The following is a 57,195-nucleotide window of genomic DNA, read 5'->3' on the forward strand; positions in this document are numbered from 1 at the left end:
CCAGACCATCGGTGTTGACCCGCACCCTGCCGCCGCGGCGCTTGATCTCCCTTGCCACCTCGAGCAGGGTGGCCAGGTTGAGTGTCGGCTCGCCATAGCCGCAGAACACATACTCGTCGAACTGACCGACCTCGCCAAGCAAAGGGATGATCTCCTCGCTCTTTGGTTGATGGTCGAGATCCAGCTGATACTCATGCACCTGCTTGCTGCCGTTATGCTTGGGGCAGAACTGGCAGCGCAGGGTACATCGCCCTGTGATGTTAAGGTAGCGGCTGTTGCGAATATCGTAGACTAAGGTGGACTGACTCATGGCTCTCACGGTTAAGCTGTGGTGAACAAGCCTCTGGTAGGGCGGCCTGCAAAGGTGATGGCATGAGTCTAGCGCGTTTGACGCGGCGAAAACGTCAGCTGGATCAAAAAGGGAGGCTTAGCCTCCCTTCGAATTTAGGTTGATTAGGACTGTTCGCCCTCGATGCGATAGCCGCGGGGTTGCCACCACCAACGGAAGAGGCGTCTGATATCGTTGAGAATGATATAGAGCACGGGAACCAGTACCAGGGTTACCACAGTCGAGAAGAGGATACCGAAGGCCAGCGAGGTGGCCATAGGGATCACTATCTGCGCCTGTAGGCTGCGCTCTAAGATGATAGGCACCAGGCCGACGAAGGTGGTCATAGAGGTGAGGATGATCGCGCGAAAACGATAACAACCTGCGTCTATGGCGGCCTCTTTCAGCGGCAAGCCCTGGGCACGGGCGCGGTTGACAAAGTCCACTAGGATCAGCGAGTCGTTTACCACAACCCCGGCCAGCGCCACGATACCACACAGGCTGAGCACGCTCATGGAGAGCCCCAGGATGAAGTGGCCGAACAAGGCCCCTATGATACCGAAGGGGATCACCGACATGATGATCAGCGGTTGGCTGTAGGACTTGAGTGGAATCGCCATCAGCGCATAGATGGTGAACATGGCAAAGAAGAAGCCCTGGATCAGGCCTATCATGGCGCTCTGCTCATCGGCGCTGCCACCATCGAGAGTGGTGGAGATGTGGCGATACTTGCCCTCAAGATAAGGCAGGAAGTCCTTCTGGATCTCACCCACCACCTTAGAGGGCTCCACCACATTCTTGTTGGCGTTGGCGATAACCGTGATGGCGCGGCGGCCGTCGACACGGGTGATCGACGAGTAGGAATCACCTAGCTCTATGTTGGCCACGCTAGAGAAGGGCACAGAGGTGCCTTGGGGCGTGCGGATCATCATGTTTTCCAGATGCCCCAGGGTGCGGCGCTGCTCGAGCGGGTAGCGCACCATCACCTTGACCTCTTCCTTGTTGCGCAAAATACGCTGGGCCTCATAGCCGTAGAAGCCGTAACGCACCTGACTGGCCAAGTCCGACAGGGTCAGCCCCAGGGCTTCGGCCTCGGGTTTGATCGCCAGGCGGATCTCGTGGCTGCCAGAGGAGTAGTTGTCCGAGATGTCATACACCCCCTCGTAGGTGCGTAGCTTCTGCTTCAGCTCGTCGGCGGCTTGGGAGAGCTGCTCGAGATCGCTCGAGGTGAGCCTGAAGGAGATATCGCCGCCGGCGTCGTTGGTGCTGGCGTTGATGTTTAGCTTCTTCACCGAGATCAGCTCAGGCAGCGCCTTACGCCAGGCATCGGCGATAGTGACGCCGTCTACCTCCCTGTCTTCACCCTTGGTCAGTTCGGCGAAGATGAAGGCCGAGGTGCGTGAGCCCATGTTGATGAAGCTGTGTTTCACCACTGGGCTGCCGTACTCGTCTTCCATCTGATCGTTCATTGCATAGAGGGCGTTCTCGATCTCCTTGACCACCTTGAGGGTGTTAGCCTCTGAGCTGCCCACATCCATCTCCAGCCTCACCTGAATGAAGTCAGAGGGGATATCGGGGAAGAAGACCCAGCGCACCTTACCGCTGGCGACCAGTGCCACGGATAGAATAAGCACGCCCACGAAGGTGGCGACCACATTGTATCTGTGCTCGATACAGCGACCGATGAAGCTGCGGTAGCTATGGTGGATAAAGTGCTGCACCTTGTTGTTAAGCGCCAACTTAAAGCGCACGAAACGGTTGGGATTAGGGTTCGGGCGACGCGGCCTAAGGTGAGCCAGGTGCGCCGGCAGAATAAGTTTGGACTCCACCAGTGAGAAGGCGAGACAGAGGATCACCACCAGGCCGATGGACTTCCAGATGATCGCCATGGGGCCTGATACCATCAGCATGGGGATAAAGGCCGCTATTGTGGTCAACACGCCAAAGGTGGCGGGCATGGCGACCTTGTGGGCCCCCTTGATCACATTATCCAGCGAGTGGCCGTGCCGCTCGATCTCCGTATAGGCACTCTCGCCGATCACTATGGCGTCATCCACCACTATCCCCAGCACCAGGATGAAGGCGAACAGGGTCAGCATGTTGATCGACAGCGAGAAGGGCTCCAGCGGCATCAGCAGCATGGCGCCGAGGAAACAGACCGGCAGGCCCACCATTACCCAGAAGGCCAGGCGTAAGTCGAGGAACAGCGCTAGGATGATAAATACCAAGAGGGCGCCGTAGAACATGTTCGACAGCATCATGTTGAGACGCCCCTTGAGGTAGTGGGTCAGGTCGCCCCAGGTGTCTAACTGGGCGCTGGCGGGCAGGGTGGCGCGGCGCTCCTCCACATAGGCTTTCACCTGAGAGGAGATATCCAGCGCGTTCTGATCGTCGACGCTCAGCACTTCGATGATGGCCGCGGGCTTGCCGTTGAAGCGGGTATATTCCAGACGCTCCTCGAAGTCATCGCGAATGTTGGCCACCTCGGGCAGCATGATGCGGCTGCCGTCTTTACGTGTCTTAACCACTATCTTGGCAAAGTCTTCGCCTGTGTAGGCCTGGCCCTTGGTGCGCAGCAGTATGTCGCCATCTTCGGCGCGAATCGAGCCGCCGGGTAGGTCGATGGAGGAGTTACGCACCGCCATCGCCACATCGGCGAAGCTCAGGCCATATTCACGCAGCTTGTCTTCCGACACTTCTATGCCGATCTCATAGTCGCGCACACCTGTAACCTGGGCGCGGGTGACGGCGGGCAGGGCGGTGATATCTTCGCGTATGCTCTTTGCCAGCTCCTTCATCTCGTGCAGGTTCATGTCGCCATACACTGAGACCCAGATGACGTTGTTTTCCGGTTTGATGCGGAAGATGTTGGGCTTCTCGATATTGTCGGGGAAGGTGGCGATGGCGTCGATACGCAGCTTGGCCTCGTCCAGGATATCCTGGGCATCGAAGCCGTCTTCAACTTCTATGGTGACGCTGCCTGAGCCTTCGCTGGCGACCGAGGTCACCTTCTTGATGCCGCTGATATCCTGGATTGCCTCTTCGATCTTGATGTTGATCCCCTCTTCGATCTCTTGAGGGGCGGCGCCGGGGTAGGCGACAGAGATCTGCAGATAGTTGAGTTCGAAGGAGGGGAAGACCTCCTTGTTGATCAATAGGGTACTGAACAGGCCGCCGATAAGTAGCGCAAACATCAAGAGGTTGGCCGCCACGCTGTTGCGGGCGAACCAGGCAATGATGCCTTTATGGGTATTGGTCTCCATTACTGATCACCTGCTGCCACTAGGGTCTGCTGGCTGTCATCCTCTTTGTCCTGGCTCTGAGACTTGTCCTCTTCGCCGATCACCTTCACCAGCTGGCCAGTGGCCATGTTGTTGATGGTGGTCAGTGAGATGCGCTCGCCATCTTCCAGGCTGTCCTTGATATAGACCTTGTCGATATCGCTGCGCACCACGTTAACCTCACGCATCTCAAGCGTGTTGTCGTCGCGTACCACGGCGACCTGATGATCCCTGACGATATAGCGAGGCAGCTTGACGATTCCCTCGACGGTGCGGCCCTTGATGATGGCATTGACGAAGCTGCCATATTTCAGCGGCAACTGGCCTTCAGTCTTGTTCTGTCTGAGATAAGGATCTTTGACCTCGGCCACCAGATAGACCATGCGGTTGTCGGCGTCGATCACCCCTTCGCTGCGCACTATTTGGCCTGTCCAGTTTACCGTGCGGCCCGCCAGTTCGGCGCTCAGGGTCACCTGGGTATCGGGATTGTCGATAGACTCCAGGTAGGCCAGCTCGTGGTTGGCCAGCGGCAGACGGATCTCGGCGATGCGGGTGTCGTACAGCTCGCCCAGGTTAGTGCCCAAGGTGACATACTGGCCGAGATCTACGTTACGGGATTTGATGATGCCGTCGAACGGTGCGCGTATGGTGGTACGCTCCAGGTTGCGCTGGGCGCGGGCCAGGGCGGCCTCGGCAAATTTGACGTTGGCTTGCTCTTTCTTGAGCTGAGGCACACGCAGGCCCAGCTCGGGCGGTACGCCGCCGTCGTAACCTTTCCAGTCGTTCTTGGCTACCTCGCCGCGGGCGATCTCTTCATCCAGCGCCGCCTTGGCCTGGGCTAGGGTGGCCTGAGCCTGCATCAGATCCGCCTCGTAATCCGAGGGTTCGATCTGCGCCAGCATATCGCCGCGCTTGACTATGCCACCGGCGACAAACTTGTCCGAGATGCTCAGCATGCGTCCTTGCACCTCTGTGACCAGCTGGGTCTTGTTCTTGGGGAGCACCACGCCGTAGGAGGGCAGGTTGAGTGAGACGGTTTCACTTCTTACCGGCATCACGTCCACTATGGGAACCGGCATCTCTTCCTCTTTCTGCTCTGGGGCTTCCTGAGTACTCATCAAGAGGGCGGCAAACAGGCCGAAGACGAGCAGGATGAGAAAAGGGGGGAAAACTCTTCGTAGGATAATTTTTATCATTGACTTCATGCTATTCCGTGCTGAGCTAATGCCCTATAAATTACCAGAGTCTACTCGGTGCGCAAAAGTCTTTTTGTAAATAAATTGTGTCAAATTTACTCTGTTAAACCAATTTAACATATTGAAAATCAAGTGAAGCTGGTGACACTTGCTACCAACTTGTTAAATCGCCATAAAAAAAGCGCCCCCTAAGGGACGCTTAATTGCCGAGACGGCGGGCGTTTGGTAAGTCTAACGCTAGCGCTTCTTCTTGGCTTTCTTCGGGCTCTTCTTGTCGCTGCTCTTCACCTTCTTCTTGGTGGGCACCTTAGCTTCCTTGTGTTTAGGACGCAGTGAGTCGATCACCCGGCGTTTCAGCGGCTGCTCGATATAGCGCTCGATCTTGGCCACCACGCGCATGTCGTGAGCCTCCACCAGAGAGATGGCGGTACCCTTGTTACCGGCGCGGCCTGTACGACCTATGCGGTGCACATAGGTGTCTGCCGAGCGCGGCATGTCGAAGTTGATCACATGGGTAATGCCATCGATGTCGATACCGCGGGCCGCCACGTCGGTGGCCAGTAGCACGTTAACCTCGCCCTTGGTGAAGCGGCCCAGCGCCTGAAAGCGCGCCTTCTGCTCCATGTCGCCACGCATGAAGGCGCAGTGAATACCTGCCTGTTGCAGCTGACCTTCCAGGCTGGCTACGACCTCACGGGTCTTGACGAAGACGATGGCGCGGCTGACCTCTTCACGCTTGAGGATGTCGCACAGCAGGGCAAACTTATGCTCCTTATCGTCGGCCAGGTGCATCCATTGATGGATCTTGGCCTTCTCGCTGCGAGGTGGCTTGGTCTCTATGGTGACAGGATTGGTCAGCAGCATCTCGGCGAAGCGGCTCACGCCGCCGCCTTCCAGGGTCGCCGAGAACAGCATGTTGTGCTTACGCTGCTGCGCCTCGATGGCGATAGACTGCACCGCCGACGAGAAGCCCATGTCCAGCATGCGATCGGCCTCGTCGAGTACCAAGATCTCCACCGATTGGGCGTCGAAGAGTTGCTTGTCCAGGTACTCCATCAAACGGCCAGGTGTGGCCACTAGAATGTCGATATTTTCCTTGAGCGCCTGCTCCTGCGGAGCGTAAGGCACACCGCCTGTGATGATGGCGATATCCAGCCCAAGGCCGGTGGCCAGGTGGCTGGCGTATCTGTGTACCTGACTTGCCAGCTCACGGGTTGGAGCGAGGATCAGCACGCGCGCTTGGCCCGAGTAGCGGCGGGGGAAGTCCAGCAGATGTTGCAGCGCCGGTAGCAGGAAGCTGGCTGTCTTGCCGGTACCTGTCGGTGCCCTTGCCAGGATATCTTTATGCTCCAGGGCTAGGGGAATCGTCTGTTGCTGGATGGTGGTCGGGGCAAGATGGCCCATCGCCTTGAGCGACTCGAGCAGGGTGTCGTCAAGGTGGAAATCTTCAAATTGCATGCGCTGCGTCTCTCTAAATAATAGCGGCGCATTATACACCCAAACCTGAGTAAAGTGCGAGGCCGCTCGCCGCGCCTATTTGCTGCGGTTTAGAGCTTGAGGTAGAAGGCCTGAGTCAGGGCAACCATAGCCTCGCTGTAGGCGCCTGAGGCATCGCGTATGCTGATGTGCTCAGGCTCTATCGCTTCGCTAGGCTTGGCGCTCGAGGCAGCGTGGCTCAGGCAGAGCAGGTGCCGTTGAGGCTTTTTGCTGGGCGCTGTGGTGATGTCGACTCTCGAGTGTAGCTGCAGCTCAAAATCGGCCAGCAGGGGCAGAAATCGTCCCAGGCTGGCATTTGGCAAGATCAGGCTGGCCTTGCCCTGGGGCGCCAGCAGCTGCTTGATGGCTGACAATAGCTGGTCAAACGCCAGGCTGTCTGTGTGTCTGGCCTGGGCGCGCTTGCTGCACTGAGACTGAGGCCCGTTGTCGAAATAGGGCGGATTGCAGAGGATATGGTCGAACTTCGTTTGTACGCCGGGATACCACTGCAGCAGATCCGCCTGGGTTAGCGTGATGCGATCGCCCCAGGGACTCTGGTCGATATTATGCTGACAGTCCCTGGCCGCCATGGGGTCTATCTCCAACGCTTGTATCGCCGCCTCGCTGCGCTGGGCCGCCATCAGGCTCAGCAGACCACTGCCCGCGCCGATATCCAGTATGGTTTTGGCCTGAGCAAGTGGGGCCCAGGCACCGAGCAGGACGCCATCTGTGCTGACGGGCATGCCGCAGTGGCTGTCATCGACGTGAAATTGCTTGAAGGTAAAGGGCATGGCCTGACGTTTGGGGATAGAAACTCTTGGGGCGCATTGTACGTGATTGCGCCAAGGGCAGAAAGTCCGCTGTTACAGGGCCGCAAAACAGTGAATCTTGCTAGGGCTAAATGTTGCCTGGTGTGACGAGTGAAAACAGTGTGTGGCGAGTTTGTTAAATTTACGCTCTCATTTGCGTCGATCTGTCGCCCTAATCTTGTGTCTCATTAACCTTTTTGCTAATAGTAGGTCCTCCTATCAGGGCTGAAAGCCTTGATTTGAGCCAGGTAAGCCAGTTTGAATGCATTTTTAGCGTTAGTTAATCCTGCTGTCGTTCAAGAAGTAGCCAAGAATGGGCTAGATTTACCACGGAGACGTGTAATAAGAAGTTTACACGCAATGAAGGTCGCGGTCATTAGCCGATAATTTCCACTAAGCGATTAAGATCATTATACAAAGCAGATTAACGGGGCGTTGTGTGCAGAATAATAAATTGAGTATGACGGATACATTGGGCTTAGGTTTCATGACCTTTGCCTTCTTCTTGGGGGCGGGTAACCTGATCTTCCCGCCACTGGCCGGGTTCCTTGCCGGTGAGAATATGTCTTGGGCCATGATTGGCTTCCTGCTGACGGCGGTGACCCTGCCGTTGATCACCCTGATCGCCGTGGCGAAGGCCAATGGCAAGGTGATGGGCCTGCTGCCGCCGCTGGCCGCGACCATGTTGGCAGTCGCCATCTACATCATCATAGGCCCGGCCTTTGCGGCGCCCCGCGCCGGTCTCGTCGCCTATGAGATGGGTTACAAGCCCTTCATCGAAAATGCCGAGGCGAGTTTTGAACTTGCCGGTGTGGTTTTCACCAGCTCACAACTCCTCTACACCAGCATCTTCTTCGGTATCGCCATGCTGTTGTCGCTGTTTCCCGGCAAGCTGCTGGACAGCGTGGGCAAGGTGCTGACTCCTATCATGATCATCCTATTGATGGGCCTGGCGCTCTCTGTGGTGATCCTGCCGGGCGCCGAGGTGGCGCCAGCCGTAGGCGATTATCAGGCGAACCCATTAACCAAGGGGATCATCGAAGGCTATAACACCATGGATACCTTGGCCTCGCTGATCTTCGGCATGCTGATCATCGATCTGCTGCGTAAGAAGGGCGTGGATTCGCCAAGAGAGCAGACCAAGTACCTGGTGCGTGCGGCCTTTATCGCCGCCGGTGGCCTGGCGTTTGTCTATATCTCGCTATTCTATCTGGGCGCGACCGCCGGTGACCTGGCCGTGGGCGCCGATAACGGCGGGGTGATCCTGACCAACTATGTGAATCATCAGTTTGGTGCCTCGGGTCAGCTATTGCTGGCGGCCGTGGTGACCCTGGCCTGTCTGACCACGGTTGTCGGCCTGGTGTCTGCCTGCGCCGAATACTTCAACGAGTTGATGCCTCGTCTCTCCTATAAGCTGCTGGTGGTGGTGATGAGTGTGACCTGCGCCGTGGTGGCGAACGTAGGCCTGGCGCAGCTGATCAGCATCAGCATCCCTGTGCTGGTTATCATCTATCCGGTAGCCATCGCCCTGGTGGCCGTGACTTACCTGACCGAGCGCTTCGCTCAGCCTGCCTTTGCCCACCGCATGGTGCTGAGCGTGGCCCTGGTATTTGGCATCATCGACGGCCTCAAGGCTTCGGGTGTCGACATGAGCGTGTTCGATGTGATGCCACTGTCGGCTCAAGGTATGGCCTGGTTACTGCCGACGGCAATTACCATTTTTGCCTGCTTAGTGGTCAAACGCCCGAGCGGCGAGGCGGTACTCAATTGATGTCGTTTACGCCCATAGCGTAAGATAACGGTGTTAACTCTGAGAGTTAGCACCGTTTTTTTATCTGATAAGGAAGTGTTGCATGTCGGCTCAAGCTCAAGCCCATCACCTGGATCCTCTCATCGAGCCCTTTCTCGATGAGCTCTGGGCCGCCAAGGGGCTGAGCGATCACACACTGCAGGCCTATCGCAGCGACCTGAGTCACTTCGACCGCTACCTTCAAAAGCAGCGCTCCAGCCTGTTGTCGGCCAGTCAGGCCGAGGTGCGGGACTACTTGGCTCAAAGGGTCGAACAGGGTTTTGCCAAGACCAGCAGCGCCAGGTTGCTCAGTAGCCTGAGGCGTTTCTATAAATACCTGCTGGCGAAGAAGCTGATCGAGGTCGATCCCATGGCGATGATCAAGCCGCCCAAGCTGGCACGAAAGCTCCCCGATGCCCTGAGCGAGGCTGATGTGGATCGCCTGCTCAACGAGCCCAACCGGGAAGATCCCGTCGAGGCCAGGGATCGCGCCATGCTGGAGCTGCTCTATGCCAGCGGCCTGCGGGTGTCTGAACTGGTGGGGCTGACGCTGGATCAGATGAGCCTGAGACAAGGCGTGGTGCGTATCGTCGGTAAGGGCAGCAAGGAGCGTCTAGTGCCCTTTGGCGAGCAGGCGGGCGCCGAGATAGAGGATTATCTCAAGGCGGCCAGATTCGAGCTGTTAAAGGGCAAGGCCAGCGATGTGGTGTTTCCCTCCAAGCGGGGCAACATGATGACCCGCCAGACCTTCTGGCACAGGATTAAGTTATACGCCCAGCGTGCCGGCATCTATGTGCACCTGTCGCCGCATACCCTTAGGCATGCCTTCGCGACTCACCTGCTCAATCATGGCGCGGACTTACGTGTGGTGCAGCTACTGCTTGGTCATAGCGACCTGTCGACGACCCAGATCTACACCCATGTGGCCAAGGCCAGACTGGCGCAGCTGCATCAACAACATCACCCCAGAGGCTGACCTGAATCAGAGAAAAGCCCCATGAATGCGCTAAAGTGTGGCGGCCATTGCGATTATTCGTTTGCTTTAGCGACCGTGAGCATGTAACTTTTCTGCCTCAAGGCCGGTCTATAAAAAATGACATATTGGTCATAGCAAGTTTTAGTAACAATTTAGGTTGGAATACCGGCAGCCTGATTTGCTTTAATGCTATTAGCCCTAACACCCTATAGGAATTCTAATGAAGTTTACCCGAGCGCTCACCTTAGTTGTTGCCATGGTGGCCACGCCCCTGATGGCGGCATCGAATAACGTGGTCGACAATGGCGACCAGTTGAAGCAGAAATTAACAGACACCTTAGGCGTAGAGGTACAAAGCCTGAGTCAGTCTTCTATTCCAGGCTTGTATGAGGCGATCACTAACCGTGGCGTACTCTATATCAGTAAAGATGGCAGCAAGCTGTTTCACGGCAATCTGTATGATCTCGATAATGGCATGAAGAACCTGACCGAGGCCGCCCTGGCTGGCCCGCGTATGGAGGCGATCAAGCCGTTCGAGCCGAACATGCTGGTCTACAAGGCCAAGAACGAGAAGCATGTGGTCACCGTATTTACCGATATCACCTGTGGCTACTGCCGCAAGCTGCACAACCAGATTGATCAGTATAACGATTTAGGCATCACTGTGCGTTACCTGGCCTTCCCGCGTCAGGGCATACCATCGAAGAATGCTACCGATATGGAAGCCGTATGGTGCTCAGCCGATCCGCTTAAGGCACTAACCGATGCCAAGGCGGGCAAGCAGATCAGCGGCGCCAAGTGTGACGCCAAGATCGCCCAGCAATATAACCTGGGTCAAAGCCTGGGCGTAAATGGCACACCTGCCATTATCCTGGAGGACGGCACCATGATCCCGGGCTATCAGCCGCCCGAGCAGCTGATCCAGGTGCTGGATCGCATCCAATAAATCGCTAACGCGTGAAACAAGGTGAGCCACGGCTCACCTTTTTTTTGCCCATCTTTTTTCTGTGTGTTCAGCGCTGGCTTTGTTATGCTAGCGGCAAGATTTTTAAAGGTTGTTTGAGTCGTGATCCATAAGATAGTGCGCCGTCCCAGGGTAGATGACAGCCATCTGCCGAGTCATCTTTCTCCCATCCTAAAACAAGTCTATGCCAGCCGAGGCTGCATGGCGGACGACTGCGAGTTGGCGCTGGCTAACCTGCTGCGCCCCGACACGCTAAAGGATGTGGATAAGGCCGCGGCCATCATCGCCGACGCCATGGCCAAGCAGCAATCGATACTGATCGTCGGTGACTTCGATGCCGATGGCGCTACCTCCACCAGTGTCTGCCTGCTAGCCCTGAGGATGATGGGGGCGACCAATGTGGACTACCTCATTCCTAACCGTTTCGATTACGGCTATGGCCTCAGCCCTGAGATAGTGGAGGTGGCGCAGCAGATGGGAGCCGAGCTGCTGATCACGGTAGATAATGGCATCTCTTCTATCGAGGGCGTTGCGGCGGCCAAGGCGCTGGGGATGCAGGTGGTGATCACCGACCATCACCTGCCGGGCAAAAGCGTGCCCGAGGCCGACGCAATAGTGAACCCTAACCAACTGGGCTGTGGCTTTGCCAGTAAGGCGATCGCCGGGGTCGGGGTGGCCTTCTATCTCATGTCGGCCCTGCGCGCCGAGCTGCGCAGTCGCGCCTGGTATCAGGCGCAGGGCATACAGGAACCCAATCTCGCGAGCCTGCTGGATATCGTTGCCCTGGGCACAGTGGCTGACGTGGTGTCGCTCGACACCAACAATCGCATCTTGGTGGACGCCGGGCTCAAGCGGGTGCGGGCGGGGCGTTGTCGCCCTGGGATCACCGCGCTATTGGAGGTCGCCAAGCGCAACACCTCTCGCATCGTGGCCTCAGATTTTGGTTTCGCGGTCGGCCCCAGGCTGAACGCCGCAGGGCGTCTGGATGAGATGGCACTTGGGGTCGAGACCCTGCTGTGCGACGACATGATGCGGGCGCGGCGCATGGCCAGCGAGTTGGATGGGCTCAATGCCGAGCGGCGCGAGCTGGAAACCGGTATGCAGCAGGAGGCGCTAAAGAGTCTAGAGAGTCTGTCGCTTGATGAGAGTGAACTGCCCTGGGGCATCGCCCTCTACCAGCAAGACTGGCATCAGGGAGTGATAGGCATCCTGGCGTCGCGTATCAAGGACAGATACCACAGGCCGGTGATCGCCTTCGCCGAGGCGGGTGAGGGGGAGATCAAGGGCTCGGCGCGCTCCATCAAGGGGCTGCATATGCGCGACCTGCTCGAGCTGATCAACGCCCGTCATCCCGGAATGATCATCAAGTTCGGTGGTCACGCCATGGCGGCGGGCCTGTCGCTGCACGCCGGAGAGTTCGAGCGTTTCGCCAGGGCCTATGATGAGGCGGTGCGCGAACTGTTAGCGCCAGAACAACTTACAGGCGAGATCGTCAGCGATGGCGAGTTGAACCCGGCCCAGCTCAATATGGCGCTGGCCAGAGAGCTTCGCAGCGCCGGCCCCTGGGGACAGAATTTCCCCGAGCCGATATTCGACGGTGTGTTTCGTATCCTGCAGCAGCGGATTGTGGGTGAGCGCCACCTCAAGTTAGTGCTCGAGAGCGAGTGCGGCCAGACTATGGTGGATGCCATCGCCTTCAATGTGGACCTCGCCACCTGGCCAGATGCCACCATCCAATACGCAGAGGTCGCCTACAAGCTGGATATCAATGAGTTTCGTGGCAACGAGAGTCTGCAGCTGATGGTGGAGCAGATCGAGCCTAAGTAGCCTAGGCTTCAAGGTTTGTGTTTGGCCCTGATTTCGAAGGCCAAAATTGTGTTTACACCATTATTCACCGCTTCTTCGATTTGACTTCATTGCTGGCGCTATTGCCTTGTTTACTCATCACAAACAGGGCGATGCCGCCGAGGACGGCGATGGAGGCGAGTAGGAGTCTCGTGGTCATCGCCTCGCCGAGCCAGATAAAGCCGCCGAAGGCGGCAATGATAGGTACGCTGAGCTGAACCGTCGCGGCGGTGAGGGCCGATAGTGAAGGCAGCACAGAGTACCACAAGGCATAGCCCAGCCCCGAGGCGAGGGCGCCTGATGCCACGGCATAGCCAATACCTGTGATGCTGATATTCTGTGAATGGGTAAGCAATAGCAGAGGCAGCAAGGCCATGGGGACGGCGCGGATAAAATTGCCCGCAGTGGCCAAAGTTGGGCGCTTAGTGCCGCGACCTAGCAGGGAGTAGATGCCCCAGGAAACCCCCGCACCAAACATCAACACGGCACCCACTAGGGGAGGGGCGCTCACGCCTGGGAGCACGAGCCAGACCAAGCCACCGACCGCCAGCATGGCTCCCAATACCTGTTTGCGACTTATCCGTTCGCCCGCCCATAAACCGTAGAGGATCATGGTGATCTGCACCGCACCAAACAGTAATAAGGCGCCAGTCCCTGCGCTCAGGCTGTTGTAGGCAAAAGAGAAGGCAACCGCGTAGCCAAATAGCGCCGCGGCCGACAGCCAGTTGCCGCCAAGGCCGCTTGCGCGAATCTGACGCGATGCGATTAGCCCGAGTACCAGGGCGCCGGAGGCGATACGTATCAGGGTGAAGCTTGCCGCATCGATACTGTCTGTCGCCAATGCCTCACGGCAGAAGAGCGAGTTGGCCGCGAATGCCAGCATGGTGACTGAGGTGAGAATGACCAGGCGTAGCCAGGAGGGTTTGGGCATGCTAAACCTTCTGCGTTGAATCTCTTAGCGATATTAGTTTCAGTGTATCGTGGGATTGGTTGTTTGCCACGGTGGTTAATGGGTTAATGCTTTGGCATTCAGCTGTATATGAGTTTATTGAGTGAATTGAAGGTTGAACCTTCATGGTTATCTATCACCTGCGGTGGGCTTATGTGCAAACACGTTTTTGGCACGCCACGAGCACTTCCATGTGGGCTCTGCGAAATCATCCCTGATTTCGAAGGCCAAAAACGTGTTTACACTCGGTATCTAACGTCTCTTCGATTTGACCGCATTTGTCGTCGATAGAGGGGAAAACTTAGTACATCTTTGCCACTTTGTTTTCTATAGGTGGCAAACCGATTTAATAAAAAAATTATTAAATTCATGGGCTTAAATTTAATCGCGCTAGGTGGGAGGTTTGAAAAAGCACATGCGTGTATTTCAGAATGGTGTATTTAATGAAAAGCTGATAGGTTTTAATTAATGCAGTAAGTTAAGTGTGCGGATGTGGGTGCGCTTAATGGGGTAAATGTGCATGCTCTCTAATGAAATGTTAAGTGAAATATATGGAACTATACATAATCGGCGCACTTGCATTGGCATTGATCTACCTAGACTTGATGGCTATTTATTATGCTATAAAGTCAGATGTCTTTGAGCCTTTTCAAATAATATTCCAAACACTATTTGTTATTTTTATTCCCTTCGTTGGGGCTTTGATCGTTTTAAATGTTGCACTATCACAAATCAGATCAACTGCTTCAAATGTTGAGGTGCAGCAAACTAAACCTAGGTTTTTTGAACTATTATTTTTGTCATCTGTGATTGCCTCTCATAGCAATAGTTCTGGTTTATCTGACGACGGTAGCAGCGGCAGTGATTTCGGTGGCTTCGATGGCGGAGGAGATGGTGGGGGCGGTGATGCTTAATAAACTCACATATAATTAATCACTTAACTGGCGCTCAAACGGATTCGGCAAACTGTAACGCTTTTTGTATCAATAAGCCCGCCTGTTCATGTTTCCTTTTAGTTTTATGTTAAATCCAGAGAATCATTAATCCGAATTGACGGGACAGAGCCCAAGTCGCTAACTCATTTTGGTCCAGAAGTTTTCCATTAAGGTCAAATCGAAGAGATGGAATAACTTGGTGTTTGCACAGTAGGTCGTTCATTCACATCCATGTGATCACGACATTGGTGCCTCCATGCACTGCACCTGCCGCAGGCAATTGATACACCATGCTGTCTTGGTTAAAGGATGCCTTTCAAATACGAAATCGGGTAGATGTTCTAAAAGGAAACTTTAAGAAAGCGTTATTAGGCTGGCCGTTAACCAGCCTAGGTTAGAGTAACCAGCCTGGGTCTGAGGGGCTAGCCTAGTACCTCGGTCAACACCCGCTGCCAATTCCCACCCATGATCTTGGCGCGATCGCTGCTGCTAAATCCGGCTTGGAATAGGGCGGTGTCGATACGTTCCATGCGCTCGATATGGTTAAGTGCGGGGATCACCACGTGCTGAGGTTCGTGGTCGAAGCCGAGTACACCCCGTGCCCGCAGGCTGTGCCACCACTCGACATATTGTTTCACCCCTTCGCCGTTGTCGTTGCCCAGCTTGAGCAGGTTTTCATGGCCTCGCAGCGGATAGTCGTTGGCAATCGCCACGGCATCTATGCCGCCTACCTTGACTACATGCTTGAGCTGCGCCAGGTAGTGTTCAGTGGTGGGGGTGTGATCGGTAGTGAGCCAGAAGGTCATCATGAAGACGCCGAATAGGCCGCCGGTGTCGGCGATAGCCTTAATCACCGCATCGGGTGAGCAGCGAGCGTGATTGACGATGGCGCGCACGGCGCCGTGGCTCTGTACTATCGGGGCGCGGCTGGCCTTGGCCGTGTCGAGCGCCGATCGAGGGCTGGAGTGGCTGACATCGATCAGCATCTTCTTGCTGTTGAGCTTATCGATCAGCTGATGGCCAGCCTGTGTCAGCGGCAGATCGAGCCCCTGCTTGCCATCGTTGTCCAGGGCGCCGCCGCTGAATAGGTTACCGTAGTGGTGGGTGAGCTGCAGTATCCGTAGGCCGCGCTCGTAAAACTCATCCACCTGGTTGAGATCTTGCCCTATACTCTGCTCGACGCAGTCAGCCCCCTGGATCTGGAAGAAGACGGCGGTGCGGCCGCTTTCGTGGGCGGTCTGAATATCTTTGGCGCTGCGCCCCAGTATCAGCTTGTCTGGGTTGGCATTGACCCGCTCTAAGGCCTCGCCGATGCTCTTGACGCAGGCATTGTAGGTGCGCTTGTAGTTGGTGGTGCCGTCGGCCTGTTCTATGGCCTCGATGGCGGAGATATCACACAGGTAGGCATCGAGCTTTGAGGCGTGAAGATCGGCTAAATCCTCGGGCAGAAAAGAGAGGCCATCGATATAGAGGGGCTTCCCTGCGGTTTTTGCCCAGCCATTTAGGGGCGATAACTGAGTTAACAAGCCCGCTGCGGCCAAGGCTTTGAGTAGCTGACGTCGCTGAATTTCTACAGGCATGGTGCGCTCCCTTATGATGATCCCGGCAAAATAATATGAATTAAGTTGCTGATACTAACATCAAAAGAGTGAACCGTGGAGCGCTGGGTAACACTCATGGCCATCGTTGTGACCATGAGTGCCTGCCTTGGATTAGGCTAAGTGGGCGGCAATGGCCTTACCGACTGCGCCTGCACTGGCGGGGTTTTGTCCCGTGATAAGCCTGTCATCCTCGATGACAAAAGCGTTCCAGGGTTGCACCTTGTTATAGCGCTTGGCACTGCGGGTGAGGGCTTCTTCGAGCAGGAAGGGGATTTTATCGATAGTACCGTAGTCGACCTCTTCTTCGCGGGTAAAGCCGGTGACAGACTTATCGGCAATGAGTTTTTGCCCTGTGCTCAAGGTGATGGGGAGCAGGCCAGCAGGCCCATGACAGACCGCGCCTATGACGCCGCCATTTTCGTAGTGCGCCGCACTGAGACGAGCAACCTCTTGGTTATGGGCTAAATCCGACAATAGCCCAAACCCGCCGGGGTAATAGATGGCGCTGTATTTTTGGATGTCGATCTGTGAGGCTGGAATGGTGTTGTTGACCCGGCTGATGAAAGCGGCGTCTTGCAGCATAGAGGCGTTAATCTCATCGCCTTCGATATCTGTGCCATACAGTGGTGCCTTGCCGCCGTTAATTGAAACCAGGTCATAATCCAAACCTGCGGCTAACAGCTCATGTAGGGCGTGGGTGAGTTCAGGGGCGAAGGTGCCGTTGGCCTCATCGGTATCGCCTAGGGTCGCATGGTTTGTCAAATAGATAAGTACTTTTTTCATGATGCAATGTCTCTGTTACTGAAAGTGGACTCATTGTAATTCTTCCCTTGCGTGGCGATAATCCTGCTTAGTGGCAAATTAATATTGTTATATAGCAATAATGGTGATTCATGGACAGCTTTGAGGGTATTGTCGAATTTATAGCGGTTGCCGAGTCTAACGGTTTCTCTGCGGCGGCTCGTCAACTGGGACTTTCTACCAGTCATGTCAGTCGTCAGGTGGCAAGACTCGAGGCGCGTTTGGGCTGCGCCCTGTTTGCGCGTACTACACGCAGTGTCAGTCTGACTCAGGCCGGGCAGGGCTATTATCGTCAGTGTCAGAATCTGTTGGTGGGACTTAGGCAAGCAAATGAGGAGGTGACCCAGCAGCAGTTGCAGCTAAGCGGCACGCTGAGAGTCAGTGCCGCAGGTGCCTTTGCTGAGCAGTATATTGCGCCGGTATTGATTGACTTTGCAAGGCAGCATCCAGCGTTGACGATAGAGATGGACTTCAATAGTCGTATGGTCAATTTTGTCGAAGACGGTATCGATTTCGCCATTCGTTTTGGGGCGCTTAAAGATTCGGGGCTGGTGGCGCGTAAGCTGGCGAATCGAGACATGATGGCCGTGGCCAGTCCTCAGTATCTGGCTGAGTTTGGTATTCCCAAGACGCCGCAAGATCTCAGACTGCATAGCTGCATCATCTCGAACAATGATCACTGGCTGTTCCAGCAAGGGGATGGCGAGCTGAGCATTAAGGTCGAGGGACGTTGGCGCAGTAATAATGTGCCAGCCGTGATTGCGGCGGCAGAGCAACACCTGGGTATTGCCTACCTGCCCAAGAGTAGCTTTATTGCGCCGCTAGCCAAGGGCAGTCTGGTACCTGTATTGTCCTCATACTGGAATCGGGGGATCACCAGCTGGATTGTCTATCAAAATCGTCGTTTCTTGCCTATGCGGGCGCGAATGGCTATAGACCATCTGTTAGCACACTTTGCCGATTGGCAGGAGTGATTCACCGCACCGCCATCGCATTCCAAAACAGGGCGAAGCTGGCGCTGCGTTCATGTTCTTGCTGCCAGCGCTCGGGATGGTCGGCGAAATAGCGGGTGGCGGCCAGGTACTGGCCGTGACAGTTGTCCTGCATCAGATCCTGGGGGAAGTCGGCAAGCAAGCCTTGTGCCTGACCCTGGCGGATAAGCGCGCCGATGAAGCCTAAGATGCTGTGCATCGCCTGATCGCGTACCGACTGTTCGACCGTCGGCGACATAGAATAGAGCTGAAAAAAGGCCTGTTTCAGCGGGTTGTCTATGGCCCAACTGAGCGCGGCAAACCAGAGTTGTTCGGCATCTTTCTTGAGATCGCCACGCTTATTTACCGCAGATTGTATCGCGTCGGCAAACTCCTGCTTGACGCTGAGAAACAGCTGCTCAAGCAGCTGCTCCTTCGAGGGGAAGTGGTGAAACAGGGTGCCAGTAGCCACCCCCGCCTCCCGTGCTATGGTGGCGGTGCTGGTGCCATGAAAGCCCTGACTAACGAACAGCTGCAGGGCGGTATCCAGAATAGCCTGTTTCTTGGTGCGTTTGCTACCGGCTGTCATCCGCGGCGCCCCTTAGCGTAAAAATAGCTTCATCAGCATACGCTGGATGGCAGTGCCGTAAGGCGGGTGCACCAGCTTGCCCGTGTTCAGCTTGCCGCGGCTTAGTATGGTCTTGGCATGGCTAAAGGTGAGGAAGCCCTCTCTGCCATGGTAGTGGCCCATGCCCGAAGGACCTATGCCACCAAATGGCGCATCGTCCGCCGCCACATGAAATACGGTCTCGTTGATGCAGACGCCGCCCGAGTGGGTCTGGTTGAGCAGTCGCTCTTGGGTATCTGTATCGAAGCTCATGATGTAGAGTGCCAGCGGACGAGGGCGATCGTTTACATACTCTATGGCCGACTCCAGGCTGTCATATTCTATGATGGGCAGCAGTGGGCCGAAGATCTCCTCCTGCATCACCCGCATCTGCTCGTTTACCCCAGTTATCAGCTGCACCGGCAGTTTGCGGCTGCCGGGTGCCATGGTTTCGCCGCTGGTGGGGGTGACCCTGGCACCGAGGTCGACGGCATCTTGCAATACCGCCTGCAGGCGGTCGAACTGGCGTTGGTTGATGATGGCGCCGTAGTCCGGGTTCTGACCTATTTCACCATACATCTGCTTGAAGCGCCTGATGAAGGCCTGCACGAAGGCCTCGCTCTGTCCCTTGGGGAGCAGCACATAGTCGGGGGCGACACAGATCTGCCCTGCGTTGAGGCACTTGCCGTAGATCATCCGCTCCACGGCGGTATCCAGCGGCATATCCGGGGCGATGATCACCGGCGACTTGCCGCCGAGCTCCAGGGTGACCGGGGTGAGGTTGTCGGCGGCGGCGCGCATCACATGGCGGCCAACCGTGGTGGAGCCGGTAAACAGCAGGTGATCGAAGGGCAGCGCCGAGAAGGCGGCGGCGACCTCGGCCTCACCCTCGACTACGGCCACCTGGGTCTCGTCGAAAATCTCGGCCAACATCTGCTTGAGTGCCTTGTTGGTCTCAGGGGTGAATTCAGACAGCTTGAGCATGGCGCGGTTACCGGCGGCCAGCGCCGTGATGAGGGGGCCGATGGAGAGCATCACGGGAAAGTTCCACGGCACTATGATGCCGACCACACCCAGAGGCTGATACTGCACCTGTACCTTGGCGGGCGCCAGCAGTATGCCGGCGTGACGTCGGCTCGGCTTCATCCAGCCCTTGAGCTTCTTCAACGTGTAGTTGATGTTGTTGACGCAGGGCATGATGTCTGAAATACGGCTGTCATCAGTTGATCTGTGGCCATAGTCGGCATTGAGCGCCGAGACGATCGCCTCTTGATGGCTTAGCAGCGCCTGTTTGAGGGCGATAAGCTGTGCCTCACGCGCCTGCCGCGAGGGGGCGCCCTGGGCTCGGAAGCTGGCCTTCTGTTTCGCCAGCAGTTGGTTGAGGCCTTGGCCGATATCGAGGTTGGCGGGCATATTCATGGTGCTTATCCTTATACCAATCGTAATAAATAATTGATCATGCTAGCTTGTTAAAACGCTCGATAACTGTATGAGTATTTTTGATTGTAGAATAACTACTTACCTAAAAATCCTGCTTAGTTCTCAAGGGTTTTTGCTGTGCTGTTTCTGATCACATACTGACCGTGATTGATATTACTCGTTAGGGCGCTAGGCGCCTCTGCTTTATCTCCCTTCAAGCCACCTGAGGTGGTGAAGGATGGGAAAATCACAAAACCGACTGATTAGTCGGTCTAATGTTAGAGGGTTAAATCGCTCGGGTCAAATATTGTTCGATGACGGCGAAAAGTGTGATCTTGATCAAGCGGGTGAAAAGGCTGGAATCCTAAAATGAAGAAGGCAATTTTAGGCTGGATTAAAGGAGCTTGATATGAGCATAAACCTGCATGGTATCGCCATAGGTATAGAGCGCAGTCGGGAGAGTTTTTACCTGGCCTTCAAGGCCGTTGGCAAGTTAACCCACGAAGATTATGAGCAGATGACGCCGCTGCTGGAGTCGGCCCTGGCGGGTATAGAGGCGCCGGAAATCGTGGCCCTCATCGATATCACAGAGCTCGATGGCCTGTCGCTGCACGCCGTCTGGGATGACCTTAAGCTGGGATTGAAACATGGCAAGGAGTTTAAGCGGGTGGCCATCATAGGCGCGGGAGATCTGCAGCAGTGGGCGACCCGGGTCGCTAACTGGTTCACTCCGGGCGAGTTCAGATTTTTCGAGGATAAACGCGATGCGCTCGAGTGGCTGTGTTGATGCTTGTGACGGGTGTCGTATGCAGTAAAGCAGAGGCTGCTTACAGCATTTTGCCAAGGTCTGTTACCAGCGGGAATAGATGACGAGAAGGGCCTGCAATATAAGCGATTTCTGTCAAGCCTGTGTCAATTTTATCCGCTATGCTTAAGTAAAAAGAGAATGCCGATAGCGTTGGGGCCTGTTGGCCTTTCCTGTTTGTTTCTGCGGTAGTTTGTAGGCGTTTAATTAAAGGCGGAGTCAGTGAGGTTATTTTGCTACGCCACTCTGTGATAACGCAGGAGAAATGTCCTACAAGGGCTGCTTAGAAGGGGCCTCTAAATGGCTCGCGTGTTCGGCGAAATGTGTCTAGAGAGAACAGAAAATAAACCTGAAAGCGTAAAAGGTCCTTAAGGAGTAATAGATGAGAAGTGGTCAAATTTTATGCCCGACAGATTTTTCTGAAACGGCTTCCCATGCCCTGTCTTACGCCATCGAGATGGCCAATCTGTATCAGGTGGGATTTCGCTTACTCCATGTGGTCGAGCAGCCGATGGGGGATGAGAATTTTCAGATCCTCGCCATCACGCCGGAAGAGCTCGCCCAGTCGATGGAAGATGCCGCCGCCGAGAAGATGAAGTCCTTGCTGGCCAAGCTCGATAGCAAGTTACCTATCGAGACCATGATACGTCGTGGCGATCCCACCACAGAGATCTTAGCCGAGGCCGAAGAGAGTAATGTCGGTATGGTAGTGATCGCCAGCCATGGCCGTAAAGGTTTGTCTCATTTTCTGCATACCAATGTGGCAGAGGCGGTGGCGAACCGCGCCAAGTGCCCAGTGCTTGTCGTCAAATAGTGCTGGTTTCTAAGCTGACCGTCGGCCGATGGCTGAGGGTGCAGCCTGGTTGTCGTGTCTGTGACAGAGGGAGACGAGCGCCTGATTTGAGGAGGTGAATATGCGTACCCGTCAAATATTATGCCCAACGGATTTTTCCGAGACGGCATCACACGCCTTGAGTTATGCCATCGAGATGGCGACGCTATATGGCGTGGATCTGCGTATCGTTCATGTGGTGAGTGAACCCTACGGCGCCCATAACTATGGGATAGTGGTTGAGAGTCAGGAAGAGCTGGAGCAGCATCTGCATGCCTATGCCAACGGTAAGTTGGGTGAGATTGTCAGGGATGCGCAGATTAAGATGCCACCCCATCTCAAGGTGCACAGCGAAGTACGTACCGGTGGCGTCTTGGGCCAGATACTGCTCGATGCCGAAGAGTACGATGTGGGTATGATAGTGGTCGCCAGTCATGGTCATACCGGGCTGTCTCACCTGCTGAACCCGAGCGTGGCCGAGGAGCTGGCCAACAAGGCCAAGTGCCCCGTGATGGTAGTGAAATAGCCTGATCCTTTCTGTTTGTTTTAAAGCAGTTTGAGGGGGCTTAATACAAGTCATAGCCAGTGCAGGCTAGTTCTTCTACACAAATTGGCTAAGGCGTTAGCATCGGCAGGTATCTTGATGAAGCTGAGCCGCCAGGGCGTGCAATACCTCTGGCGCCGGCTTGGTATGGGCAAAGGTTCTCAGCCCATAGACGCCCATGATGAAGTAGCGAGCCAGGTGTTCAGGGTCCCCCTGAAGTTCTCCCTTATCGACAGCCGAGCTAAATTGCGCCGCAAGCAGCTGCTGCCAGTCTTCCAGGTGCTGCTTGATGGCACTCTCAATCACCTCATCCTGTTGTGCCACCTCATTGAGCGCCTTAGTCAGCAGGCAGGCCTTAGGTGTGCCTTGGCACTGACACTCATCGACTACGCCGGCCAGATACTGTTTGAGCTGCTCAGGGAAGGGGAGGGATGAGCCGAAACAGGCGGCAAGTTCGTCTCGTCTGTCTTGCCCATATTGTTCGATTACCGCCAGCAGCAGGCCGCGCTTGTTGTCGAAGGCGCAGTAGATGGAGCCAGGGTGTAACCCTGTGGCCTTGGTGAGATCTTGCATACTGGTCTTGGCGTAGCCCTTGTCGATAAAGGCATTCATGGCCTGTCTCAGTACTTGTTGGCGATCAAATTCGGCGTTGCGCATCTTGCTCTTGTAGCTGTTTGCTTGGGTGGTAAATGAGATTGTACTTAATTTTGAATGTACGTTCAAAAAAGATCTTGAATCATTTTTCGCCTGGGAGTATCTTGAACGCTCATTCAAGATAGAGAGCCGATTATGACAGCCGATCTGTTTCAGCCTTATGCGCTTAACGCCAGTATTACCCTTAACAACAAGATTCTGATGGCGCCCCTTACCCGTTGTCAGGCCGACGATGATCTGGTGCCAACCCAAGCGATGGCAGACTACTATGCTCGCCGTGCCGATGCCGGGCTTATCATCTCGGAGGCGGTGATCATTCGCCCCGATGGTCAGGGCTACCCCAATACCCCGGGCCTGTTTACCCCAGAGCAGATCCAGGGCTGGCAGAAGGTAACCAGCGCGGTACATGCCAAGGGCGGCAAGATCTTCGCCCAGCTGTGGCACACGGGCCGGGTGGCGCACTCGCACTTCTTCGGTGGACCAACCGTGGCGCCGTCGGCGGTAAAGATTGAAGGCACGGTACCGCGTCAGCGCGAACTGGCCTACGAGATCCCTAAGGCACTGACCGGTGAGGAGATAGCTCAGCTGGTGGCCGACTATTCCCAGGCGGCGGCCAATGCTATCGATGCCGGTTTCGACGGCGTCGAGATCCATGGTGCCAATGCCTACCTTATCGATCAGTTCCTGCATCATGACAGTAACCGTCGCGATGATGAGTTTGGCGGCACGCCGGAGAATATGGCGCGCTTCCCGCTGGCCGTGGTGGATGCCATCATTAAGCGTATCGGCCAGGATCGCACCGCGCTGCGGGTGTCGCCGGGCGCCTATGTCAATATGCAGGGTGATAGCCGGGATCGCGCCGTGTTCGACTACTTCTTAAAACAGCTGGAGTCGCGCCAGTTAGCCTACCTGCACGTGGGGATCTTCGATGATGCTTTGACATTCGACTATCTCGACGGACGAGTGTCTGACTATGTGCGCGCCCATTACAGCCAGACCCTGGTGGGGGTAGGCAGTTACAGCGCCGAGACTGGGGCACAGGCCATTGCCGATGGCCGTTTCGATCTGCTGGCGATAGGTCGTCCCTTTATCGCCAACCCAGACTATGTGGTCAGGGTACGCGACAGGCAGCCGCTGGTGAGTTACTCCGATGAGATGTTGGCCGAGTTGGTTTAAATCGGCGGGTATTTCAGTGAAACAACAAAAAGGGCATATCGCTTCGGCGACATGCCCTTTTTAGTGTGCTTTTCTTAAGCCCTTTTGTTGATGGACTTAGATCAGATCTTCCAGCTCAGGGTGGCGCTGTAGTTCGCCGGCGCGCCATAGAAGGCCTGGGCCCAATAGAGACTGTTGAGGTATTTCTCGTCGGTCACATTGTTGGCGTTGAGGCTCAACTGAAGGTTGTCGTTAAACCGATAGCGGGCCATAAGGTCGACGATGGCATAGGCATCCTGGCGGGTGACGATCGCCTCGCCCGCATTGTCGAATCCCTCGCCGACAACCCCCTGATTGCGGTAGATATCATCCTGCCAACGCATGTTCATGCCCACCGAGAGGCCCTCTATAGCGGCCACATCATAGGTGGCGGCAAACTTGAGCAGGCGACTTGGCGTGTAGGCGGCTACCTTCGCGGCGTTCTCGTCATTGCCATCTATGTCGAAGTCGGTGAAGCCCAGGCTCAGGTTGAGGCCATCGAACACCTCACCGGCTACCTCTAACTCATAGCCCTTGCTGTTGATGCCATCGGCCCCTATGTAGCGTTGATCGCTTGGTGGCAGAGCAGCGGTGCGGGGATCTGGCACCGCCAGGTTGACCTGCTGGACGTCGAAGTAGGCCAGGCTGGCGATCAGGCGGCCGTCAAACAGCTCGCTCTTAAGGCCTATCTCCTTGCTCTCGCCCGTTACTGGGGCCAGTAGGTTGTCGTCGATATCCTTCTCGATTTGTGACTTGAAGGTCTCGGTATAGCTGGCGTAGGCCACGAGTTCAGGGGTGATGCGATAGACGGCGCCCAGGTAGGGAATGAACTGGCTGTCTTCTACATCTTGCACCTTGGCATAGGAGATCCCTTCGGCCTGCCACTTGTTGAAGCGGCCACCGGCGATGAAGTGGAAGCCATCAAACAGGTTGAAACGACCGGTAAAATAAGCGGCCTGCTGCTTGGCACCGACATCGCTGCCACGAGGCTTATCGGCAAACACAGGTTTGGGCGTGTTGCCGTCCCAGGTGTTGAGATCCGGCATGGCCGGGAAGCCGTTACCCGTGGTGTAGTCGTACAGCGAGCTGTCGATGTAGTCCACCTTGGCATAGTTTACCCCGGCCACCAGTTGGTGCTCGCGGCCAAACAGGCTGACTTCACCGTCGACATAGATATCGACCAGATCATGGCTCTCGTCCAGGTCATATTCGCTGCCGTAACCCGTGAGGCCCAGGCCGGTTTCTCTGTCTGGGGTACCGTAGACGTAGAAGAGCTCGGTGTCTTCGTCTGTGCTCTTGTGGGAGTAGGTGGCACGCAGGCGCCAGTCATCACCGAAGTAATGGCTCAGCTCCACGACGGTATTGTCCTTGATCACCTGCCAGTTCGACCAGTTGGCCGAGGTGTTGGTGGATCTGTCGTAGTGGGTCGGGCTGCCGTCTGTGTAGTAAAGCGGCAGGGCGCCCCAGTTGTTGCCGGTGGCATAGTTGTTGATGTAGCTGTGACTGACCGACAGGCTGGTGTCGTCGCTCAGGTTAGCCTCGATGAAGGCATAGATCACGCTCTTGTCTGTCTCGTATCGGTCGAGGTAGGAGTCTTTCTGCTGCTTCACCGCTACCACTCGGGCGGCGAAGGTATCGTTGATGCGGCCGCTGGCGTCCGCCTCGATTCTGGCGTTGTTAAAGCTGCCGTAGCTCGCCTGGAGCTTGAGCTGATTGTCGGCCGTGGGACGCTTGCGGATAAAGTTGACCGTGGCCGAGGGGTTGCCCACGCCCGTCATCAGGCCGTTGGCACCGCGGATCACCTCGATGCGATCATAGATGGCGGTATCTTCGTCGGCATGGTTGTTGCCCGACGTCAGTGGCAGGCCGACGCCGTCGATCTGGAAGTTGGTGATATCGAAGCCGCGAGCCGTGTAATAGGTGCGGTCAGTCTCTATGCGCTCGACATTGATGCCCGTGGCGCTGTCCAGGGCGCTATTGATGTCGTTGAGCTGGAAGTCGTCCAGCTGAGCATCTGTGATCACAGATACCGACTGAGGAATATCTATGATGGCAAGGTCCAGGCGTGAGGCGCCGCCGACCGAGTGGGCGTTATAGCCTTGCACATAGCGGCCGCGAACCTCGATCTTCTCGATCTCTTGGTCACTCTGTTGGTTGTCTTTTTCTGCTTGAATAGTTTGATCTTCTGCGTGGCCTGGCACAGTCGCCATGCTCAGGGCGCAGAAGATAGCGAGGGAAATAGGCTTAAGTTTCATGATCTGTCGTCATCTTAGCAATAGAGGAATAGTGAGGAGCGGTGCAAGGCCGCTGGGGACTCGGCACGCCAATCAAATTAACGCAACAAAGGATATACAAAATAAGCAGGATTTTAAATGGGAATGGTTATCATTTACTTTTGTGTCGAATGTAAAGGAAAGAGTCAATTTTTAAGCCTGGTGGCCGCGTTGACCTTTGCGTTAGCAAGTTTGCTGGCTTTTTCTATACTCAGTGATGTGACTTGGATCAGATTTTAAGATGAGGCTCCCATGAGAAGAAGCGTAATGAGAATAACTGGTTTGCTGCTGATGTCGGCAAGTGCCCTGGTCTTCGCTGGTCAGGCGCTGGCCGGTCAAGAGCAGGCTAAGACGAGTTCGACTCCGGCCTTCGACCATGCCAACGGTAACGCCGCATTCTTGCGCTGCGGTACCCGTACCCCCTCGGATCTCGAGGTGCGCATGCTAAACGAACACCTCAAGGCCCTGAAGAAGCCTGATGGTGTGGGTAACGGCAATGGCGGTGGCAACGGCAACGGCGGTGGTGGCGATGGCGGCACAGGCGGTGACTACAAGGCCGTAGGGTATAATATTCCCGTCTATGTCCATCTCATTCTAAGTAGCAACGGCGACGGCGATGTGTCAGGTCTGGTTGCGGAGCAGATGAGTGTACTGAACAACGCCTTCTCCGGCGCAGGTGGTGGCAGTGGATTCGACACCAAGTTCAGCTTTACCTTAATGGGAACGACAAAAACAACAAACGATGCCTGGTACAGTGCTGGACCGGGCACCAGTGCTGAGCGTGCTATGAAACAAAGCCTGCGTCAGGGGGGCGCCGACACGCTTAATATCTATATCTCTAACCCTGGTGGTGGCCTGCTCGGCTGGGCGACCTTTCCCACAGACTATGCCAGCAATCCCAGCGATGATGGCGTGGTGATCCTCAATCAGTCTCTGCCTGGTGGTACCGCTTCACCCTACAACCAAGGCGATACGGCCACCCATGAGGTCGGTCACTGGCTGGGCCTGTATCATACTTTCCAGGGGGGCTGTAATGGTGGAGACCAAGTGGCCGATACTGCGGCGGAGCGTTCGGCGGCCTATGGCTGCCCAACGGGACGCGATACCTGCAGGCGCGATGTTGGTGACGATCCTATCTACAACTTCATGGATTATACCGATGACAGCTGCATGGTCGAGTTCACTCAGGGGCAGTCCGAGCGTGCCGATATCTTAAGCGGCGCCTATCGCTGGCCAAGTAACTAGCCTCATGACAAATTCCATGCTGAAACAGGGCCTATGGTGTATCGCCATGGGCCTCTGGTTGTGGATGAGTCCTGCTTTGGCTGAGCGGCTGCGCGCGCCGGATTTTGTCCCTTGTGAGCGGAACCAGCTGACTTCCTGGCAGGGGGAGGTGTTCAACTACCACAGAAGCGAGACACAGATTGCCTTCGGCATTCGCACCGTCGACGGCACGCTAGAGCGTCTGGATATCGCCTATCGTCTTAAGCAGATGCGGCTAAATGGCGGGCTGTTTACCCTGCCAGACTGGAAACGGATCGAGCTTTCTCCCGGCGTGCTCAGGCCCTCGGTGCGGGTGAGAGTATGGCGCTGCGATAACGCCGGCGCCATCAGCTTCATGATCGACTGGCTCGAGTGATCCAGCCAGAGCCCTTAATCGCTAAGCTCTTAGTCGCTAAGCATAGCGGCGACGCTGCCGCAGAGTGTCATCAGAAATAGAAACCACTTGAGTACCTTGGGACTGACCTTGATTGCCAGCTTGACCGCCAGATGGGCACCCACCATGGTGCCTGCCGCTAGGATGAGGCCAGGCAGCCAGAGGATCAGATCTTCCTTGATAAAGATAAGCAGGGAGGCCAGGGTGAAAAACAGTGTACAGAACACCTTGAGGGCATTTGCCCTGACCAGATCATACCTTAGGCTACCCGCCAGGGCGGCCAGCAAGACGAATCCCACTCCCGCCTGCACGAAGCCACCGTAGATCCCGGCCAGGGTCAGCCAGAACCAGGACTTGGGCGTGTCTTTGACTCTGTTGACCGGGGTGCCCAGCTCGGGGGCTATGATGGCGGGGCGCACTAGAATGATGAGCGCCATCAACAGCATGGTGCCCAGCAGTAGGGGTTTTATCAACGTACTGGGGGCGTAGGCGGCGAGGCCTGCACCTATGAAGCCGCCGACTATGGTTGGCAGCAGAATCGGCCCCTTGTCATCCGTATCTAGCTTGCCATGTTTGTAAAAGCCCAGCATGGCGGTGATCGATTGCACCGTCACCCCGACACGATTGGTGGCATTGGCCACCTCGGCGGGCATGCCCATGACCATCAGGGCTGGCAGGGTAAGGTTAGAGCCGCCGCCGGCCAGGGTGTTGATGATGCCAGCCAAGAAGCCGGTGACGACCAGCAGCAGGCCGTGGGTGAGGGTGATCTCCATGGGTACTCCTTACGCCCTAATGGGGAATGACTCGCAGGATAGGTTAGAAACTCGAGCCAGGTTCGGCGAGAAACGCCAGCTCCTCGTCGGTGGACTTGCGCCCCAGAATCGCATTGCGATGGGGATAGCGGCCGAAGCGGTCGATAATCGCCTTGTGGCGCTGCTCGAACGCCAGGTTATTCTCGGCGCCCTCGCGGTTAAAGAGGATCAGTGCCACCTCGTGAATTGCCTGGGATTCGCTGTGCATGTAGGGCATGTAGAGAAAGGGCACCTGCTTAGGTTGCAGTTGCTTATCGATACCGGCCGCTACGGCCTCCTGAGCCAAGGCCAAGGCCATGGGATCGGCGGCGAAGGCCTCGGGCGTATCCCGGTAGATGTTACGGCTAAACTGATCCAGTAGGATGATCTCCGCCAGGCGTCCCTGTGGTGTGGTGCGCCAGTGATAGAGTTCGCCCTGTTTTGCCTGGGTGACTAGCTCACCGAAGCGACGGGCTATTGTCTGGTCAAAGGCGAGATCTTTGATAAACCAGGCCTTAGGTTCGATCTCCTCGAACCAGAAGCGAATAATCTCGTCTGGCGTGTGGGCTATCCTGTTCATGTTTGCTCCTTATCTTCACCTATATCCAGTTTTTCGGATCTTGCCTGGTCAAATTTAACGCGGTTTCGGCGATCAATCTAGCCTCTTTCAGGGGAATATAGGGGATCACTAAGGGGCCTGAGGCTAGGCCTAAGTGCAGGTTAGCCAATGACTTACGCCTCTGTCCCGGTGTTTGTGATATACAGATGTCCTGAGTCTTACTCAGAGGCACCAGTCGCCAGGTTTGCCCCAGAGCGCCTGTGTGGATCCAGCAGTCGTCGCCCTCCAGGTGATAGCCCCACTGCCGATAGTTGAGATAGAGGCCGATAAGCGCCACCAGGGTGAAGCCGGCAAGGAGTTTGGTGAAGGGATTGATGCCGACGATTGAGGTTATCACTATGGGGAGCAGCACTAGCAGGGCGGCGCGGCGCCAAAACCAGCCGATATCTATCCCCTGATAACCTGTGGGTAAGGCATTGGCCTTGGCGGCCAAGTTATCTAATCGCTTGAAGGCCTGTGGGATCTCTGCTTGGGTCATGCTGGGGATCAACAGGTGACGCTTGCTCAGCTGCTCAATCTCATTGCCCTTCACCTGTTCAAAATGCACCGTCCAGCGGCCGATTAGCCGGCCTATGGCGGGCTGTTCGAAGCGTACCAGTTGTACCCTGTGTAGGCGCAGGGCATCTTGTTGCTTGGCCAGTATGCCACCGGTTCTGTGTAGCGTGCCCTGGCGCAGGCTGAGGCGATAGGGATAATACTTAAGCACGGCCGAGGCGATGGAGATTAACGAGAGCAGCAGGGCGAGTAGCGCCAATACGGCCAGTATCGCCAGGATCTGATAGACAAGCCCGGTGGCGACGTTGGCCTGATACCAGTGCCAGACTCCTTGTACCAGGCTGTTCTGCCCCAGGGATTCCCAGTCTACCTGGCCTATGATGGAGCCCGAGATCAGTGATAACCAGATGAGGTTATTCTGATAGAGGCCGAAGATCAAAAGCGCCTTGAGATCTTTGGCGACCACCAGGCCTTCGCCGCGGCGTCCCGATTGGTCGGTGTTGACGGCTATGGTCTGACGGTCAGCCTGAACCGCCTCATTGTGCCCCTCAATTGATTCGCTATTGTCTTTAATTGCTTGAGACGGAAATAGCTGTTTCTTGAGTAACATGGCCTGACGGTAGTTAACCGCCGCCAGCACTGCCTCATCTTGCTTGGAGCCAGCCGTTTCCACCACTAGGCTGTAGAGACCTAGGGGACGAAAGTAGAGGGGCTGCTCCAGACGCACGTTTTGGATCTTGTTGAGTGGGATCTCGTGCGCGCGTTTAAACACTAGCCCCTGGCGTATCCCCAGCTTGGCATCACTGAGCCGGTATCTGTATCTGGCCCACTGCAGGCTGGCATAGGTGAGTGTGATGAGTATGACGCCAAGGCCGACCAGTAGCACCCAGGGAGAATTAAAGCCCTGCTGCCAGCCGGTATAGACCAGGGGGATCAGGGCATAACCATTGGTGAGTATCTGTTTCAGGCTGCCAACGCTGAAGCTGACTATTGACCAGGGAGACAGGCTCGCCCATTGGGCGAAGCGCATACTCATGGGTTATGCCTCATCTTCGCCGGTGGCTTGTTTTTGGGAGGCCTTGGCTAACAGGTGCTTGCGCAGTGGCTCCGCCGTGTCATCGCCCAGACCCGGCAGGCTGATCTCGGCGTTACCACTGCCGGCACTGAAACACTTGAGGGTGTGCTGACGAAAATAGCGCTCCAGCGGTCCCTGAGACAGGCTGACATGTTGTAAGCGGGTATAGGGTAGGGCGATCTTCTTATGCCAAATCAATCCCTTCTGCATGATGAACTCGTGGTCGAATACGCCATAGGCGAAAGAGAGGGCGTAGCGATAACGACCGTAGCTAACAACGCCTGCCAGGACAAGCAGCAGGGTCACCAGGGCGATGATCAGGCCGCCGGGCAGGTTGAGTAGTATGGCGGCCAGGGGCGCAATGATGAGCAGCGGCGTGAAGATCAGTAGGTTCTCTATCTGCACCTGATGCAGATAGGCCCGTTCCAAGGGAGTCAGAGGCACTTCGTCTATGCTGATCCAATCCGGCTGCTCCAGCCTATGCCGGGCCTGCATCGAGGCCGAAGCTTGAGGAGTCACATCTTCCATTTGTTATCCTGCTAAAGTTGGCAATTGACTGACTATAACATCTTTCCTTTGGCTGTCAGCCATTTGCGTCTGTATGAGATGGATCTTTTATGTTACAAGAGTATAAAAAATAATAGTGATAACAAGTTAGAGAAGAGAGGATGTCTTGAGCGCCGAGTTATCTAAGCAGAAAATCGCCTTCCTGAGAAAGCTCTACCTGGCCCATATGATCGACGGTGAGCAACACAACTTACTGTCGTTGAACAAGGCCACCTCTATGCCACGCCGCACCCTGCAAGATGCGATTGCCGCCATGGGGGATATCGGCATTACCTGCACTTTCGTGCAGGACGGCGAGCGCCATAATGCCGGTTACTATCGCCTCAATGACTGGGGGCCTATCGATAAGGCCTGGGTAGCGAGCCATATCGAGACCATCGCCCAGTCGTTAACGCCTAGCCGATAGTTTTGCGGATAGTGCGAATCTGAGAGGCTTAGTGATTTAGCAGGTAGAAGCCAATAAAGCCTAACCAGCTGAGGGCCAGTAGCAGCCAGGGCAGCTTGCGGCTGGTCGGCGTCTCTTGGCGCGGCTCACTCAGTTGTTCGACGGGCTGACGCTGCTTTTCCTTCAAGACTTGTTTGCGCTGCTTATCCCTGTCTCTGGCCTTACTTTTCTGGCGCTTCTTATATTCGGCGATCCCTTTCTCTATTCCCTGGGCGATAAGCTTGGTCTGTTCCTTGGTTTGTCCGGGTTTCTGGGTGGCCTTGGCAATTTTCATCGCCTCATCCTTGGTTTCGTTGGAGATCTGCTGCGCCATAAGGTCATTAAGCTGATGAATGATGGCCTCACTATAACATGAGTCGGGCGCCAGGGTTACGGACCTTGTTTGCTGGTATGGCCTTCGCCCCTATACCATAGTATGAGTATGATTTAGTTAAGTTATCGCTTAACCTGTCTGTGGCAAATTCAATCAATAATAATACCCTGCTATCAAGGACAAGATCATGCTCAATAAGGCCGCAAAACCTCTGGTCAAGTTGGTCGACCGCTATCTGCCCGACCCCTATATTTTCGTGTTACTCCTCACCCTGCTGGTATTCATTGCCGCAATGCTGGTGGAGCAGCAGAGCCCCTTGCAACTGGTTACCTACTGGGGCCAGGGATTCTGGGCCCTGCTGAGTTTCTCCATGCAGATGCTGCTGGTGCTTGTGGCCGGTTATATGCTGGCCAGCTCGCCGCCCATTAAACGCCTGTTAGATGGCATCGCCGCCCTGGCCAAGAGTGCGCCCCAGGCGATCATCCTGGTGACGTTAGTGTCGCTGCTGGCCAGCTGGATCAACTGGGGCTTCGGCCTGGTGGTGGGGGCTCTGTTTGCCAAGGCGCTGGCGCGTCAGGTGAAGGTGGATTATCGCCTCTTGGTGGCCAGTGCCTATTCGGGCTTCGTGGTCTGGCACGGCGGCCTGGCGGGTTCGATTCCCCTGACCATAGCCACCAAGGGGCATTTTGCCGAAGATAAGATAGGCATTATCCCTACGGACACGACTATCTTCGCCGGATTTAACCTGGCGCTGGTAGCGATCCTCTTCGTGCTCATCCCCTTGGTTAACCGCTTCATGCTGCCGAGCCAGGAGGAGAGTATCTATGTCGATAAGGAAAAGTTAGCTGAGCCCGAGGTCAAGACAGAGGCAGTTACCCGCCCGGCGGATTACCTGGAAAACAGCCGGCTGCTGGCCTGGGCCGTGGGTGGTGCAGGCCTGGTATATCTGGGGCAATACTTCTTCGCCTCAGGGGGCAAGCTCAACCTGAATATCGTTAACTACCTGTTTCTGTTTCTCGCCATCATATTGCATCAGACGCCGCGCAGCCTGCTGATCAGCCTGAATGAGGCGATTAAGGGCGGTGCCGGCATAGTGATCCAGTTCCCCTTCTATGCGGGGATCATGGCGCTCATGGTGCAGTCTGGCCTGGCACAGAGCATCTCCTCAGGCTTCGTGGCCATCGCCAGCGCCGAGACCCTGCCGTTCTGGAGCTTTATCAGCGCCGGTATCGTTAATATCTTCGTGCCCTCGGGTGGCGGCCAGTGGGCGGTGCAGGCCCCCATCATGTTACCGGCGGCCGAGGCGCTGGGCGCAGATGTGGCGCGTATCGCCATGGCGGTGGCCTGGGGCGATGCCTGGACCAATCTCATCCAACCCTTCTGGGCCCTGCCCGTGCTGGCGATCGCCGGGCTTAAGGCGCGGGACATCATGGGCTTCTGCCTGATGCAGCTGATCATCACAGGCATAGTGATCAGCATAGGCCTGACCTGGTTCTAGTCAGCGCTCTGTTGAACCTGAATGAGGTGACAAACAAAACCCGCTTTTCCCGGCGGGTTTTGTTATTCTGTCAGCCAAGTGTCGCGCGCTGACTAAAAGGAATGCCAGCTTGTCTCAATCTCTCTCTTCCGCCGTACCTCAGGACAGGAAACCCAGTCCTAAGCGGTCGGTTTTGCCCTGGAACGGCAGTTTCCTGCGCCCCTATCGTGGCAAGGTGATCGCCGCCATAGTGTTTCTGTTTATCGGCTCCCTCGCCTGGCTGTCGCTGGGCCAGGGGGTACGCCTCATGGTGGATGAAGGTTTCCTTAGGGAAAATAGCGAGCGCCTTAACGAGATCATCTTGCTGGTGATAGGCATCACCGCCCTGAGCAGTTCGGCCATCTTCTGCCGCTTCTACCTGATGACCTGGCTGGGAGAGCGGGTAAGCGCCGATATCCGCCTCAAGGTGTATGACCATCTGCTCAAGCTGTCGCCCGGTTTCTACGCCAGGCTGCGCACCGGCGAGGTGATCTCCCGCTTCACCGCCGATGCCACCCTGTTGCAATCTGTGGTGGGCTCCAGTCTCTCCATGGCGCTGCGCGCCAGCGTTACCGTAGTGGGCGGCCTGGTGATGATGGCGATCACCAGCCTTAAGCTGACCGCCCTGGTGCTGCTCGCTGTTCCCTTGGTGCTCGGGCCTATCTTCTTCTTTGGCCGCAAGGTGCGCGAGCTGTCTCGTAAAAGCCAAGACAGGGTCGGGGATCTGGGGGCCTATGTGGATGAGTCGCTGCATGAGATCCATACGGTGCAGGCCTATTGCCATGAAGACCGCGACAGACAGCTGTTCTTCGAGCGGGTCGAGGCTGTGATGGAGGCGGCCAGGGGACGCATCAAGTACCGCGCCATACTCATTTCTCTGGTGATGTTTCTCAGTATCTTGGCCATCGCCCTGATCACTTGGGTGGGCGCCAAGGATGTGATGAGTGAGGCGATCAGCCCGGGCGAGCTCTCTGCCTTCATGTTCTATGCCGTGATGGTGGCGGGCGCCGTGGCGACCATCAGCGAGGTGATCGGCGAGATCCAGCGCGCCGCCGGTGCGACGGAGCGGCTTATCGAGCTGGTGGAGACGCCTATCGATATTCCTGTTGCGCCAACTCCGCTAAGCCTGCCGAGCAAGGTGCGTGGCGAGCTGAGCCTCAAGCAGGTACGTTTCAGTTATCCTGTTCAGGCCAGTGCCGATAGTGCTGAGGGGATGGAGGCGCAGGCTGGCGTCGAGGTGATCCGTGGCCTGAGCCTGAATATCGCACCCGGTGAGCGGGTGGCCCTGGTGGGGGCGAGCGGGGCGGGCAAGAGTACCCTGTTCGAGCTATTGCAGCGCTTCTATGTGCTGGACAGCGGGGTGATCGCCCTGGATGGTATCGACATCGCCAGTCTGAGTCCGCAGCTGCTACGTCAGCAATATGCACTGGTGCCCCAGGAGTCGGTGATCTTTGCCACCAGCGTGCTGGAGAATGTGCGTTACGGTCGCCCCAATGCCAGCCTGGAGGAGGTGCAGGCGGCCTGTGTAGCCGCCCGCGCCGACGAGTTTATTGCTGATTTTAGCGAGGGCTATCAGACCTATCTGGGTGAGCGCGGTGTGCGCCTGTCGGGCGGACAGAAGCAGCGTATCGCCATCGCCCGGGCGATACTGGCGGACAGGCCGGTATTGCTGCTGGATGAGGCCACCAGTGCCCTGGATGCGGTCAGTGAGCAGAAGGTGAAGCAGGCGCTGGATGTGCTGATGCAGGGGCGCACCACACTGATCATCGCCCATCGCCTAGCGACGGTGCTCAACGCCGACCGTATACTGGTGATGGATAAGGGGGAGCTGATCGCCAGCGGTACCCATGGTGAGTTGATGCAGAGCAACAGCCTCTACCGCGAGTTCGCCAGCTTGCAGCTGCTTACCGAAGAGGCCTAAAGGATAGGAGAGTGAGATAAGGGCAGACAGGTTATATCTGCTCTTATCTGTTTCTATATTTAGCTAGACTAGCCTCTATGGCCGCCGTGGCCACCACGGCACTGATGGCGGGTTTCTCTGCCGCCATCTTCGACACCGATCTCACCGCCATCTTCAAACAGCTTAAATTCGCCTTGAGTCATATCGTTTTGGGTCGGGTCATCAAGGTGCCCGAGGCAGGTGTAGCCCACCCGATAGTTGCCGGCGGGCAGATAGCCCATGGCAAAGAACCAGTTGCCATTGTTGTCTTGGCGTATGGGGGAGATGGCCACCGGCGAGAAGAGGCCGTCGTCGCGGCTCTGGGCTATGTCACCCATCTGCGCCAGGCCGGTCACCTCGCTCGGGTAGAGATAGGCCATGTGATAGAACTGGCCGCCCTCGGGGGCGCTCGCTGCGTATTGAGTCTCACAATCGGCGATCCATTGAGGATCCATCTCGCCGAAGATGTGTCCCATGGTGTCGTCGTCGATGGAGTAGATACCGTGATGGTTGAGTTGATATTGGCCATCGGAAAGGTGCATTGACTGGTAGAGGTCGATCTCCATGGTCAGGTTGAGGTGCTGATGTTCGCCCAGGGTGAAGTTTGCCATGGGGAGGCGACCATCTTCTATCATCAGCGGGTGCTGGCCCTGGCCGTTTTCGATGAGGCAACCCTGGGCCTGATCGCCATTAACCAGGGTGAAGTGTACGTCGTGATATTGGCCCGCGGGGAGTTCTAGGCCGTCGATCACTCTGTGGCTGTCCATGCCTTGGAAGTCCAGCAGGTTAAACCTGTGCTGGGCCATATCCTGAGTGTGCCGCTGGCCGTGAGCATCTGTCATCACCAGTTTATCGAGCACCAGCTCGACCCGGCTGACCTGACTCATGGGTGAATCGGACAGGGCGATACTTACTGTACCTGTGGCGAGTGGCTCTGGTGGACTGGTGTCATCGGAGCCGCCGCAGCCGCTGAGCATAAGGCCAACGAGGGTGAAGGGTAAAAAAGCTAGGGGTAGAGTTAAGGGTCGCATCTTGATTAAACCTTTTAATGAGTTTTTTCTAATGGTTTTATTCATTCTAAGGAGTACTTGCACAAAATGTAGGGAATTGTTGGTTAAAATTTGTACTTTGTGAGAGGGCTAACGCTTAGGACGCTCAGCCCTTGATGGTCAAAATAAAGTGCGATAGGGAGACGGGCTTTATCATTGGAGAGCATTATCACAGGAGAGCTTTATTACAGGAGAGCGTTAGTGCTTGTGAACCTAAGGCCATCCCCCTGCGTATTGGTTTGACGAATTGTTTTTCCAATACACCTAAATGAGTGGAGTATCGCGATGAGATGGCCAGTTACCTTTTCTCTTGTTTGTCTGTTAACCCTGCTAACGGCCTGCACCAGCGCGCCCAAGGGGATAGCGCCGGTGGAGGGATTCGAACTCTCCAGATACCTGGGCACCTGGCATGAAGTCGCCCGTCTGGATCATGGCTTCGAGCGCGGCCTGAGCCAGGTGACCGCCGAGTATCAACTGCGGGGCGATGGCGGCGTGAGCGTGGTCAATCGCGGCTTCGATGCGCAATCACAAAGCTGGAAAACCGCCGAGGGTAAGGCCTACTTTGTTGAGTCACCCGATATTGGCCACCTCAAGGTCTCCTTCTTCGGTCCCTTCTATGGTGCCTATGTGATCTACCGTCTGGATGCGGATTATCAGTACGCCTTCATCACCAGCTATAACCGTGACTATCTCTGGCTGCTGGCGCGCACGCCCAAGGTGGATGAGTCGGTAAGACAAGCCTTTGTCACCCAGGCCGAGAAGCTGGGGTTCGATACCCAGGCGATCATTTGGCAGTAATAGAAAGCAGGGAGCAATAGAAAGCTGGGAGTAATAGATAGGGCTCTTTAATCAAGATTTAGGAATGGGAATGATGGGTTGAATAAAAAAGGGCGCCCGAGAAGGCGCCCTTTTTAGGCCTTTCGGCTCAAAGCCGCAGCATTAGCAGATTACTTTCTCAACTCACGACGCAGTATCTTACCCACGGTTGACTTGGGCAGTGCGGCCATGAACTCGATTATCTTGGGGAGCTTATAGGCGGCCAACTGCGCGCGGCAATGGTCGAGCAGGGCCTGCTTCATCTCCTCGTTTGCCAGCTCAGGTTCTCGCAGCACTATGGCGGCCTTGACAGCCTCGCCGCTGCGACTGTCCTCCACGCCGATCACGGCGCACTCCAGCACGCTCTCATGGGCGGCGAGCACATCTTCCACCTCGTTGGGATAGACGTTGAAGCCAGAGACGATGATCATATCCTTCTTACGATCCACTATCTTGTGCATGCCATCTTCTGTGGCCAAGGCGATATCCCCCGTCTTAAAAAAGCCGTCCGGCGTCATCACCTTGGCGGTCTCCTCAGGCTTTTGCCAGTAACCGCTCATCACCTGTGGTCCCTTGACTGCCAGTTCACCTATCTCACCCTGAGGCACCTCCTGGTCGTTGGCGTCGAGGATCTTCACCTGAGTATCTATTACGGGTCGCCCTATGGTGCCCAGACACTCGAGCCCTGGCGCGTTGAGGGAGACCACGGGCGAGGTTTCCGACAAGCCATAGCCTTCGGAGATGGTGCAGCCCGTGGTGGACCGCCAGATGCTGGCGGCCGCCTGAGTGAGTGCCGTGCCGCCAGAGATGGTGATCTTAAGATGACTAAAGTCCAGCGCCTGGAAGGCCTGCTGATGGCAGAGCCCGACAAACAGGGTGTTGAGGCCGGCAAACCCGGTGAAGGGATGTTGCGACATGGTCTGGATAAGGCCGCTTATATCTCTCGGGTTGGGAATGAGTACGCTGCAGCCGCCCTGTTCGAAGTAGACGAAGTTCACCATGAAGGCGTAGATATGGTAGATGGGCAGGGGCGCGACGAAGATCTCCTCGCCCTCAACAAACTTGCTGGCCAGTCGCGACTGCACCTGTAGCATGTTGGCCAGCAGGTTAGTGTGGCTGAGCATGGCACCCTTGGAGAGACCCGTAGTGCCGCCCGTGTATTGCAGTGCCGCCAGGCTAGCCTGCTCGACCCGTACAGGGCGATATTCTGCCTCGGCGCCCAGGGCTAATACCTGGGTAAAGCCTATGTGTGCGAGGGTGCTATCGGCTTGAGGCTGGGGAGCGATCAGATCCAGCGGATGAGTGGCGATCACCGTCTCTATCTGGGTCTCGGGGATCACGCCTTCCAGTGTGGGCAAAAGATCGCTCAGCACCACCAAGGCCTTGGCGCCCGAGTCTCGATATTGGTGAATCAGCTCTCTCTGGGTATACAAGGGGTTGGTGTTGACCAGCACCATACCGGCCCGTAGCGCGCCGTAGGCGGCGATGACAAACTGGGTGAGGTTGGGGAGCTGGATGGCGACCTTATCGCCCACTTCAAGCTGAGTATGTTGTTGCAGGTAGGCGGCGAAGTTTCGGGAGTTGCGTTCTATGTCGGCAAAGCTGCTGGCCTTGCCCAGACACACATAGGCTGTCTTATCGCCATAGCGCTCGGCGGCGATTTCGATCAGATCGATCAATGAAGCATATTTCTCCAGGTCTACATGGACGTGAGAATCATAGGCCATGGACGCGTCTCCTCTGGTTATTATTGTGGGTATGATTGGGCGTCAGCTAAAAATCAAACAGGTGTTTAGACTGTGCTAAAAATCACCTCAGGTCAACCACTGTCGGCAGGGAGTAAAACGGCTGTTTAACTTCTATCTGTATGTTTAATATGATTATTTTTGAAGTGGTGAAACCTATCTGGTCTGACCTGATGTAGGCCTGGCGGTAAGCGGGAAGAGGCTTATCGCCTGGAAACCTAGGGCCTTTAAGCCTGATGACTTAAGCCTGATGACTTAGGCTTGATGATTTAGACCTGACGATTTAGACCTGAGCCTTGAATCGGAAGAGCAAGGGGTGAGAATCGCCCACCTTGTAGCGGCGTTTGCCCCGGCGTTATGTTGCGCCGCCGGGGTTGGTTGTCTTAACCGAAGGGCTTAAAAGGCGCTCAGGCTGAAGAAGGGGCTGGCCTGGGAGACCTTCTCCTTGGGGTTACTCAGGTTGGTGACAGTGAAGGTGATGGTCTGTTTCTGCAGCTTGGCGCCGACAAAGTCCGCCCGCTTCTGCTTGAAAACAGTCACCGGATAGCTCAGCTGTTCACCGGCCTTGATCAACACCTGCTGTGAGGTCTCCTTGGCGAAGCCGTGGTTGCCTGTGTCATTGAGGCTGATAAGGTACTGGTGATCTTCCTGGGTCTTGTTGCGGATCTTCAGGGTATAGCTGTTCTCTATGCGGCCATCACCTACCTCGCGGTAGAGGCTCTGGCGGTCGCGGATAACGTTGAGATCTATGCTCTGGTGACGATAGAGATCCAGGACGAATACGCTGAGCATGATGATCACCGCGATGCCATAGCCGACAAACTTGAAGGAGTTAAAGCGTTTCACTTCCTTCTTCTGCAGCTCGTTCTCGCTGGCGTAGCGGATCAAGCCCTTGCCATAGCCGAACTTATCCATGGTCTGGTCGCAGGCATCGACGCAGGCGCCGCAGTTGATGCACTCATATTGCAGGCCGTTACGAATATCTATCCCCGTGGGGCAAACATCGACACACAGGTTACAGTCGACGCAGTCGCCGAGGTCGGTGGCCTGCTTGCGTTTTCTCGGGCCGCGCGACTCGCCGCGGGCGGCGTCATAGGAGACGGTCAGGGTATTGGCGTCGAACATGGCCGACTGGAATCGGGCATAGGGGCAGCAGTGCAGACACATCTGCTCGCGCATCCAGCCTGCGTTGAGGTAGGTACACAGGGCGAAGAACCAGACCCAGGCGCTGACCCAGAAACTGGCGCTTAAGGTGAAAATCTGTGGATAGAGCTCGCTGGCCGGGATGAAGTAGGCGATGAAGCCGCAGCCGGTGATCAGCCCCGCCAGTGCCCAGGCGAGATGCTTGGCGCCGCGTTTAAGCACCTTCTCAAGACTCCAGGGGGCCTTATCCAGGGCGTGACGCTTGTTGCTGTTGCCCTCAATCTGCCGCTCTATCCAGACGAAGGCGAAGCTCCAGCTGGTCTGAGGGCAGAGGTAGCCACACCAGACACGGCCCCAGAAGACGGTGACGAAGAAGAGGGCGAAGGCGGCGATGATAAACAGCCACGCCAGCAGGGTGAAATCTTGCGGCCACAGGGTCAGGTTGAAGAAGTGAAACTCCTGGCGCTCCACATCCAAGAGGATCGCCTGGCGTCCCTGATAGGGGATGAAGGGCAACAGGAAGAAGAAGAGGATAAGCAGGCTATTGAGGCCGGTGCGCAGACGCTGAAAGCGCCCCTTCTGTTCTTTTATGTGTATCTTACCGCGCTGCACCGGCAGATTGGTCACGGGGATGGCCTGGCCCAGGGCGGCCTTGGTGGCGATTGGGTTCTCTTTACTGCTGAGATCTTGACTCATTGGCTTTCCAAACTCTTGCTAGGGGAATTGCCGACAGCCAATGCAAGTTGAGATCCAAGTTTAGGAGTGTTGTAAGTTATTGAAATAAATATAATTGAATCAGATTGAATTCAATTCCATTGGCGATATATCGTGCTTTGGCGATATATCGCTAATTTGTATGAGATTGTCGTGAACGTTTTAGGCCGGACGCTTGATCCCCAGCTTGAGCATGCGGGATCTCAGGGTGCTGGCGGGGAGTCCCAGCACATTGGCGGCGCCGTTGGGGCCTGAGATACGCCAGTTGAGCCGCTTCAGGGTGCGGCGGATATGGGCGGCCTCCACCTGTTGCAGGGTCTGAAACTCCCCCTTGTCCTGAGGTAGCGGCTCGGCCTGTAGCGCCGGGATCTGCAGAATCTGACCGTGACAGAGTATGGTCTGACGCTCGATAACGTTCTGCAGCTCACGGACGTTGCCGGGCCAGTGATAGGCCATCAGGTGCTGCATGCCTTGCTTGCTGACCCCTTTGATCTTCTTACCCAGCTTATGGTTGAGGTTGAGCAGGATATCGCTGACCAATAGTGGAATATCTTCCAGTCTCTCCCTCAGGGGCGGCACATGCAGGGGGAAGACATTGAGGCGATAGTAGAGATCCATGCGGAACAGTCCCTGTTCTACCCGCTTAAGCAGATCGTGATGGGTGGCGGTGACCAGGCGTATGTCCACCTTGATGGGAGTACTACTGCCCACACGCTCGAACTCCTGCTCTTGGATCACCCTGAGCAGCTTAGACTGGGCCTCGAGGGAGAGTTCGGCTACCTCATCGAGAAACAGTGTGCCCTGGTGGGCCAGCTCGAACCGTCCCTTGCGGCGGCTGGTGGCGCCGGTGAAGGCGCCCTTTTCATGGCCGAAGAGCTCGCTCTCTAACAGGGTGGGTGAGAAGGCGGCGCAGTTGACGCTCACCAGGGGCTGATCGCTGCGATCGCTCAGGGCGTGGATGTTGCGGGCCACCAACTCCTTGCCGGTACCGTTTTCACCGTTGATCAGCACGGTACTGCTGGTATTGGCCACCAGTTTTATCTGCTGGATCAGCGACTGTATCGCCTCGCTCTCGCCCGAGATATTCACCTCCTGGCGGTGGCTGGCCAGCTCGGTCAGCAGGTAATCATTTTCGTTGGCCAACTTCTCCGACAGGGCCTGCACCTGCTTAAGCGCCTCCCTGAGCGAGGCCTCGGTCTGCTTCTGAATGCTAATGTCACGAAATATCGCGACAACGCCGATGAGACGGTCTTGCTTGTAGACAGGGGTCGAGGTGTAGTGCACCGGAAAACTGCTGCCGTCCTTGCGCCAGAAGAGGTCGTGGCTGATCTCCCTCGCGATACCGTCGTGGAGCGTGTTATAGATGGGGCACTCTTCCTGAGGATAGGGGCTGCCATCGGCATGGCTGTGGTGGTGACAGTCGTGGATATTCTTGCCCAGCAGCTCCTCGGCCTTCCAGCCCGTCATTCTCTCGGCCGCGGGATTGATAAACACGGCGTTGCCTTCGAGGTCGAAGCCGTATATCCCTTCTCCGACCGCGTTGAGCAGGAGTTTGTTCTCGGGTAGAAAGTCCACATGGGCATCATCGACCCTTGGGTGTTTACAAGCCATGCTCGCCGCTCCTTGCTGGCAATGCGCCTCTTGGGAGCGCAATCTTCAAATGTTCGCCTCGGAATATAGCTCGACATCCCAGGGGTGAGTTTGCGTCTATCTTAACCGGTTTTTCTGGTTGGCGTCATCAATCAATGTCGCGATATATCGTTATTCATTTTTGGGCCAACGAGTATGTTTGTTTTTCGCTATGCCTAGCCGACTATTTTAACTATCTCATTAGAGGTAGATGTTAGCCAATAATTGATTTTTTGAGTATTTCTGAACAATTACTCTAACCGGAATTGTTTAAGCTTTACTGACTAATCTATTTGGTTTTTTGCTGCCAAAACCGCATGAATGTTCAGTTTTTGGCCTGTATCACTAACCGACTATCGTCTAATTTAGATTAATTAGTATTAGCAATTATTTTTTATTTGTTATAGAAGTGTAAATGAAATGTATTCATTTCGCTCTGGGGAATGCCTGTGGTGATTCGCGTTAAAAAGGCGCGAATGATGGCGAAATATAAAAAAAACTATGCGGGAAATATGATGACAACACATAAAAATAAAGGTTTCGGCGTGAGTGCGCTGAGTTTTGCCATCTCTTTGGCATTGACAGGGTCGTTAGCGAGTACACAGGCGTTGGCCGATGAACAACAGGCTCAAGCGTCTGATAATATTGAAAAGATTGCTGTGGTGGGGACACGCTCTGCGCCGCGCTCTATCGGCGATTCGCCGGTGCCTATCGATATCATCAGCAGCGATGATCTTAAGAAGAATGGTTCGACCGACATGATCGATATGTTGGTCACCTCTGTACCTTCTTTTAACTCCCGTGCTCAGCCTATCAGTGATGCGGCAACCCTGATCCGTCCGGTCAACCTGCGTGGTCTGCCTTCCGATAGCACCCTGGTGCTTGTAAACGGTAAGCGCCGTCACCGCGCCTCGGTGATCGCCTTCCAAGGCGGCGGTATCAACGACGGTGCCCAAGGCCCGGATATCTCGGTGATCCCGAGTGCGGCACTGAAACAAGTAGAAGTATTACGCGATGGTGCAGCGGCGCAATACGGCTCAGATGCCATCGCCGGTGTGATGAACTTTGTGCTTAAGGATGACGCCGAGGGTGGCTCTATCACAGTCGGTCAGGGTGAATATTATGAGGGCGACGGTGCCACCACCACCATAGATGCCAACGTGGGACTGCCACTGTCCGATGCTGGTTTTGTGAACCTCAGCCTACAATACAAGAATGCCGATGCTACCAGCCGCAGCATACAGCGTCCCGATGCAGCCAACCTGATAGAGCAGGGCAATACCTTCGTCGAAGACCCCGCTCAGGTGTGGGGGAACCCAGAGATCAAGGATGACTATAGCTTCTTCCTAAACTCCGGCTATGACATCAATGATAATGCGCGTCTATATGCCTTCGGTAACCTCTCTTCGCGCGACGTGGTCGGTGGCTTCTACTATCGTAACCCACACAATCGTGGCAACGTCTACTCACTGGATGACGGTGAGACCCTGTTGGTAGGCGCGATCAATGGCGATCCTTCTACCTGCGCCGTGGTGCCTATTCCTAAGAATGCCGATGGTAGCGACGGCAACGTACTGGAAACCGATGCCTACCAGGCGATGCTGGCCGATCCTAACTGTTTCGCCATGAACCAACTGCGTCCGGGCGGTTATACGCCGCAGTTTGCCGGTACGGTAGAAGATAGCTCTTTCTTCGCCGGGGTGAAGGGCGAGCTGGGAGAGTGGAACTATGATTTCAGCGCGGGTATGGGTAACAACAAGTCGACCTTCAGCCTGAAGAACTCGCTCAACCCGTCACTGGGCTTAGACACACCGACCGACTTTGAAACTGGTGCCTATGAGCAAGCAGAGACTACCGTTAACTTGGATTTCTCTCGCATGTTGACCCTAGGCAGCGTCGAAGATATCAGCTTCGCGACAGGTTTTGAGTGGCGTGAAGAGTCGTTCGAGATCACTCAGGGCGAAGAAGCCTCTTGGGTGGCCGGTCCTTACGCCGACCAGGGCTTTAACATAGGCTCTCACGGCTTCAAGGGATTCGGTCCAGAGGCCGCAGGCAAGAACTCCCGTAACAATATAGGTGTCTATGCCGACATGGAAGCCTATCTGGGCGAGCGTTGGTTGCTTGGTGCTGCATTGCGCTATGAGGATTTCTCGACCTTCGGCGATACTCTTAACTACAAACTGACCGCGCAGTTCACGGCCACAGACGATCTCTCTTTCCGCGCCTCACACAGCACTGGTTTCCGTGCGCCTACCGTGGGCCAGGAGAACGTGGTAAACACTCAGACCTCTATCGTCGATGGCGATCTGATCCAGACCTTTATCGCGCCGCCAACGGATCCGCTATCGGCCTTCTATGGTGGTAAGGTGCTCAAGCCTGAAGAGTCTGTCAGTTACGCTCTGGGTGCCGTGTTTGAACATGAAAACCTTTTCGTGACAGTAGATTACTACAACATCGAGGTGACGGGACGTATCGCTCAGTCGAGCCAGATCGCGGTTGAGGCTGATGACTATGATGCGCTGCGCGCAGCCGGTGTCGAGTTCCCAGAGTTGATCTCTGCGGTGACTTACTACACCAACGACTTCGATACCACGACTCAGGGTATCGATCTTGTAGCCTCTTACGACACTCAGCTGTTGTCTGGCGATACCAAGTTTAGCCTGGCCTATGGCTGGACAGATACCAGTGTCGATAAGTACAACCCGAACACCACAGATGCGGGTAAGGTGCGTCGCTTAGAAGATGGTATTCCGGCTCATCGTGCGACGCTGACCTGGGCACAGTCTTGGGACAGACTCAGCATGTCGCTGCGTGGTAACTACTTCGGCGAGTACTATGCGACCCACGCCGACGATACCTCGGATTGGGGTTCTGAGATGGCCGATTCGGCGGTGACTCTGGATCTCGAGTTAAGTTATCAGTTCCTCGACAGCTTGACGGTATCTATCGGTGCCAACAACCTGTTCGATCAGGAGGCGCAGAAGCTGAAAGACGGTACCCGTGGCGTGCTAGGCGCCGTGTACTATGAGAGTGGCCCGTTCGATTACAACGGTGGCTACTACTATGGTCGCGTGAACTACCGCTTCTAATTTCGGAGTCCTAGGCGTTAGTGATTAAAATCACCAGGCGCTAGCAATTGAAATGATAAGAAGGCTGCCTTGCAGCCTTCTTTTTTTGATGCCGAATACGACTAGCCGCGCGGAGGCAGGGCGCTGAGCAGATCATCGATTGACAGCACCCTAGGCAGTACCAGGCCGTTGGGCTGCGCCTGACTGTAGACGATGTTAAAGGGAACTCCATAGGCCTGGTATCTGGCCAGGTAAGCCTCTATCCTGGCGTCGCTCTGGGTAAGATCGCCGCGCATCAATAGCATATCTTTATTCTTTAGCCGCTCAACCACCACCGCCTGATGCAGTACCCTGTCTTTGTTGGCCTTACATATGTTGCACCAGTCGGCGCTGACATCTACAAATACCGTTTTGCCCTTAGCAACCCAGGCGGGGATCTGCTCTGGCTGCAGGTTGTGCCAGGTCAGTTGTTTATAAGCTTGGCTATCCTCCTTGGGGAAGACAAAGTAAGTGACGGCGGCATTGAGTAGCAATAGACAGCTTAGGACGCCTAGCACGCCAATCGGGATATTCTTTCCCTGGCATCGCTTGTACACAAGCCAGACAAGCAGGCCAAATATCGATCCTAGGGTCGCGGTGCTTAGGAGGAGTAGGTAAGAGCTCATATCCTGGGATTCATCAATCTGTCTGAGTATTGGGCCTTAGCCTAACATGTCTGCTGCTTACGCGGGGACAATTGAACAAGGCGCGGATGAATTCATGGCGTGGAGCCCTTGCGAGGGACTCTCTTCTCCAACAGATTAAACAGATCAATAAGTTAATGGCCTGACTTAGGTCGATGCCTGCGCCACGCGCATTGGTTTAGTTGTGTTGAGAGTATTAAAAGCATCAGGGGATTGAGGTATATTGACCTGCGCTGGATTCGCATGTCGCCATCAGGTTGGGGCGATGTAACGCCTATTTCGTAGCGCCTATTTCGTAATTGTGAATGATAGAGGATACCGTATGAGTTTTAGTGCCTGGCTTGGTCTGCTAGCTATCTGTTGTTTGGGGGCCATGTCGCCCGGGCCTAGCTTGGCCATGGTGGTGCGTCACACCCTAGGTGGTGGTCGAGCCAACGGCATCGTCTGCGCCTGGGCACATTCCATCGGCATAGGTGTCTATGCGCTGGTGACCTTGCTGGGCTTGGCCGTGCTGCTTAAGCAGGCGCCGCTGGTGTTTAACGGTATCGCGATTCTCGGCGCCCTCTATCTTGCCTATATCGGCGTTCAGGCGCTGCGCTCTAAGGGCGGTATGTCGGACAAGTTGGCGGCGGGTAAGTCGACGGATCTCATCACTGCCGCACGCGATGGCATTGCCATCTCGCTATTTAACCCAAAGATCATGCTGTTCTTTCTGGCGCTCTTCAGTCAGTTTGTGATGGTGGCCGATGAGCTGTGGGGTAAGTCGCTTATCGTGCTGACGCCACTGGTAGTAGATGGTCTCTGGTACACGCTGATCGCTTTACTGCTGTCGCACAAGTCTGTGCTGCCTAAGCTCAGAGAGAAGGCGGCGCTGATCGATAAGCTCTCGGGTGTGGTGCTGATTCTGCTGGCGGTGCGGGTGCTGGTGACCCTCTAGCCTCTATGGCGTAGCGCTTTTTAGGTGAGTAGCAGAGTAATACAAATGCGGCTAAGGGATCTCCCTTAGCCGCATTGTTTTATCTGTTTATGCCTATCGGCAGACTAGCCGTTGAAGACCTGTACGGCTTCATCTTTGGCGGGCTCTTGCTGAGCCGAAGGTGGATTGTCGATATGATCGTCTAAGTTATCGTTCAACATATCCTTGTATTCTTTGGTAAACCACTCCAGCGCGTTGGTTTTCTCGGCCTTAAGATCGGCAGATTTCAGCGCTGCCTCGAAGGCGTTAAAGCGGGCGGCGGCAAAACGCAGGGCGGTACCTACTTTGGCAATATCCTGCTCCTCGGCACTGAGCTCGTTGGCTAAGGCGATAAACTTGTCGGCTAATTGAAAAATAGTGGTTTCTTTTTGCTGTTCTGACATGCGCATGCTCACAGGTAGGTCAATAGTATGCTGGCATAGTAACGTAAATTAGCCGTTAATGAAGCATAGATTTAGAGGTAATGGGATCTATATCGCCAATCCCTATAGGCTCGTGAGATTAACTAGCGGGATCGCTGTCGACCAGTACGCGGCCATCCCGTGAATCATAGTAGATGCTGAGGTTCTGATTGTCGCTCAGGTGATAGCGACATTGATTCACACTGATGTAGTTTGCCTTATAATCTGTGCTGGTCTGAGCATCGCTGCGGGAAACGCTGGGCTCGTCGCCCTGAAAGACGGTTTCCCATACCGAGATACAATCTTCTACGTTGTCCAGCTGCGGCGAGGCCTCGTTATCGGTAAAGTAATGCTGCGCCGGCCAGCCATTGGCGTTAAAATCCATCTCGCCCGCCTCGCTGTCGCCGAAGGTCTTGAGGTTTTCCGCCGGCCCCGAGCCTATGCGAACGGCCCATACGGCGCGGGCCATGTCGATGCCGGACTTGAAGGCGCCGCCGGTGGCCTTGACGCTGGCCACTTGAGCGTCCTGGGAGAGGTTGATAAATTTTGGCAGGGCGGTGACCGCCAGGATCCCTAGCACTATGATGACGACCACGAGTTCGATAAGGGTAAAGCCGCGTTTATGTGCCAAGGACATCGTAAAACCTCTTGGGATTGTAGAGACTAAGCTAGGTAAGTCTTAGGCTAGATCAGTCTTAGATGTGGCGTATGTATCTGTGCGAGTCGGACAACGCCAAAAGTACTACTCGATTCTAAGTTTTTTTTGAAAAGATATAAAGAGATAGCTATGACAGAGATCAGCCGCTGGCAAGATTTTATCGATCAAGAGGCACAGCAAGATTACTTCGGCCAGTTGCAGTCTTTTGTGCAGGGAGAGCGCGATGCAGGTAAGGCAATTTATCCGGCGAAGGAGCAGGTGTTTAGCGCGTTCGATCTGACGCCGTTGGATAAGGTCAGGGTGGTATTAATCGGTCAGGATCCCTATCACGGTGAGGGTCAGGCGCATGGCCTCTGTTTCTCGGTGCAGCCTGGGGTTAAGGTTCCTCCCTCGCTGGTGAATATGTATAAGGAGCTTGCCAGCGATATCCAGGGGTTTGAGATCCCTGCACATGGCCACCTTGCTAAGTGGGCCGAGCAGGGGGTCTTGATGCTCAATACTGTGCTCACGGTAGAGCAGGGTAAGGCACATTCCCACGCTAAGGCCGGATGGGAGACCTTCACCGACAACGCCCTGAGGCTGCTCAATGGGCAAGCACGTCCGATTATCTTCGTGCTGTGGGGGGGCCATGCCATGAAGAAGAGCAAGCTTATCGAGTCAGACCGTCACCATCTGGTCACCGGGCCACATCCTTCGCCGCTTTCGGCCTATCGCGGATTCTTTGGTTGTAAACACTTCTCAAAAATCAACGAGTTGTTAAAGGCTTCCGGCGAGACACCTATCGACTGGCAGGTGTAAAATTCAGGCCGAGCTGCTACAAAATCATACTTGCCGTCCCCTGAAAAGCTAATTATATTGATAGATGAGTGTAACGTAACTGTTAACGGTTTTGGGTGGGATAACCCATAGAGACTGCAACAGGTTACAGCGGCTTGGGTAGGTGGCCGCCTACCAGGCTAGGCTTTCAAGGCGGACAGGAATATGGATATTAGAGCTAAGCGAGGAACGCTTGTTCGTTGGAATCAGGAACAGAGGGTAGGCTTTATCGCCCCGGACGACGGATCGGACGAACTCAGAATTTTTGGCATCAATTTACTCCCCTATGAACACATGCCCAAAGAGGGTGAATCCGTGGTGTATCGCCAATGGAAAGATTCGCTGCGCGGCACTAAGGTTACCAAGGGAGAGATAGACTTGGGCAATCCCATCACCTTGACCTCGCCCTTCGAGTCGCTTGATAAGTTCGATAACCACGAGGCCGTCAGCTGGCGGGTAAAGGTCGGTCTGGTGGCGCTGGCGATCGCCTTTGGTCATCTGCTCTATCTGTTTATGGTCAACTATGACTATTCAGCCAATGTAGACATCAAACCGCCGGAGGGGCTGTTTCCGCCAGGCTCTGAGTATTACGTGGGTAAGCAGGAGCTACAAGATGTGGTCTTTAGCTGCGATGCCCGGCAGCAATGCCTGCAGATGACCTCTTGTCAGGAGGCCAAATACTTTGCCAACCACTGCCCAGGATTTGAGGTTAACGTGGGTGACACGCCCTGTGTAAATCTCTGGTGTAAATCAAATTAAGTCTGAATCAGCGTATCAATTGGTTTTCACCAATTGGTATTGCTGGGCCAGCGCCCCTTTAATTCGCTCACCCTTGTCGTCCAACATGAAGAGTATATTTTCTCCCACCTGAAGCTTCATGCTTCTGGCCTTGTTATCAAGAGTGATCTTGCTGCCCATCTCATTCCAGTTAAATTGCCCGTTAAGGGTCACCTTGGCGGCCTGGCTTGGCTTGCCAAGGTATTCTTGGGTGAGTCGATAGCTGTTGTCGCCATTGAGTTGCAGGCTCATGGCGATTCCCTGGCAGTCGGCGCAGGGCAGAGTGCCTATGTAGAGACCCGGCCAATCCAGTGCATTGCGGCTGGTGTCGCCGAGCGGCATGGCTGACACAGAAGCTGCTGGCTGTGATATCGCGGCTTCTGGCTGAGGCTCGGGGGCTTTCGGGGCTGGCGTTTGTTGAGCGCAGGCGCTGAGGGCGAGCAGGACAATTGGGAGGAATCGCGCGCTTATCTTCATTATCTCTTCCTTAACGGGTGGCGAGCAGGGGAGCGTTGAAAACCAATGGTCAGCCTGCGTTATAAGTCTCTGCACACTTTAGTCTGTCTTCTCCATGCTTTCAAAGCGGATTTCATTCAATCGCTCTTTGCTCTCTTGCTAACCCTAATCTCTCAACCCTAAGGTCGGGAAATTAGACTAAAATGTGAACTATCCTTCTGTTAATCCTTATGAAACCTAAACTATGCCCAGTACCTTTACTCTCTGTGATACGAGCCACTCTGGCTACTCGTGTCGAATAATGCCCAGTACCGGCTTTGGTGTGGCTCGTCGTTTGAGTTTGGCATTTGCGCTGATGTTGGCGACGGTTTTTTCTGTCTACTGCTCAGCCGATAATGGCGGCGCAATATCTGGCAAAGTGGCAGTTGCACCGATAAAGAAGCCAATCGATAAACTTTCTCTTGTAAGCGTGTCTAACGATTATCCCCCTTTTTATTCGGCGAATCTGCCATCACAGGGGGTTATCTATCATCTGGCTCAGGCGGTGTTTCAACACGCGGGGTATCCCATGGCTCACCGTTATTATCCTTTTGCCCGTGCCAAGGCCATAATGAAAAAGGGGGGCGCCGATGTGATTTTGGGTGTCTGGTATCGTCCTTCGAGGGAGGAGTGGATAGCCTTTTCTGCGCCGCTACTCTCGGTCAATGTCGTGCTCTATAAACGGGTGGATTCGCAGATAGCCTTTAATACCATGGCCGATCTTCGTCAGTATCGTATCGGTATTGGCCGGGGCTATGCCAATCCAGAGGCATTTCAAAATGCCGCGCTGCAAACCGAAGCCGCCAGTTCAGATAAGGTCAACCTAAAGAAGTTACTCGCCGGACGAATCGATTTAGTGCTGATCGGCGAAGATGTTGCGCAGTATCTGATCGCCCAATCTGGCGATCAGTTTAAAGACAAGTTTGAGGTAGTAGGCGAGCCCCTGAGTGTGGAGCTTTTTCACCTTGGTCTCTCGAGAAGCCTGCCTCATTATCAAGAGGTTCTCGACGACTTCAATCGAAGTCTGACCGAGATGGCGCAAAGTGGCGAGGTGAATCGCATACTCAGCGAACATGGTTTTGGAACCAATGGCTATTGGCAGCAGAAACAGGCCCGTCGATAATAGAGCCCCCCGCAACTGGCCTAGCCAGTATGGATGACAGATGGCGTCACTATCATGGGCAGGGGCACATCCCAGTGCTCTGTGGGTAGCGCTGCTACCTGCTGGCAATCGTGAGCATAGCCTATGGGGTAGGGTTTGCCCCTCAACTGCCAGTCACTCAGGCAGCGATCATAATAGCCGCCACCCATTCCCATACGATTCCCCTGCTTATCGAAGGCCACCAAAGGCGTGATGATCACATCCAGGTGCTGGGGCAAGATCATCTCAGTGATGTTGAGTTTTGGCTCCCAGATCTTGAGGCGATTCTGGATCAGGTGGCTGGTGGGATGGTATTTAAAAAACAGCAGGTTGCCCCGTGAAAAGGGATGTAGACGCGGCAAATAGACATTAACGCCAGCCTGCCACAGGGTCTCAATCAGCGGCTGAGTATCCAGCTCGCCATCGCTGGTCAGATAGAGGGCGACGTGTTTTGCCTGACGCTGACCAATCACCGCCATCAGCCTTGTGGCTGCCTCATGGGCAAATTGTTTCTGGGTGTCGGCAGGAATCGCCCGCCTTGCGATGCGGATTTGATTTCTAATCGCCTGACGATTTTCCTGGTTGGTGGCGCTCGGCGCGAAGGCGGGTTTCAATATCCTTAACTCCATTAAAGGCTGTCATCGAGTTCGATGTTATGTGGGCAGTCTATCTCTGCTGAGTGGAACTTTTCAACTTATGATAGGGATACCCGTTATTCATGGTCTGTTGGAATAGCAAATTACAGCCGTCTCTTATCGCTTATTACATGGAAATTAATTTGATGAGATCGGGACTACTGCTGTGGTGAGAGGCTAAAGTAGCGTGGAGAAAACTTATCTATCTTGTTGGCGTTAATTTTTTGTGTGAGTGCATTGATGAAGTTTTCTATGTCTGTATCAAGAGGAATATCTTTAAAGTTTAAGAAGTTGTAGTCCCACCACCTAAGCTCTAATAAGGCGTTTATCGTGTTTGGTGAGAATCGATAGCGGATCACTCTTGCTGGAATGCCACCGATAATCGCATAGTCGGGAACATCACGAGTGACTACGGCATTGGCAGCGATAACCGCACCATTACCGACAGTAATACCAGGCTTCAACACCACGTTGTTGCCAATCCAGACATCATTTTTGATGATGATTGCTGGACATTTGGCTCCATCAAAAGGTTTTAGGAGTCCTTCTGGAAGAGTGTCTAATTTGATTTCATCGTTTGAATAGGTCACTGCGCTAGTGGTGAAGCGTTTCAAAGGATGTTGGACGCCTAGACTTGTGACACTTCGAGCAATTGAGCAATAACGTCCAACAATGGTATTTCTGGGAAGGCTGCTGCGTGTATATGAATATGCGCCCATTGAATGCAAAATTTTGCCTTTGATGAAGGCCGTATTTTGCTCAATCTTAATAGCTGGATCCAGTTTAAGGGTTTTCCAATAAAAAACGGCCTTAGGTATCCTGATATTTAGTTTGGCAAACTGTTTGCGGACACGAAATCCCATAGATACTTTTTGGTACATGTGTAAATGGATGGTTTCCAATAGCGAGTTGGTTAATCTATATGGGATCTCCATAAGGCTGTCAGTAGCTTTTTCGCACTTTTCCATGAATTGTGCTTTACCTTTGTAATTCTTTTGTGTGGCTTTGGTTGGTTTTGTTGCAACTGTTGTTGATTGTTTGGGTTTTGGTGTTGAAGGTGGAGGGGGGGTAAGTTTTTTGAACCCACATAGGCTGCGAGGCAGGCAGTTTGCGTGGGGTATAAAAAAGGCTAGAAGGTGACCTTTTCTGATCAATGCCTTCCAGCCTCTCCAATTTGAATTGCTCCCCAAGATGCCGTTATCTGTGTAGCCCTTGAACCCATAATGGCTTCGAGGCGGGTAGATTGCTTGGGATATAAAAAAGCCAGAAGATGGTGAACCTTCTGGCCTTGCTATTTATTAGCTTTAATGGTCTTAAAGCTTGAATTTGAATTGCTCCCCAAGATGCCGTTACCGGTGTAGCCCTTGAACCGTAGGTTCAAGGCGGGTAAATGATTAAATCCTAAGGCTTCTCGGTTCGCGCCGAGCTTGCGCAATGTCATCAAAACATTCACCCTGAGTTTGTAAATATCGGCACAGGGACATAACCGACTCACGCACACCACAGGGAGCAAAATTGTTGCGTATCGACCTCTTAGATCGGGCGGCGATATTCGTTATAAATCGCTTCGCCTCACGCGTAATTACAGTTTAATCGCCTTTTGTTGCGCGCTCAACCAGCGCACTCTCTAAGGTCGACTGCAGCAGACCGATCTTTTCATCCATCTGCTTAATATAATCTTGATTCTTCTTCTGTTCTTCCAACAATTCATAGCCAATATTCAGAGCGGCCATGATGGCAATTTCTTCCCGGCTAAGGTTGTTGGTTCGAGCACGCAGGGAACTCAGCTGCTTTTCCAGCTTGTCGGCCACATGGCGCAAGGCATCTTCCTGTCCTATCGGACAAGCGATGGAGTAGGTGCGGCCCAATAAGCTAATTTCGATAGCATGGCTACTCATTTGCGATGTAGATCCTTTTATCCTGTCGTTGAGCGGACTATATCGGGCTGCCCTGGAAAGTGCAATAACACTGGGGCCTTAATAACGCTTTGTTAGATTAAATGTTGTTTAGATAACCAATAGCTTAGCATTGGTAGCCTGTGGCTGCGTGAATTGTGCGCAACTAACGCTATGGTGTAGCGCTGCCCATGGGTTAAGCTGGCTGCAGGCCTATGCTTTTGGCTTGGTCGAGCAGGCCAGATCTGCTAGCATGTCAGAAGTGAAATAATGACTGGAACACCTTATGGCAACCCCTCCCTCTTTACGCATCGAAATTCTGTTCGCCGAGCTCAATGCCGCCGATATCGCCCAACATCCCGTTGAAGTCCATGGCTCCCTGGTGGGACTGATCTGCGGTGGCGTTGGTCAAGCCAAGAGCGAGTGGATCAAGCCCCTGCTCGAATTGATCAACGATGGTCAGTTGCCGCCCCCCTCACTGGTGCAGCTGCTGGAAGAACTCTATCAAGATACCCTGGCGCGCATCACTGACGCCGATTTCGGTTTCACGCCTATGGCGCCGGAAGAGGAGGAGACCCTGAGCAAGCGCGTCGAGGCCCTGTCGCTCTGGGTGCAGAGCTTCCTGACGGGGATTGCCATGGCGCAGCCTAAGCTCAACCGCGCCTCGAGTGATGTCAAAGAGGTGATTCAAGATCTCGCCGAGATCGCTCAGGTGGAGTTCGATGTGGCCGAAGATGAAGAGTCCGAGGCAGCTTATATCGAGCTAATGGAGTTTGCCCGTATGGCGGCGCTACTCTGTTATGCCGAATTCGGCCCCGAGCCGAGTGAGATCAAAGATCAAGACCCCATGATTCATTAATATTGTCTGCATTTGAAGCGGCAGGCGCTAGTTAAGCGCTTGCCAACAATAGAGAAAGTGAATGACCACTTCGTCTTACCCTAAGCCGTTTGATATCGCCATCGTTGGCGGCGCCATGGCCGGTGCCACCCTGGCCCTTGGCCTGGCTAATTTAGCGCACACCCGGCAGCAATCGCTGCGTATCGCCCTTATCGAAGCCAACCGTCCCGGCGACGGCCATCCGGGATTCGATGCCCGCTCCATCGCCATCGCCCAGGGCTCTATTTTCGAGCTGACCCGTCTCGGCATCTGGCCTAAGCTAGCCCACCTGGGCACGGCCATCGAGAATATTCATGTCTCGGATCGCGGCCATTTCGGCATGACCACACTTAATGCCAAGGATTTTCATCTGCCTTATCTTGGGCAGGTGGTGGAGCTCGAGCGTGTCGGTGCCAAGCTGTTTAACCTGCTTGAGCACCAGGATGTCAGCCTGTTTTGTCCCGCCAAGGTGGCCAGCATAGCCGCCGGGGTCGATGAGCAGCTGCTGATGCTAGACGATGGCACTGCCATCAGCGCCAAGCTGGTGGTAGCAGCAGATGGGTTACATTCTAAGGTCAGACAAGATTTTAAGCTGCCGCTTGAGCAGGTGGATTTCGAGCAGGTGGCGCTGGTGGCCAACGTGCTTACCGACACGCCGCATAGCGAGTGGGCGTATGAGCGTTTCACCGATAGCGGCCCGCTGGCCATTCTGCCTATGGCCAACGTGGACGGGCAACCCCGCGTCTCCCTGGTGTGGGCCCTGGCGCCTGAACATGCCCAGCTGATGCTGGGGGCAGATAAGTCCGCCTTCTTAGATGCACTGCAGGACGCCTTCGGCCACCGCGCCGGGCGTTTTATCGATGTGGGTGAGCGTCATGCCTACCCGCTTAAGCTTTCCTACATGGCGCGCCCCATCTATCAGCGCACCGTGTTTATCGGTAACGCGGCGCAGACGCTGCATCCAATCGCCGGTCAGGGCTTTAACCTGGGGCTGAGGGATCTCGTCTGTCTGCTCGAGGTGGTTGATGAGGCGCTCGAGCGGGGCGAGGATATCGGCGGCGCCAAGCTGACCCACGAATACCTGAGTCGTCGTCAGCAAGATCGCGACACGACAATCACCAATGTGGAATTTCTTGTGCGCGGCTTCTCCAATCAGCACTGGCCCTTGGTGGCCGGTCGCAACTTGGGGCTTAGACTGCTCTCCTGGTGTCCGCCGCTCAAGACCCCTATTGCCCGTAAAGCCATGGGGTGGAAATCGCCTCAATCTGCCAGTCAGTTTCGATAAAGGATCTCTCTATGTTCAGTACACAAACCTATGACGTTGCCATTATCGGCGGAGGCATGGTAGGACTGGCAACCGCCATTGGCCTGGGTCAGGAGGGGCTTAGGGTCGTGGTGATCGACGCCGGGGAAACCCAGGCAGTATCTGGCGAGGCCAGGTTAAGAGTCAGTGCCATCAACAAGGCCAGTCAGCGATTACTTACCCATCTGGGAGCCTGGGCCTATATCGATGAGTCTCGCGTCGGCCCCTATCAGAAGATGGCGGTGTGGGATAAGGATAGCTTGGGCAAGATAGGTTTCGATGCCCATTCTATCAGCGAGCAGACCCTGGGCAGCATCATAGAAAATGACAACATCAGCCATGCGTTGGCGACCCGAGCGAGCGAGCTTGGTGAGGTAACCCACCTTGAAAATCACCGTCTGGAAAAAATCGCCTTCGGTGAGCGTGAAGCCTGGCTGACCCTGGATAATGGCGACAATCTGTCTGCGGCGCTGGTAATAGGCGCCGATGGTGCTAACTCCTGGGTGCGTGAGCAGTGCAAGATCCCCATGACCTTCTGGGATTATGGCCATCATGCCATTGTCGCCTCTATTCGCACCGAGCTGCCCCATAATGCTACCGCCAGACAGGTGTTCTTAAGCGACGGCCCACTGGCGTTTCTGCCGCTGTTTGAAAAAGATCTCTGTTCCATCGTCTGGTCGGTACCACCGGCCAAGGCGCAAGAACTGC

At 55.0% G+C, this 57,195-nt stretch carries 52 protein-coding genes and 1 other RNA gene (2 of these 53 running past the window's edge); 24 read left to right on the top strand and 29 right to left on the bottom strand.

The window, feature by feature from the left end:
* From L2731_RS03410 to L2731_RS03430, 5 genes are all read right to left on the bottom strand, one after another.
* Positions 1 to 310: the 5' portion of a TatD family nuclease-associated radical SAM protein gene (locus tag L2731_RS03410; RefSeq protein WP_249251842.1), read on the bottom strand. 293 nt of this gene lie to the left of the window's left edge; 310 of the gene's 603 nt are visible here — the first part of the coding sequence; it begins with the start codon at positions 308 to 310; its stop codon lies beyond the left edge, outside the window.
* Between the two features lie 143 nt (positions 311 to 453).
* Positions 454 to 3,591 (bottom strand): efflux RND transporter permease subunit, encoded by a 3,138-nt coding sequence (locus L2731_RS03415; RefSeq protein ID WP_249251843.1) that lies wholly within the window; start codon positions 3,589 to 3,591, stop codon positions 454 to 456.
* Positions 3,591 to 4,805 (bottom strand): efflux RND transporter periplasmic adaptor subunit, encoded by a 1,215-nt coding sequence (locus L2731_RS03420; protein WP_249251987.1) that lies wholly within the window; start codon positions 4,803 to 4,805, stop codon positions 3,591 to 3,593. Before L2731_RS03420 ends, L2731_RS03415 begins: the two co-directional genes overlap by 1 nt.
* Before the next feature lie 237 nt (positions 4,806 to 5,042).
* Positions 5,043 to 6,263, bottom strand: a complete 1,221-nt coding sequence (srmB, locus tag L2731_RS03425) for an ATP-dependent RNA helicase SrmB (protein WP_249251844.1) — start codon at positions 6,261 to 6,263, stop codon at positions 5,043 to 5,045.
* 89 nt (positions 6,264 to 6,352) lie between these two features.
* Positions 6,353 to 7,072: a tRNA1(Val) (adenine(37)-N6)-methyltransferase gene (locus tag L2731_RS03430; RefSeq protein ID WP_249251846.1), complete on the bottom strand. Its 720-nt coding sequence runs from the start codon at positions 7,070 to 7,072 to the stop codon at positions 6,353 to 6,355.
* Between the two features lie 457 nt (positions 7,073 to 7,529).
* On the opposite strand from L2731_RS03430, the gene brnQ reads away from it, so the two are divergent.
* The 4 genes from brnQ (at position 7,530) to recJ (ending at position 12,646) form a co-directional block, all read left to right on the top strand.
* The gene (brnQ, locus tag L2731_RS03435; RefSeq protein ID WP_249251847.1) at positions 7,530 to 8,861 is read left to right on the top strand and encodes a branched-chain amino acid transport system II carrier protein; all 1,332 of its coding nucleotides are present in this window, start codon (positions 7,530 to 7,532) and stop codon (positions 8,859 to 8,861) included.
* A gap of 82 nt (positions 8,862 to 8,943) precedes the next feature.
* Positions 8,944 to 9,855: a site-specific tyrosine recombinase XerD gene (gene xerD, locus L2731_RS03440; RefSeq protein WP_239852311.1), complete on the top strand. Its 912-nt coding sequence runs from the start codon at positions 8,944 to 8,946 to the stop codon at positions 9,853 to 9,855.
* 220 nt (positions 9,856 to 10,075) lie between these two features.
* Positions 10,076 to 10,801, top strand: a complete 726-nt coding sequence (gene dsbC / locus L2731_RS03445; RefSeq protein ID WP_239852309.1) for a bifunctional protein-disulfide isomerase/oxidoreductase DsbC — start codon at positions 10,076 to 10,078, stop codon at positions 10,799 to 10,801.
* Positions 10,802 to 10,921: 120 nt separating this feature from the next.
* Positions 10,922 to 12,646: a single-stranded-DNA-specific exonuclease RecJ gene (gene recJ, locus L2731_RS03450; RefSeq protein WP_249251848.1), complete on the top strand. Its 1,725-nt coding sequence runs from the start codon at positions 10,922 to 10,924 to the stop codon at positions 12,644 to 12,646.
* Positions 12,647 to 12,710: 64 nt separating this feature from the next.
* On the opposite strand, the gene L2731_RS03455 is transcribed toward recJ, so the two are convergent.
* The gene (locus L2731_RS03455; protein ID WP_249251849.1) at positions 12,711 to 13,595 is read right to left on the bottom strand and encodes a DMT family transporter; all 885 of its coding nucleotides are present in this window, start codon (positions 13,593 to 13,595) and stop codon (positions 12,711 to 12,713) included.
* Between the two features lie 569 nt (positions 13,596 to 14,164).
* Between L2731_RS03455 and L2731_RS03460 the strand changes: the two genes are divergently transcribed.
* A complete protein-coding gene (locus L2731_RS03460; RefSeq protein WP_220072225.1) occupies positions 14,165 to 14,527 on the top strand; it encodes a hypothetical protein in 363 nt (120 codons plus the stop codon).
* Between the two features lie 443 nt (positions 14,528 to 14,970).
* Here the strand turns inward: L2731_RS03460 and L2731_RS03465 are convergent, their stop codons facing one another.
* Positions 14,971 to 16,128: a membrane dipeptidase gene (locus L2731_RS03465; RefSeq protein ID WP_249251850.1), complete on the bottom strand. Its 1,158-nt coding sequence runs from the start codon at positions 16,126 to 16,128 to the stop codon at positions 14,971 to 14,973.
* A 132-nt stretch (positions 16,129 to 16,260) separates the two neighbouring features.
* Positions 16,261 to 16,932: a type 1 glutamine amidotransferase domain-containing protein gene (locus L2731_RS03470; RefSeq protein ID WP_249251851.1), complete on the bottom strand. Its 672-nt coding sequence runs from the start codon at positions 16,930 to 16,932 to the stop codon at positions 16,261 to 16,263.
* Between the two features lie 110 nt (positions 16,933 to 17,042).
* Here L2731_RS03470 and L2731_RS03475 point away from each other — a divergent pair, with 110 nt between their 5' ends.
* Positions 17,043 to 17,924 (top strand): LysR family transcriptional regulator, encoded by an 882-nt coding sequence (locus tag L2731_RS03475; RefSeq protein ID WP_249251852.1) that lies wholly within the window; start codon positions 17,043 to 17,045, stop codon positions 17,922 to 17,924.
* A 1-nt stretch (position 17,925) separates the two neighbouring features.
* Here L2731_RS03475 and L2731_RS03480 read toward each other — a convergent pair whose 3' ends face one another.
* Positions 17,926 to 18,510 (bottom strand): TetR/AcrR family transcriptional regulator, encoded by a 585-nt coding sequence (locus tag L2731_RS03480; RefSeq protein WP_249251853.1) that lies wholly within the window; start codon positions 18,508 to 18,510, stop codon positions 17,926 to 17,928.
* A 12-nt stretch (positions 18,511 to 18,522) separates the two neighbouring features.
* Positions 18,523 to 19,947: a coniferyl aldehyde dehydrogenase gene (locus tag L2731_RS03485; protein WP_249251855.1), complete on the bottom strand. Its 1,425-nt coding sequence runs from the start codon at positions 19,945 to 19,947 to the stop codon at positions 18,523 to 18,525.
* A gap of 409 nt (positions 19,948 to 20,356) precedes the next feature.
* Here L2731_RS03485 and L2731_RS03490 point away from each other — a divergent pair, with 409 nt between their 5' ends.
* From L2731_RS03490 to L2731_RS03500, 3 genes are all read left to right on the top strand, one after another.
* Complete coding sequence (locus L2731_RS03490) at positions 20,357 to 20,734, top strand: SpoIIAA family protein (RefSeq protein ID WP_249251856.1); 378 nt, start codon at positions 20,357 to 20,359, stop codon at positions 20,732 to 20,734.
* 400 nt (positions 20,735 to 21,134) lie between these two features.
* Complete coding sequence (locus L2731_RS03495; RefSeq protein WP_041508556.1) at positions 21,135 to 21,566, top strand: universal stress protein; 432 nt, start codon at positions 21,135 to 21,137, stop codon at positions 21,564 to 21,566.
* 100 nt (positions 21,567 to 21,666) lie between these two features.
* Entirely contained in the window at positions 21,667 to 22,110 is a 444-nt protein-coding gene (locus L2731_RS03500; protein ID WP_239852287.1) for a universal stress protein, read from the top strand.
* A 96-nt stretch (positions 22,111 to 22,206) separates the two neighbouring features.
* Here L2731_RS03500 and L2731_RS03505 read toward each other — a convergent pair whose 3' ends face one another.
* Complete coding sequence (locus L2731_RS03505) at positions 22,207 to 22,785, bottom strand: TetR/AcrR family transcriptional regulator (RefSeq protein WP_239852285.1); 579 nt, start codon at positions 22,783 to 22,785, stop codon at positions 22,207 to 22,209.
* 132 nt (positions 22,786 to 22,917) lie between these two features.
* Here L2731_RS03505 and L2731_RS03510 point away from each other — a divergent pair, with 132 nt between their 5' ends.
* Positions 22,918 to 23,958, top strand: coding sequence for an alkene reductase (locus L2731_RS03510; protein WP_249251857.1), 1,041 nt, complete (start codon positions 22,918 to 22,920; stop codon positions 23,956 to 23,958).
* Positions 23,959 to 24,059: 101 nt separating this feature from the next.
* Here the strand turns inward: L2731_RS03510 and L2731_RS03515 are convergent, their stop codons facing one another.
* Positions 24,060 to 26,231 carry a TonB-dependent siderophore receptor gene (locus L2731_RS03515; protein ID WP_249251858.1) on the bottom strand — a complete coding sequence of 724 codons (2,172 nt, stop codon included), beginning with the start codon at positions 26,229 to 26,231 and terminating at the stop codon, positions 24,060 to 24,062.
* 285 nt (positions 26,232 to 26,516) lie between these two features.
* On the opposite strand from L2731_RS03515, the gene L2731_RS03520 reads away from it, so the two are divergent.
* Complete coding sequence (locus L2731_RS03520; RefSeq protein WP_249251859.1) at positions 26,517 to 27,494, top strand: zinc metalloprotease; 978 nt, start codon at positions 26,517 to 26,519, stop codon at positions 27,492 to 27,494.
* Positions 27,495 to 27,498: 4 nt separating this feature from the next.
* A complete protein-coding gene (locus L2731_RS03525; protein WP_249251860.1) occupies positions 27,499 to 27,888 on the top strand; it encodes a hypothetical protein in 390 nt (129 codons plus the stop codon).
* Positions 27,889 to 27,917: 29 nt separating this feature from the next.
* Here the strand turns inward: L2731_RS03525 and L2731_RS03530 are convergent, their stop codons facing one another.
* Genes L2731_RS03530 through L2731_RS03545 form a run of 4 tightly spaced genes read right to left on the bottom strand, consistent with a single transcriptional unit; the run spans position 27,918 to position 31,414 of the window.
* The gene (locus tag L2731_RS03530) at positions 27,918 to 28,679 is read right to left on the bottom strand and encodes a sulfite exporter TauE/SafE family protein (protein ID WP_249251861.1); all 762 of its coding nucleotides are present in this window, start codon (positions 28,677 to 28,679) and stop codon (positions 27,918 to 27,920) included.
* A 43-nt stretch (positions 28,680 to 28,722) separates the two neighbouring features.
* Positions 28,723 to 29,277, bottom strand: a complete 555-nt coding sequence (locus tag L2731_RS03535) for a DUF924 family protein (protein ID WP_249251863.1) — start codon at positions 29,275 to 29,277, stop codon at positions 28,723 to 28,725.
* A 19-nt stretch (positions 29,278 to 29,296) separates the two neighbouring features.
* A complete protein-coding gene (locus tag L2731_RS03540; protein WP_249251864.1) occupies positions 29,297 to 30,847 on the bottom strand; it encodes a PH domain-containing protein in 1,551 nt (516 codons plus the stop codon).
* 3 nt (positions 30,848 to 30,850) lie between these two features.
* Entirely contained in the window at positions 30,851 to 31,414 is a 564-nt protein-coding gene (locus tag L2731_RS03545; RefSeq protein ID WP_249251865.1) for a PH domain-containing protein, read from the bottom strand.
* Positions 31,415 to 31,559: 145 nt separating this feature from the next.
* Between L2731_RS03545 and L2731_RS03550 the strand changes: the two genes are divergently transcribed.
* Positions 31,560 to 31,859 carry a winged helix-turn-helix domain-containing protein gene (locus L2731_RS03550; RefSeq protein WP_041508566.1) on the top strand — a complete coding sequence of 100 codons (300 nt, stop codon included), beginning with the start codon at positions 31,560 to 31,562 and terminating at the stop codon, positions 31,857 to 31,859.
* A gap of 28 nt (positions 31,860 to 31,887) precedes the next feature.
* Here the strand turns inward: L2731_RS03550 and L2731_RS03555 are convergent, their stop codons facing one another.
* Positions 31,888 to 32,211, bottom strand: coding sequence for a DUF2956 domain-containing protein (locus L2731_RS03555; protein ID WP_249251866.1), 324 nt, complete (start codon positions 32,209 to 32,211; stop codon positions 31,888 to 31,890).
* A gap of 187 nt (positions 32,212 to 32,398) precedes the next feature.
* On the opposite strand from L2731_RS03555, the gene L2731_RS03560 reads away from it, so the two are divergent.
* Entirely contained in the window at positions 32,399 to 33,709 is a 1,311-nt protein-coding gene (locus tag L2731_RS03560; RefSeq protein ID WP_249251867.1) for a short-chain fatty acid transporter, read from the top strand.
* A gap of 109 nt (positions 33,710 to 33,818) precedes the next feature.
* Positions 33,819 to 35,648: an ABC transporter transmembrane domain-containing protein gene (locus L2731_RS03565; protein WP_249251868.1), complete on the top strand. Its 1,830-nt coding sequence runs from the start codon at positions 33,819 to 33,821 to the stop codon at positions 35,646 to 35,648.
* A gap of 68 nt (positions 35,649 to 35,716) precedes the next feature.
* Here the strand turns inward: L2731_RS03565 and L2731_RS03570 are convergent, their stop codons facing one another.
* On the bottom strand, positions 35,717 to 36,697 hold the full coding sequence (locus L2731_RS03570; protein ID WP_249251869.1) for a DUF4382 domain-containing protein: 981 nt from the start codon (positions 36,695 to 36,697) through the stop codon (positions 35,717 to 35,719).
* 303 nt (positions 36,698 to 37,000) lie between these two features.
* Between L2731_RS03570 and L2731_RS03575 the strand changes: the two genes are divergently transcribed.
* Entirely contained in the window at positions 37,001 to 37,513 is a 513-nt protein-coding gene (locus L2731_RS03575; RefSeq protein ID WP_249251870.1) for a lipocalin family protein, read from the top strand.
* A 149-nt stretch (positions 37,514 to 37,662) separates the two neighbouring features.
* Here the strand turns inward: L2731_RS03575 and L2731_RS03580 are convergent, their stop codons facing one another.
* The 3 genes from L2731_RS03580 to L2731_RS03590 form a co-directional block, all read right to left on the bottom strand.
* Entirely contained in the window at positions 37,663 to 39,258 is a 1,596-nt protein-coding gene (locus L2731_RS03580; protein ID WP_249251871.1) for an AMP-binding protein, read from the bottom strand.
* Between the two features lie 414 nt (positions 39,259 to 39,672).
* The gene (gene ccoG, locus L2731_RS03585; protein ID WP_249251872.1) at positions 39,673 to 41,115 is read right to left on the bottom strand and encodes a cytochrome c oxidase accessory protein CcoG; all 1,443 of its coding nucleotides are present in this window, start codon (positions 41,113 to 41,115) and stop codon (positions 39,673 to 39,675) included.
* Between the two features lie 180 nt (positions 41,116 to 41,295).
* The gene (locus L2731_RS03590; RefSeq protein ID WP_249251873.1) at positions 41,296 to 42,744 is read right to left on the bottom strand and encodes a sigma-54 interaction domain-containing protein; all 1,449 of its coding nucleotides are present in this window, start codon (positions 42,742 to 42,744) and stop codon (positions 41,296 to 41,298) included.
* A gap of 530 nt (positions 42,745 to 43,274) precedes the next feature.
* Between L2731_RS03590 and L2731_RS03595 the strand changes: the two genes are divergently transcribed.
* Positions 43,275 to 45,851, top strand: a complete 2,577-nt coding sequence (locus L2731_RS03595) for a TonB-dependent receptor plug domain-containing protein (RefSeq protein ID WP_249251874.1) — start codon at positions 43,275 to 43,277, stop codon at positions 45,849 to 45,851.
* A gap of 101 nt (positions 45,852 to 45,952) precedes the next feature.
* Here the strand turns inward: L2731_RS03595 and L2731_RS03600 are convergent, their stop codons facing one another.
* Positions 45,953 to 46,495 (bottom strand): thioredoxin family protein, encoded by a 543-nt coding sequence (locus L2731_RS03600; protein ID WP_249251875.1) that lies wholly within the window; start codon positions 46,493 to 46,495, stop codon positions 45,953 to 45,955.
* A gap of 340 nt (positions 46,496 to 46,835) precedes the next feature.
* On the opposite strand from L2731_RS03600, the gene L2731_RS03605 reads away from it, so the two are divergent.
* Positions 46,836 to 47,450: a LysE family translocator gene (locus L2731_RS03605; RefSeq protein ID WP_249251876.1), complete on the top strand. Its 615-nt coding sequence runs from the start codon at positions 46,836 to 46,838 to the stop codon at positions 47,448 to 47,450.
* A 104-nt stretch (positions 47,451 to 47,554) separates the two neighbouring features.
* Here the strand turns inward: L2731_RS03605 and L2731_RS03610 are convergent, their stop codons facing one another.
* Both L2731_RS03610 and L2731_RS03615 read right to left on the bottom strand, forming a co-directional pair.
* Entirely contained in the window at positions 47,555 to 47,872 is a 318-nt protein-coding gene (locus tag L2731_RS03610; RefSeq protein WP_249251878.1) for a DUF3144 domain-containing protein, read from the bottom strand.
* A gap of 118 nt (positions 47,873 to 47,990) precedes the next feature.
* Positions 47,991 to 48,527: a type II secretion system protein gene (locus L2731_RS03615; protein WP_249251879.1), complete on the bottom strand. Its 537-nt coding sequence runs from the start codon at positions 48,525 to 48,527 to the stop codon at positions 47,991 to 47,993.
* A gap of 150 nt (positions 48,528 to 48,677) precedes the next feature.
* Here L2731_RS03615 and ung point away from each other — a divergent pair, with 150 nt between their 5' ends.
* Positions 48,678 to 49,346 (top strand): uracil-DNA glycosylase, encoded by a 669-nt coding sequence (gene ung, locus L2731_RS03620; protein ID WP_249251880.1) that lies wholly within the window; start codon positions 48,678 to 48,680, stop codon positions 49,344 to 49,346.
* 183 nt (positions 49,347 to 49,529) lie between these two features.
* Positions 49,530 to 50,123, top strand: coding sequence for a hypothetical protein (locus L2731_RS03625; protein WP_152619074.1), 594 nt, complete (start codon positions 49,530 to 49,532; stop codon positions 50,121 to 50,123).
* A gap of 15 nt (positions 50,124 to 50,138) precedes the next feature.
* Here L2731_RS03625 and L2731_RS03630 read toward each other — a convergent pair whose 3' ends face one another.
* Positions 50,139 to 50,618, bottom strand: coding sequence for a copper resistance protein NlpE (locus tag L2731_RS03630; RefSeq protein WP_249251881.1), 480 nt, complete (start codon positions 50,616 to 50,618; stop codon positions 50,139 to 50,141).
* A 313-nt stretch (positions 50,619 to 50,931) separates the two neighbouring features.
* Between L2731_RS03630 and L2731_RS03635 the strand changes: the two genes are divergently transcribed.
* Positions 50,932 to 51,759 carry a substrate-binding periplasmic protein gene (locus L2731_RS03635; protein ID WP_249251882.1) on the top strand — a complete coding sequence of 276 codons (828 nt, stop codon included), beginning with the start codon at positions 50,932 to 50,934 and terminating at the stop codon, positions 51,757 to 51,759.
* 20 nt (positions 51,760 to 51,779) lie between these two features.
* Here L2731_RS03635 and L2731_RS03640 read toward each other — a convergent pair whose 3' ends face one another.
* From L2731_RS03640 to L2731_RS03655, 4 genes are all read right to left on the bottom strand, one after another.
* The gene (locus tag L2731_RS03640) at positions 51,780 to 52,391 is read right to left on the bottom strand and encodes a 5-formyltetrahydrofolate cyclo-ligase (protein WP_249251883.1); all 612 of its coding nucleotides are present in this window, start codon (positions 52,389 to 52,391) and stop codon (positions 51,780 to 51,782) included.
* Between the two features lie 179 nt (positions 52,392 to 52,570).
* Positions 52,571 to 53,566, bottom strand: coding sequence for a CatB-related O-acetyltransferase (locus tag L2731_RS19530; RefSeq protein ID WP_283165009.1), 996 nt, complete (start codon positions 53,564 to 53,566; stop codon positions 52,571 to 52,573).
* Between the two features lie 177 nt (positions 53,567 to 53,743).
* Positions 53,744 to 53,924, bottom strand: a non-coding RNA gene (gene ssrS / locus L2731_RS03650) — 6S RNA.
* Positions 53,925 to 54,001: 77 nt separating this feature from the next.
* On the bottom strand, positions 54,002 to 54,310 hold the full coding sequence (locus L2731_RS03655; RefSeq protein WP_041508587.1) for a cell division protein ZapA: 309 nt from the start codon (positions 54,308 to 54,310) through the stop codon (positions 54,002 to 54,004).
* A gap of 283 nt (positions 54,311 to 54,593) precedes the next feature.
* Between L2731_RS03655 and L2731_RS03660 the strand changes: the two genes are divergently transcribed.
* The 3 genes from L2731_RS03660 to L2731_RS03670 all read left to right on the top strand — a co-directional run.
* Complete coding sequence (locus L2731_RS03660; protein WP_041508588.1) at positions 54,594 to 55,166, top strand: UPF0149 family protein; 573 nt, start codon at positions 54,594 to 54,596, stop codon at positions 55,164 to 55,166.
* Between the two features lie 61 nt (positions 55,167 to 55,227).
* Positions 55,228 to 56,469 (top strand): 2-octaprenyl-6-methoxyphenyl hydroxylase, encoded by a 1,242-nt coding sequence (gene ubiH / locus L2731_RS03665; RefSeq protein ID WP_239852211.1) that lies wholly within the window; start codon positions 55,228 to 55,230, stop codon positions 56,467 to 56,469.
* 11 nt (positions 56,470 to 56,480) lie between these two features.
* Positions 56,481 to 57,195, top strand: the 5' portion of a protein-coding gene (locus tag L2731_RS03670) for an FAD-dependent monooxygenase (protein ID WP_249251884.1). 494 nt of this gene lie beyond the right edge of the window; 715 of the gene's 1,209 nt are visible here — the first part of the coding sequence; it begins with the start codon at positions 56,481 to 56,483; the stop codon falls past the right edge of the window.

Origin of the sequence: Shewanella aquimarina (genome assembly GCF_023349185.1) — a bacterium.
Taxonomy (GTDB): domain Bacteria; phylum Pseudomonadota; class Gammaproteobacteria; order Enterobacterales; family Shewanellaceae; genus Shewanella; species Shewanella aquimarina.

Bases quoted from the DNA above. Each gene is read 5' to 3' on its own strand.
- L2731_RS03525 (WP_249251860.1), top strand. From the start codon at position 27,499: ATGACAAATTCCATGCTGAAACAGGGCCTATGGTGTATCGCCATGGGC.
- L2731_RS03540 (WP_249251864.1), bottom strand. From the start codon at position 30,847: ATGAGTATGCGCTTCGCCCAATGGGCGAGCCTGTCTCCCTGGTCAATA.
- L2731_RS03420 (WP_249251987.1), bottom strand. From the start codon at position 4,805: ATGATAAAAATTATCCTACGAAGAGTTTTCCCCCCTTTTCTCATCCTG.
- srmB (WP_249251844.1), bottom strand. From the start codon at position 6,263: ATGCAATTTGAAGATTTCCACCTTGACGACACCCTGCTCGAGTCGCTC.
- L2731_RS03595 (WP_249251874.1), top strand. From the start codon at position 43,275: ATGATGACAACACATAAAAATAAAGGTTTCGGCGTGAGTGCGCTGAGT.
- L2731_RS03630 (WP_249251881.1), bottom strand. From the start codon at position 50,618: ATGAAGATAAGCGCGCGATTCCTCCCAATTGTCCTGCTCGCCCTCAGC.
- L2731_RS03535 (WP_249251863.1), bottom strand. From the start codon at position 29,277: ATGAACAGGATAGCCCACACGCCAGACGAGATTATTCGCTTCTGGTTC.
- L2731_RS03600 (WP_249251875.1), bottom strand. From the start codon at position 46,495: ATGAGCTCTTACCTACTCCTCCTAAGCACCGCGACCCTAGGATCGATA.
- L2731_RS03520 (WP_249251859.1), top strand. From the start codon at position 26,517: ATGAGAATAACTGGTTTGCTGCTGATGTCGGCAAGTGCCCTGGTCTTC.
- L2731_RS03505 (WP_239852285.1), bottom strand. From the start codon at position 22,785: ATGCGCAACGCCGAATTTGATCGCCAACAAGTACTGAGACAGGCCATG.
- L2731_RS03480 (WP_249251853.1), bottom strand. From the start codon at position 18,510: ATGACAGCCGGTAGCAAACGCACCAAGAAACAGGCTATTCTGGATACC.
- L2731_RS03430 (WP_249251846.1), bottom strand. From the start codon at position 7,072: ATGCCCTTTACCTTCAAGCAATTTCACGTCGATGACAGCCACTGCGGC.
- ubiH (WP_239852211.1), top strand. From the start codon at position 55,228: ATGACCACTTCGTCTTACCCTAAGCCGTTTGATATCGCCATCGTTGGC.
- L2731_RS03530 (WP_249251861.1), bottom strand. From the start codon at position 28,679: ATGGAGATCACCCTCACCCACGGCCTGCTGCTGGTCGTCACCGGCTTC.
- L2731_RS03465 (WP_249251850.1), bottom strand. From the start codon at position 16,128: ATGCCTGTAGAAATTCAGCGACGTCAGCTACTCAAAGCCTTGGCCGCA.
- ung (WP_249251880.1), top strand. From the start codon at position 48,678: ATGACAGAGATCAGCCGCTGGCAAGATTTTATCGATCAAGAGGCACAG.
- L2731_RS03510 (WP_249251857.1), top strand. From the start codon at position 22,918: ATGACAGCCGATCTGTTTCAGCCTTATGCGCTTAACGCCAGTATTACC.
- L2731_RS03470 (WP_249251851.1), bottom strand. From the start codon at position 16,932: ATGAAAAAAGTACTTATCTATTTGACAAACCATGCGACCCTAGGCGAT.
- L2731_RS03495 (WP_041508556.1), top strand. From the start codon at position 21,135: ATGAGAAGTGGTCAAATTTTATGCCCGACAGATTTTTCTGAAACGGCT.
- L2731_RS03610 (WP_249251878.1), bottom strand. From the start codon at position 47,872: ATGTCAGAACAGCAAAAAGAAACCACTATTTTTCAATTAGCCGACAAG.
- L2731_RS03460 (WP_220072225.1), top strand. From the start codon at position 14,165: ATGGAACTATACATAATCGGCGCACTTGCATTGGCATTGATCTACCTA.
- L2731_RS03590 (WP_249251873.1), bottom strand. From the start codon at position 42,744: ATGGCTTGTAAACACCCAAGGGTCGATGATGCCCATGTGGACTTTCTA.
- L2731_RS03485 (WP_249251855.1), bottom strand. From the start codon at position 19,947: ATGAATATGCCCGCCAACCTCGATATCGGCCAAGGCCTCAACCAACTG.
- L2731_RS03500 (WP_239852287.1), top strand. From the start codon at position 21,667: ATGCGTACCCGTCAAATATTATGCCCAACGGATTTTTCCGAGACGGCA.
- L2731_RS03455 (WP_249251849.1), bottom strand. From the start codon at position 13,595: ATGCCCAAACCCTCCTGGCTACGCCTGGTCATTCTCACCTCAGTCACC.
- L2731_RS03560 (WP_249251867.1), top strand. From the start codon at position 32,399: ATGCTCAATAAGGCCGCAAAACCTCTGGTCAAGTTGGTCGACCGCTAT.
- ccoG (WP_249251872.1), bottom strand. From the start codon at position 41,115: ATGAGTCAAGATCTCAGCAGTAAAGAGAACCCAATCGCCACCAAGGCC.
- L2731_RS03625 (WP_152619074.1), top strand. From the start codon at position 49,530: ATGGATATTAGAGCTAAGCGAGGAACGCTTGTTCGTTGGAATCAGGAA.
- L2731_RS03490 (WP_249251856.1), top strand. From the start codon at position 20,357: ATGAGCATAAACCTGCATGGTATCGCCATAGGTATAGAGCGCAGTCGG.
- L2731_RS03660 (WP_041508588.1), top strand. From the start codon at position 54,594: ATGGCAACCCCTCCCTCTTTACGCATCGAAATTCTGTTCGCCGAGCTC.
- L2731_RS03605 (WP_249251876.1), top strand. From the start codon at position 46,836: ATGAGTTTTAGTGCCTGGCTTGGTCTGCTAGCTATCTGTTGTTTGGGG.
- L2731_RS03415 (WP_249251843.1), bottom strand. From the start codon at position 3,591: ATGGAGACCAATACCCATAAAGGCATCATTGCCTGGTTCGCCCGCAAC.
- L2731_RS03545 (WP_249251865.1), bottom strand. From the start codon at position 31,414: ATGGAAGATGTGACTCCTCAAGCTTCGGCCTCGATGCAGGCCCGGCAT.
- L2731_RS03580 (WP_249251871.1), bottom strand. From the start codon at position 39,258: ATGGCCTATGATTCTCACGTCCATGTAGACCTGGAGAAATATGCTTCA.
- L2731_RS03575 (WP_249251870.1), top strand. From the start codon at position 37,001: ATGAGATGGCCAGTTACCTTTTCTCTTGTTTGTCTGTTAACCCTGCTA.
- L2731_RS03555 (WP_249251866.1), bottom strand. From the start codon at position 32,211: ATGGCGCAGCAGATCTCCAACGAAACCAAGGATGAGGCGATGAAAATT.
- dsbC (WP_239852309.1), top strand. From the start codon at position 10,076: ATGAAGTTTACCCGAGCGCTCACCTTAGTTGTTGCCATGGTGGCCACG.
- L2731_RS03515 (WP_249251858.1), bottom strand. From the start codon at position 26,231: ATGAAACTTAAGCCTATTTCCCTCGCTATCTTCTGCGCCCTGAGCATG.
- L2731_RS03475 (WP_249251852.1), top strand. From the start codon at position 17,043: ATGGACAGCTTTGAGGGTATTGTCGAATTTATAGCGGTTGCCGAGTCT.
- L2731_RS03655 (WP_041508587.1), bottom strand. From the start codon at position 54,310: ATGAGTAGCCATGCTATCGAAATTAGCTTATTGGGCCGCACCTACTCC.
- L2731_RS03570 (WP_249251869.1), bottom strand. From the start codon at position 36,697: ATGCGACCCTTAACTCTACCCCTAGCTTTTTTACCCTTCACCCTCGTT.
- L2731_RS03615 (WP_249251879.1), bottom strand. From the start codon at position 48,527: ATGTCCTTGGCACATAAACGCGGCTTTACCCTTATCGAACTCGTGGTC.
- xerD (WP_239852311.1), top strand. From the start codon at position 8,944: ATGTCGGCTCAAGCTCAAGCCCATCACCTGGATCCTCTCATCGAGCCC.